53 protein-coding genes, 1 tRNA gene and 1 riboswitch (1 of these 55 only partly in view) are annotated in these 56,496 nt (G+C 69.7%); of the genes, 27 read left to right on the forward strand and 27 right to left on the reverse strand.

All coding sequences use genetic code 11. The features are described 5' to 3' along the window. The 7 genes from MKK68_RS18975 to MKK68_RS19005 all read left to right on the forward strand — a co-directional run. Positions 1–265 (forward strand): transketolase C-terminal domain-containing protein (locus MKK68_RS18975; protein ID WP_279605415.1); only part of this gene is annotated, 265 nt, incomplete at its 5' end. Positions 266–409: 144 nt separating this feature from the next. Then, a complete protein-coding gene (gene hpnA, locus MKK68_RS18980) occupies positions 410–1,450 on the forward strand; it encodes a hopanoid-associated sugar epimerase (RefSeq protein WP_244032360.1) in 1,041 nt (346 codons plus the stop codon). Beyond that, positions 1,447–2,346: a squalene synthase HpnC gene (gene hpnC / locus MKK68_RS18985; protein WP_147842111.1), complete on the forward strand. Its 900-nt coding sequence runs from the start codon at positions 1,447–1,449 to the stop codon at positions 2,344–2,346. The genes hpnA and hpnC overlap by 4 nt, the downstream gene beginning before the upstream one ends. Then, positions 2,343–3,194: a presqualene diphosphate synthase HpnD gene (gene hpnD, locus MKK68_RS18990; RefSeq protein WP_244032362.1), complete on the forward strand. Its 852-nt coding sequence runs from the start codon at positions 2,343–2,345 to the stop codon at positions 3,192–3,194. The genes hpnC and hpnD overlap by 4 nt, the downstream gene beginning before the upstream one ends. Next, a complete protein-coding gene (gene hpnE, locus MKK68_RS18995) occupies positions 3,194–4,480 on the forward strand; it encodes a hydroxysqualene dehydroxylase HpnE (RefSeq protein ID WP_244032370.1) in 1,287 nt (428 codons plus the stop codon). The genes hpnD and hpnE overlap by 1 nt, the downstream gene beginning before the upstream one ends. 142 nt (positions 4,481–4,622) lie before the next feature. Further along, a complete protein-coding gene (gene shc, locus MKK68_RS19000; RefSeq protein ID WP_147725753.1) occupies positions 4,623–6,620 on the forward strand; it encodes a squalene--hopene cyclase in 1,998 nt (665 codons plus the stop codon). Positions 6,621–6,843: 223 nt separating this feature from the next. Continuing rightward, positions 6,844–7,533 carry a phosphorylase gene (locus tag MKK68_RS19005; protein WP_409567271.1) on the forward strand — a complete coding sequence of 230 codons (690 nt, stop codon included), beginning with the start codon at positions 6,844–6,846 and terminating at the stop codon, positions 7,531–7,533. 33 nt (positions 7,534–7,566) lie between these two features. Here MKK68_RS19005 and MKK68_RS19010 read toward each other — a convergent pair whose 3' ends face one another. The 3 genes from MKK68_RS19010 to hpnH all read right to left on the reverse strand — a co-directional run bounded on the left by MKK68_RS19010 (position 7,567) and on the right by hpnH (position 11,424). After that, positions 7,567–7,821, reverse strand: a complete 255-nt coding sequence (locus tag MKK68_RS19010) for a hypothetical protein (protein WP_244032375.1) — start codon at positions 7,819–7,821, stop codon at positions 7,567–7,569. Positions 7,822–7,829: 8 nt separating this feature from the next. Beyond that, on the reverse strand, positions 7,830–10,052 hold the full coding sequence (locus tag MKK68_RS19015) for an esterase-like activity of phytase family protein (RefSeq protein WP_244032377.1): 2,223 nt from the start codon (positions 10,050–10,052) through the stop codon (positions 7,830–7,832). A 208-nt stretch (positions 10,053–10,260) separates the two neighbouring features. Continuing rightward, complete coding sequence (gene hpnH / locus MKK68_RS19020; protein ID WP_147725747.1) at positions 10,261–11,424, reverse strand: adenosyl-hopene transferase HpnH; 1,164 nt, start codon at positions 11,422–11,424, stop codon at positions 10,261–10,263. A gap of 626 nt (positions 11,425–12,050) precedes the next feature. Here hpnH and MKK68_RS19025 point away from each other — a divergent pair. After that, on the forward strand, positions 12,051–14,708 hold the full coding sequence (locus MKK68_RS19025) for an MMPL family transporter (protein WP_244032379.1): 2,658 nt from the start codon (positions 12,051–12,053) through the stop codon (positions 14,706–14,708). Between the two features lie 116 nt (positions 14,709–14,824). On the opposite strand, the gene MKK68_RS19030 is transcribed toward MKK68_RS19025, so the two are convergent. The 6 genes from MKK68_RS19030 to MKK68_RS19055 all read right to left on the reverse strand — a co-directional run bounded on the left by MKK68_RS19030 (position 14,825) and on the right by MKK68_RS19055 (position 21,316). After that, positions 14,825–15,586 (reverse strand): YfdX family protein, encoded by a 762-nt coding sequence (locus tag MKK68_RS19030; RefSeq protein WP_244032381.1) that lies wholly within the window; start codon positions 15,584–15,586, stop codon positions 14,825–14,827. Positions 15,587–15,829: 243 nt separating this feature from the next. Further along, positions 15,830–16,681, reverse strand: a complete 852-nt coding sequence (gene hpnK, locus MKK68_RS19035) for a hopanoid biosynthesis-associated protein HpnK (protein WP_244032383.1) — start codon at positions 16,679–16,681, stop codon at positions 15,830–15,832. Between the two features lie 129 nt (positions 16,682–16,810). Then, entirely contained in the window at positions 16,811–18,244 is a 1,434-nt protein-coding gene (gene hpnJ / locus MKK68_RS19040) for a hopanoid biosynthesis associated radical SAM protein HpnJ (protein ID WP_147725743.1), read from the reverse strand. Between the two features lie 84 nt (positions 18,245–18,328). Next, positions 18,329–19,513, reverse strand: a complete 1,185-nt coding sequence (gene hpnI, locus MKK68_RS19045; RefSeq protein WP_244032384.1) for a bacteriohopanetetrol glucosamine biosynthesis glycosyltransferase HpnI — start codon at positions 19,511–19,513, stop codon at positions 18,329–18,331. Positions 19,514–19,589: 76 nt separating this feature from the next. Beyond that, positions 19,590–20,195 carry a phospholipid-binding protein MlaC gene (locus MKK68_RS19050; RefSeq protein WP_147859427.1) on the reverse strand — a complete coding sequence of 202 codons (606 nt, stop codon included), beginning with the start codon at positions 20,193–20,195 and terminating at the stop codon, positions 19,590–19,592. After that, a complete protein-coding gene (locus MKK68_RS19055) occupies positions 20,186–21,316 on the reverse strand; it encodes a flippase-like domain-containing protein (RefSeq protein ID WP_147859426.1) in 1,131 nt (376 codons plus the stop codon). The genes MKK68_RS19050 and MKK68_RS19055 overlap by 10 nt, the downstream gene beginning before the upstream one ends. 207 nt (positions 21,317–21,523) lie before the next feature. Between MKK68_RS19055 and MKK68_RS19060 the strand changes: the two genes are divergently transcribed. After that, complete coding sequence (locus MKK68_RS19060) at positions 21,524–22,696, forward strand: amidinotransferase (RefSeq protein ID WP_147842102.1); 1,173 nt, start codon at positions 21,524–21,526, stop codon at positions 22,694–22,696. Positions 22,697–22,864: 168 nt separating this feature from the next. Here MKK68_RS19060 and ettA read toward each other — a convergent pair whose 3' ends face one another. From ettA to MKK68_RS19080, 4 genes are all read right to left on the reverse strand, one after another. Next, positions 22,865–24,517 carry an energy-dependent translational throttle protein EttA gene (ettA, locus tag MKK68_RS19065; RefSeq protein WP_147728950.1) on the reverse strand — a complete coding sequence of 551 codons (1,653 nt, stop codon included), beginning with the start codon at positions 24,515–24,517 and terminating at the stop codon, positions 22,865–22,867. 214 nt (positions 24,518–24,731) lie between these two features. Further along, positions 24,732–24,817 (reverse strand) — tRNA-Leu (locus tag MKK68_RS19070). 40 nt (positions 24,818–24,857) lie between these two features. Then, on the reverse strand, positions 24,858–26,057 hold the full coding sequence (locus tag MKK68_RS19075; RefSeq protein ID WP_243949845.1) for an FAD-dependent monooxygenase: 1,200 nt from the start codon (positions 26,055–26,057) through the stop codon (positions 24,858–24,860). A gap of 4 nt (positions 26,058–26,061) precedes the next feature. Continuing rightward, a complete protein-coding gene (locus tag MKK68_RS19080) occupies positions 26,062–26,316 on the reverse strand; it encodes a zinc-finger domain-containing protein (protein WP_147726292.1) in 255 nt (84 codons plus the stop codon). Between the two features lie 170 nt (positions 26,317–26,486). Here MKK68_RS19080 and map point away from each other — a divergent pair, with 170 nt between their 5' ends. The 6 genes from map (at position 26,487) to MKK68_RS19110 (ending at position 32,380) form a co-directional block, all read left to right on the forward strand. Further along, positions 26,487–27,305 carry a type I methionyl aminopeptidase gene (gene map, locus MKK68_RS19085; RefSeq protein ID WP_147726291.1) on the forward strand — a complete coding sequence of 273 codons (819 nt, stop codon included), beginning with the start codon at positions 26,487–26,489 and terminating at the stop codon, positions 27,303–27,305. A gap of 4 nt (positions 27,306–27,309) precedes the next feature. Continuing rightward, on the forward strand, positions 27,310–28,056 hold the full coding sequence (radC, locus tag MKK68_RS19090; protein WP_409567272.1) for a RadC family protein: 747 nt from the start codon (positions 27,310–27,312) through the stop codon (positions 28,054–28,056). Positions 28,057–28,146: 90 nt separating this feature from the next. Then, entirely contained in the window at positions 28,147–29,586 is a 1,440-nt protein-coding gene (locus MKK68_RS19095; protein ID WP_147726289.1) for a circularly permuted type 2 ATP-grasp protein, read from the forward strand. An 83-nt stretch (positions 29,587–29,669) separates the two neighbouring features. Beyond that, positions 29,670–30,614, forward strand: coding sequence for an alpha-E domain-containing protein (locus MKK68_RS19100; RefSeq protein WP_147726288.1), 945 nt, complete (start codon positions 29,670–29,672; stop codon positions 30,612–30,614). 154 nt (positions 30,615–30,768) lie between these two features. Next, entirely contained in the window at positions 30,769–31,596 is an 828-nt protein-coding gene (locus MKK68_RS19105; RefSeq protein ID WP_147842143.1) for a transglutaminase domain-containing protein, read from the forward strand. A gap of 31 nt (positions 31,597–31,627) precedes the next feature. Next, positions 31,628–32,380 (forward strand): peptidase, encoded by a 753-nt coding sequence (locus MKK68_RS19110; protein ID WP_147726286.1) that lies wholly within the window; start codon positions 31,628–31,630, stop codon positions 32,378–32,380. 199 nt (positions 32,381–32,579) lie between these two features. Here MKK68_RS19110 and MKK68_RS19115 read toward each other — a convergent pair whose 3' ends face one another. The 4 genes from MKK68_RS19115 to thiO are packed head-to-tail and all read right to left on the reverse strand — an operon-like array spanning position 32,580 to position 35,444. Then, the gene (locus MKK68_RS19115) at positions 32,580–33,182 is read right to left on the reverse strand and encodes a thiamine phosphate synthase (RefSeq protein WP_244032385.1); all 603 of its coding nucleotides are present in this window, start codon (positions 33,180–33,182) and stop codon (positions 32,580–32,582) included. Positions 33,183–33,204: 22 nt separating this feature from the next. Continuing rightward, on the reverse strand, positions 33,205–34,005 hold the full coding sequence (locus MKK68_RS19120; RefSeq protein WP_147842141.1) for a thiazole synthase: 801 nt from the start codon (positions 34,003–34,005) through the stop codon (positions 33,205–33,207). Positions 34,006–34,008: 3 nt separating this feature from the next. Next, on the reverse strand, positions 34,009–34,221 hold the full coding sequence (gene thiS, locus MKK68_RS19125; protein WP_147842140.1) for a sulfur carrier protein ThiS: 213 nt from the start codon (positions 34,219–34,221) through the stop codon (positions 34,009–34,011). Then, the gene (gene thiO, locus MKK68_RS19130) at positions 34,218–35,444 is read right to left on the reverse strand and encodes a glycine oxidase ThiO (RefSeq protein WP_279603746.1); all 1,227 of its coding nucleotides are present in this window, start codon (positions 35,442–35,444) and stop codon (positions 34,218–34,220) included. Before thiO ends, thiS begins: the two co-directional genes overlap by 4 nt. 75 nt (positions 35,445–35,519) lie before the next feature. Continuing rightward, positions 35,520–35,648: riboswitch (TPP riboswitch) on the reverse strand. 208 nt (positions 35,649–35,856) lie between these two features. On the opposite strand from thiO, the gene MKK68_RS19135 reads away from it, so the two are divergent. Further along, positions 35,857–36,360 carry a TIGR02281 family clan AA aspartic protease gene (locus MKK68_RS19135; RefSeq protein WP_244032387.1) on the forward strand — a complete coding sequence of 168 codons (504 nt, stop codon included), beginning with the start codon at positions 35,857–35,859 and terminating at the stop codon, positions 36,358–36,360. Positions 36,361–36,368: 8 nt separating this feature from the next. On the opposite strand, the gene MKK68_RS19140 is transcribed toward MKK68_RS19135, so the two are convergent. The 3 genes from MKK68_RS19140 to dnaG form a co-directional block, all read right to left on the reverse strand. Continuing rightward, entirely contained in the window at positions 36,369–37,628 is a 1,260-nt protein-coding gene (locus tag MKK68_RS19140) for an adenylate/guanylate cyclase domain-containing protein (protein WP_243988762.1), read from the reverse strand. 172 nt (positions 37,629–37,800) lie between these two features. Beyond that, entirely contained in the window at positions 37,801–39,795 is a 1,995-nt protein-coding gene (gene rpoD / locus MKK68_RS19145; protein ID WP_244032388.1) for an RNA polymerase sigma factor RpoD, read from the reverse strand. A gap of 196 nt (positions 39,796–39,991) precedes the next feature. Continuing rightward, complete coding sequence (gene dnaG / locus MKK68_RS19150) at positions 39,992–41,902, reverse strand: DNA primase (RefSeq protein ID WP_244032389.1); 1,911 nt, start codon at positions 41,900–41,902, stop codon at positions 39,992–39,994. A 221-nt stretch (positions 41,903–42,123) separates the two neighbouring features. Here dnaG and MKK68_RS19155 point away from each other — a divergent pair, with 221 nt between their 5' ends. Next, positions 42,124–42,336 (forward strand): BrnT family toxin, encoded by a 213-nt coding sequence (locus MKK68_RS19155; RefSeq protein ID WP_244032390.1) that lies wholly within the window; start codon positions 42,124–42,126, stop codon positions 42,334–42,336. After that, on the forward strand, positions 42,293–42,604 hold the full coding sequence (locus tag MKK68_RS19160; RefSeq protein WP_244032391.1) for a BrnA antitoxin family protein: 312 nt from the start codon (positions 42,293–42,295) through the stop codon (positions 42,602–42,604). Before MKK68_RS19155 ends, MKK68_RS19160 begins: the two co-directional genes overlap by 44 nt. Positions 42,605–42,613: 9 nt before the next feature. On the opposite strand, the gene MKK68_RS19165 is transcribed toward MKK68_RS19160, so the two are convergent. Next, positions 42,614–43,075 carry a GatB/YqeY domain-containing protein gene (locus MKK68_RS19165; protein WP_147842135.1) on the reverse strand — a complete coding sequence of 154 codons (462 nt, stop codon included), beginning with the start codon at positions 43,073–43,075 and terminating at the stop codon, positions 42,614–42,616. 190 nt (positions 43,076–43,265) lie between these two features. On the opposite strand from MKK68_RS19165, the gene carA reads away from it, so the two are divergent. The 4 genes from carA to MKK68_RS19185 all read left to right on the forward strand — a co-directional run bounded on the left by carA (position 43,266) and on the right by MKK68_RS19185 (position 45,490). Then, positions 43,266–44,525: a glutamine-hydrolyzing carbamoyl-phosphate synthase small subunit gene (gene carA / locus MKK68_RS19170; RefSeq protein WP_147862853.1), complete on the forward strand. Its 1,260-nt coding sequence runs from the start codon at positions 43,266–43,268 to the stop codon at positions 44,523–44,525. 157 nt (positions 44,526–44,682) lie between these two features. Further along, positions 44,683–45,012, forward strand: a complete 330-nt coding sequence (locus tag MKK68_RS19175) for a hypothetical protein (RefSeq protein ID WP_147728665.1) — start codon at positions 44,683–44,685, stop codon at positions 45,010–45,012. Then, positions 45,012–45,329, forward strand: a complete 318-nt coding sequence (locus MKK68_RS19180) for a hypothetical protein (protein ID WP_147728666.1) — start codon at positions 45,012–45,014, stop codon at positions 45,327–45,329. Before MKK68_RS19175 ends, MKK68_RS19180 begins: the two co-directional genes overlap by 1 nt. Next, positions 45,326–45,490: a hypothetical protein gene (locus MKK68_RS19185; protein WP_187274670.1), complete on the forward strand. Its 165-nt coding sequence runs from the start codon at positions 45,326–45,328 to the stop codon at positions 45,488–45,490. The genes MKK68_RS19180 and MKK68_RS19185 overlap by 4 nt, the downstream gene beginning before the upstream one ends. Before the next feature lie 296 nt (positions 45,491–45,786). Here MKK68_RS19185 and typA read toward each other — a convergent pair whose 3' ends face one another. The 4 genes from typA to MKK68_RS19205 all read right to left on the reverse strand — a co-directional run bounded on the left by typA (position 45,787) and on the right by MKK68_RS19205 (position 49,971). Further along, positions 45,787–47,619, reverse strand: a complete 1,833-nt coding sequence (typA, locus tag MKK68_RS19190) for a translational GTPase TypA (protein WP_147728668.1) — start codon at positions 47,617–47,619, stop codon at positions 45,787–45,789. Between the two features lie 155 nt (positions 47,620–47,774). After that, positions 47,775–48,122, reverse strand: coding sequence for a DUF3325 domain-containing protein (locus MKK68_RS19195; protein ID WP_147842130.1), 348 nt, complete (start codon positions 48,120–48,122; stop codon positions 47,775–47,777). Then, entirely contained in the window at positions 48,119–49,633 is a 1,515-nt protein-coding gene (locus MKK68_RS19200; RefSeq protein ID WP_244032392.1) for a PepSY-associated TM helix domain-containing protein, read from the reverse strand. The genes MKK68_RS19195 and MKK68_RS19200 overlap by 4 nt, the downstream gene beginning before the upstream one ends. Before the next feature lie 20 nt (positions 49,634–49,653). Continuing rightward, the gene (locus tag MKK68_RS19205; RefSeq protein ID WP_244032394.1) at positions 49,654–49,971 is read right to left on the reverse strand and encodes an iron transporter; all 318 of its coding nucleotides are present in this window, start codon (positions 49,969–49,971) and stop codon (positions 49,654–49,656) included. Between the two features lie 270 nt (positions 49,972–50,241). On the opposite strand from MKK68_RS19205, the gene minC (MKK68_RS19210) reads away from it, so the two are divergent. The 5 genes from minC (MKK68_RS19210) to MKK68_RS19230 all read left to right on the forward strand — a co-directional run bounded on the left by minC (MKK68_RS19210) (position 50,242) and on the right by MKK68_RS19230 (position 53,677). Then, a complete protein-coding gene (minC, locus tag MKK68_RS19210; protein ID WP_243937298.1) occupies positions 50,242–50,985 on the forward strand; it encodes a septum site-determining protein MinC in 744 nt (247 codons plus the stop codon). A 314-nt stretch (positions 50,986–51,299) separates the two neighbouring features. Then, positions 51,300–51,917, forward strand: a complete 618-nt coding sequence (gene minC, locus MKK68_RS19215) for a septum site-determining protein MinC (RefSeq protein WP_244032411.1) — start codon at positions 51,300–51,302, stop codon at positions 51,915–51,917. A 53-nt stretch (positions 51,918–51,970) separates the two neighbouring features. Continuing rightward, on the forward strand, positions 51,971–52,786 hold the full coding sequence (gene minD / locus MKK68_RS19220; RefSeq protein ID WP_147726435.1) for a septum site-determining protein MinD: 816 nt from the start codon (positions 51,971–51,973) through the stop codon (positions 52,784–52,786). Beyond that, on the forward strand, positions 52,783–53,109 hold the full coding sequence (gene minE, locus MKK68_RS19225) for a cell division topological specificity factor MinE (RefSeq protein WP_243988754.1): 327 nt from the start codon (positions 52,783–52,785) through the stop codon (positions 53,107–53,109). Before minD ends, minE begins: the two co-directional genes overlap by 4 nt. A 166-nt stretch (positions 53,110–53,275) precedes the next feature. Beyond that, positions 53,276–53,677 carry a PRC-barrel domain-containing protein gene (locus MKK68_RS19230; RefSeq protein WP_147726433.1) on the forward strand — a complete coding sequence of 134 codons (402 nt, stop codon included), beginning with the start codon at positions 53,276–53,278 and terminating at the stop codon, positions 53,675–53,677. 65 nt (positions 53,678–53,742) lie between these two features. Here the strand turns inward: MKK68_RS19230 and MKK68_RS19235 are convergent, their stop codons facing one another. After that, entirely contained in the window at positions 53,743–54,615 is an 873-nt protein-coding gene (locus tag MKK68_RS19235; RefSeq protein WP_244032396.1) for an alpha/beta fold hydrolase, read from the reverse strand. A 68-nt stretch (positions 54,616–54,683) separates the two neighbouring features. Continuing rightward, on the reverse strand, positions 54,684–56,496 hold the 3' portion of the coding sequence (glgB, locus tag MKK68_RS19240) for a 1,4-alpha-glucan branching protein GlgB (protein WP_244032398.1). 476 nt of this gene lie beyond the right edge of the window; the window shows 1,813 of its 2,289 coding nt (coding positions 477–2,289); its start codon lies off the right edge, out of view; the stop codon is at positions 54,684–54,686.

Raw genomic sequence — 56,496 nt, forward strand, 5'->3', positions numbered from 1 at the left:
GAGCCACGAGGTTCTGATCACGCTGGAGGAGGGCTCGCGCGGCGGCTTCGGGGCGCAGGTGCTGCACCTGCTGACCGAGCGCGGCGTGCTCGACGCGATGCGGCTGCGGGTGCGCACGATGACCCTGCCCGACAGCTATCAGGACCACGACAGCCCGGACAAGATGTACGCCGAGGCCGGCCTCGACGCCGCCAGCATCGTCCGGAAGGTCGAGGACATCCTCCCCGAGCGTCAGGAAGGGCGTTCGCGTCTCCGCCTCGCTTGAGGGTGTCGTCGCGCGCCACGATCCGGGCCGCCTGTGGCCCGGATCGCCTTGTCGTGCACATCATTCGATGACAAAAGCCGGCTTGCTGCGGTGCGATGCCCAAAACGAAGGCATTGCCCGCGTTCCCGTGACGATTCGAGCGTGATGGCAGAGGCGACCCCAAGCGGTTCTTCCGACCTCGGCCCGGTGCTGATCACCGGCGCGAGCGGCTTTCTCGGGCCGGCCCTGGTCGACGTGTTCCGCAACGCCGGATTTCCGGTGCGCATCATGGTGCGCGCCACGAGCCCGCGCACGAACCTGACTTGGTCCGACGTCGAGGTCGTCGAGGGCGACATGCGCGACCCGGAGGCCTGCGCGGCCGCGATGCGGGGCCAGCGCTACCTGATCCACGCCGCCGCCGACTATCGGCTCTGGGCGCCGGACATGGAGGAGATCGTCCGGACCAACCGCGACGGCACCCGCAACCTGATGCGCGCCGCCCTCGAGGCGCGCGTCGAGCGCGTGGTCTATACGTCCAGCGTCGCCACCATCAAGCCGCCGGACGACGGCGTCACGCCCTCGGACGAGACGCGGCCGCTGACGCCTGAGACCGCCATCGGCGCCTACAAGCGCAGCAAGGTCGTGGCCGAGCGCGTGGTCGACGCGATGGTGGCCGGCAGCGGACTGCCCGCGGTGATCGTCAACCCGTCGACGCCGATCGGCCCGCGCGACGTCAAGCCGACGCCGACCGGGCGCATCATCCAGGAGGCGGCGCTCGGCAAGATGCCGGCCTTCGTCGACACCGGCCTCAACCTCGCCCATGTCGACGACGTGGCCGCCGGCCACCTGCTTGCCCTGCGCAGGGGGCGAATCGGCGAGAAGTACATCCTCGGCGGCGAGAACGTGCTGCTCTCGCAGATGCTCGGCGACATCGCCCGCATGGTCGGTCGCAAGCCCCCGACGGTGAACCTGCCGCGGGCCGTGGTCTACCCGATCGCCTTCGTCTCCGAGCAGATGGCGCGCATCACCGGAAAGCAGCCCTTCGCCACGATCGACGGCATCCGCATGTCGCGCTACCGGATGTTCTTCTCCGACGCGAAGGCGCGGGCCGAGCTCGGCTACGCCGCCCGCCCCTACCGGGAGGGGCTGTCCGACGCGATCGACTGGTTCCGCGGCGCGGGATACCTGACGGGAGCCCAGCGATGAGTGCGTCCGGCACCGCCACGGAGCTGCGCTCGGGCAAGGGCGCGAACGACGAGAACTTCCCCGTCGCCTCGCACCTGATCCATCCGAAGAATCGCGGCGCGATCCTCGCGTTCTACGATTTCGTCCGTGCCGGCGACGACGTCGCCGACCATGCCGCGCTGTCGCCCGAGCGCAAGCTCGCGCTTCTCGACGGTCTCGCCGACGCCCTGACCGGCGCGGGGGCCGCCGACCCGGAGGCCGAGCCGCTCAAGCGCGAGCTCGCTGCCCGCGGGCTGCCGCCGCGCCACGCCCTCGAGTTGCTCGACGCGTTCCGGATGGATGCGCGCAAGAATCGCTACGCCGACTGGGACGAGCTGATCCATTACTGCCGCTACTCGGCGATGCCGGTCGGCCGCTACGTCCTCGACGTGCACGGCGAGGATCCCGCCCGGGTCTGGGCCGCCTCGGACGCGATCTGCGCAGCGCTCCAGATCGTCAACCATCTCCAGGATTGCGGCAAGGATTTTCGCACTCTCGACCGGGTCTACATCCCGCAGGACGCGCTCGATCGGCACGGCGCCACCGTCGCCATGCTGGGAGCCGCCAAGGCGACGCCGCAATTGCGCGCGGTCATCCGCGACTTGGCCGAGCGGACGCTGGGCCTGCTCGACGCGGGCAAGGTGCTGCCGGACCTGATCGACGACCTGCGCCTGTCGCTGGAGATCGCGGCGATCCACCGGCTCGCCGTCGTCCTCGCCCGCGGGCTGCTCGATCGCGATCCGCTCTCGGAGAAGGTCCATCACGGCAAGGCCGGCTTCGCGTTGACGGCGCTCGGCGGCATCGGCGCGACGCTGGCCCGACGGCCGTTCCGAGGCCGCATCGTCCGCGCGGCGCCGCAGGGCAAGGCTTACCCATGACCGTCACCGCCACCGCGACGGCCCTGCCCGCCGACGAGGCCCCGGCCCTGCCGGCGGCCGGCTCGTCGTTCTACACCGCGATGCGCCTGTTGCCGAAGGAGCGGCGCGAGGCGATGTACGCCGTCTACGCGTTCTGCCGTGCGGTCGACGACGTCGCCGACGACGGCGGCGCGGCCGACCTGCGCGCGGCCGAGCTCGACCGCTGGCGCGCCGACATCGACGGACTCTATGCCGGCAGGCCCGCGGCGCGCGTGCGCGACCTCGTGGTTCCGATGCAGCGCTACGACCTCAAGCGGGAAGACTTCCACGCCGTGATCGACGGCATGGCGATGGACGCGTTCGAGGACATCGTCGCGCCCGACGCGGCGACCCTCGACCTCTACTGCGACCGGGTCGCCAGCGCCGTCGGGCGCCTGTCCGTGCGGATCTTCGGCATGCCGGAGGCGCTCGGCATCGAGCTCGCCTGGCACGAGGGCCGGGCGCTGCAGCTCACCAACATCCTGCGCGACATCGACGAGGATGCCGAGCGCGGCCGGCTCTACCTGCCGCGGGAAAGGCTCGCCGCGATCGGCCTGACCGATCCGACGCCGCACGCGGCGATCACGCATCCGCGCATCGGCGAGGTCTGCGCCGCGCTCGCGGCGGAGGCCGAGGCGCATTACGCCGCGACCTGGGCGATCATCGCCAAGAGCCCGCGCAAGCCCACCAAGGCGGCCCGTCTGATGGCGGCGGCCTACCGGCCTTACCTCGTCGCGCTGCTCAAGCGCGGCTGGGCGATGCCGCGGGCGCGGGTGAAGCCGAGGAAGCTCGCCCTCGTCGCCGTGGCGCTTCGGCACGGGATCGTCTGATGGCGACGGTCCACGTCGTCGGTGCCGGGCTCGCGGGCCTGTCGGCCGCGGTGTCGCTGGCGGAGCGCGGGGCGCGCGTCGTCGTGCACGAGGCGGCCAAGCAGGCCGGCGGCCGCTGCCGGTCGTACTACGACCCGACGCTCGGTCTCGAGCTCGACAACGGCAATCACCTGCTGGTGTCGGGCAACGCCGACGCCCTCGAGTTCCTGAAGCGCGTCGGCGCGCCGGACGACGCGCTGACCGGCCCGGACGAGGCCGCCTTCCCGTTCGCCGACCTGAAGACCGGCGAGCGCTGGACCCTTCGCCCGAATGCGGGCCGGGTGCCGTGGTGGGTGCTGAGCAAGGCGCGCCGCGTGCCGGGCAGCCGTGCGCGCGACTACCTCGCGCCGCTCGGCATCCTGCGGGCGGCCGCGGGCAAGGCGGACGGCGCCGGCGGGACGATCGGCGCCAGCATGGCCTGCGAGGGCGCGCTCTACGACCGGCTCTGGCATCCGGTCCTGCTGGCGGCGCTGAACACCGAGGTCGCCGAGAGCGATGTCGGGCTGGCCGCCAAGATCCTCCGCGAGACGCTGGGCGCCGGCGGGGCGGCTTGCCGCCCGCTGGTGGCGGTGAAGGGCCTGTCCTACGCCTTCGTCGACCCGGCGCTGCGGTACCTCGCATCCCGCGGCGCCTCCGTCCGCTTCGGCCGGCGCCTGCGCGGGTTGGTCCTCGGCACGGCCGGCGTCGAGCGGCTCGACTTCGCTGACGGGGCGGTCGACGTGGCGGCCGGCGATTCGGTGGTGCTGGCCCTGCCGCCCTGGGTCGCCTCCGAGATGCTGCCCGGCCTGTCCGCGCCGAAGGCGTTCCGCTCGATCGTCAACGCCCACTTCAAGATGGTGCCGAAGGCGGGCTCGCCGCTGATCCTCGGCATGGTGAACTCGCTCACCGAGTGGCTTTTCGCTTATCCCGACCGCTATTCGGTGACGATCAGCGGCGCCGACCGCCTGCTCGACGTGCCGCGCGAAGACTTGGCCAAGCAGATCTGGGCCGAGATCGCGACCGTGGCCGACCTTGCCCCGGAACTGCCAAGCTGGCAGATCGTCAAGGAGAAGCGCGCGACCTTCGCCGCGACGCCGGCCGAAGCCGCGCGCCGCGCCGGCGCGGAGACGGCGTGGTCGAACCTCGTGCTCGCGGGCGACTGGACGGCCACCGGGCTTCCCTCGACAATCGAGGGGTCGATCCGCTCGGGCAAGACGGCCGCCCTCGCCCTGTCGTGCGATGCGGCACGCACGCGCGGCGCCGCATGAGGCAGGACCGAGACGAGCATGCGTTCGGACCGGCGACGGGCCGGTACGGCCAATGCGTAGGCAGGACGAGACGGGCGAGCCGTGATCCGATCCGGGACGATCGGGCGCGGATCGAGAGTTGTGGCCGTTTGAGGCGAGGATGATGCGAGAGGCTGTGAACAAGGTCGAGGCGCTGCAACGCCCGAAGACCCAGGCGATTTCCCTCGACGACGTCGATCACGGCGTCGCGCGGGCGACCCGCGCCCTGACCGCTCTCGCCCAGGCCGACGGGCACATCTGCTTCGAGCTCGAGGCCGACGCCACGATCCCGTCCGAGTACATCCTGTTCCACCAGTTCCGCGACACCCGCCCCCCCGAGGGCCTGGAGCCGAAGATCGGCAATTACCTGCGCCGCACGCAGGAGAAGCATGGCGGCTGGGCCCTCGTCCACGAGGGGCCGTTCGACATGAGCTGCACGGTGAAGGCCTACTTCGCCCTCAAGATGATCGGCGACGACATCGAGGCGCCGCACATGCGCCGGGCACGCGAGGCGATCCTGTCGCGCGGCGGCGCGGCGCAATCCAACGTCTTCACCCGCTTCATCCTGGCGCTCTACGGCGAGGTGCCGTGGTCGGCGGTGCCGGTGATGCCGGTCGAGGTGATGTTCCTGCCGAAGTGGTTCCCGTTCCACCTCGACAAGGTGTCGTACTGGGCCCGCTGCGTGATGGTGCCGCTCTTCGTGCTGCAGGCGACCAAGCCGCGGGCGAAGAACCCGCGCGGCGTCGGCATCGGCGAGCTGTTCCTGACGCCGCCGTCCAGCGTGCGCCGCTGGCCCGGCAGCCCGCACGCGACCTGGCCGTGGACGCCGATCTTCGGCGCGATCGACCGCGTGCTGCAGAAGGTCGAGGCCTACTTCCCCCATCGCATCCGCCTGCGGGCGATGGAGAAGGCGCGGGCCTGGGTCAGCGAGCGCCTGAACGGCGAGGACGGGCTCGGCGCGATCTTCCCGGCCATGGTCAACACCGTGCTGATGTACGAGGCGATGGGCTACGGCCCGGACCATCCGCAGGTCCGCGTCGCCTGCGATGCGATCGAGAAGCTCGTCGTGGTGAAGGCGCACGAGGCCTACGTGCAACCCTGCGTCTCCCCGGTCTGGGACACCGCTCTGGCCGGGCACGCGCTGCTCGAGGCCGGCGGCACCGATGCCGAGGGGCAGGCCCGCGCCGGCCTCGACTGGCTACTGCCTCGCCAGGTGCTCGACATCGCCGGCGACTGGGCGGCGGCCAAGCCCAAGGTCCGCCCCGGCGGCTGGGCCTTCCAGTACGCCAACGCCCACTACCCGGACCTCGACGACACCGCCGTCGTGGTGATGGCGATGGACCGCGCCATGCGCCAGCACGGGCTGGTGGCCAACATGCCGGACTACACCGCCTCGATCGCCCGGGCGCGCGAATGGGTCGAGGGCCTGCAGTCGAAGGACGGCGGCTGGGCGGCGTTCGACGCCGACAACAACCACATGTACCTCAACCACATCCCGTTCTCGGATCACGGCGCGCTGCTCGACCCGCCGACCGCGGACGTGACCGCCCGCGTCGTCTCGATGCTGTCGCAGCTGGGCGAGACCCGCGAATCGTCGAAGGCCCTCGATCGCGGCGTGACCTACCTGCTCAACGACCAGGAGCAGGACGGCAGCTGGTACGGCCGCTGGGGCATGAACTTCATCTACGGCACGTGGTCGGTGCTGTGCGCGCTGAACGCGGCCGGGGTCGATCCCGCCTCGCCCGAGATCCGGCGCGCCGTGGAATGGCTGATCCGCATCCAGAACCCGGATGGCGGCTGGGGCGAGGACGCGTCGAGCTACAAGATCGATCCGGCGTTCGAGGCCGGCTCCTCCACCGCATCGCAGACCGCCTGGGCGCTGCTCGCCCTGATGGCCGCCGGGGAATGCGACGACCCAGCCGTGACCCGTGGCATCAACTTCCTGGCGCGCACGCAAGGAACCGACGGCTTCTGGAACGAGGAGCGCTACACCGCGACCGGTTTCCCGCGGGTGTTCTACCTGCGCTACCATGGCTATCCGAAGTTCTTCCCGCTCTGGGCGATGGCGCGCTACCGCAACCTCAAGCGCGGCAACAGCCGCCGGGTGGCGTTCGGGATGTGATCGGCCGACTTTGCGCGATCCGAGCGGAGCGGGCACGGGCGGGAAGGACCGCCTGCGCCCCCCCGGGCTCGGCGAGCGGTCGGGGTGATTTGTAGGACGGACCGCCGGTGATCGCTTCGCGGATGCCACCCTTCACGATCGTCGACCCATGATTCGCGTGGAGCCGGCGTCCCCTGCCCGCGCGGTCGGTCTCCATGCGCCCGACTCCGCGTCGAGCCTTCCGGTGCTCGCCGTCACGGGCCTCGCCAAGGAACGCCGGCTCGCCTCGGGCCCCGGCGTCGAGGCAGTGGGTGCCGGCGGAAATCCCGCCCGTCTCGCCGCCCTGCTGGCGTCGCGGGACCCGCCCGGCTGCCGCGCGATCGTCAGTATCGGCATCGCGGGCGGTCTCGATCCGGACCTCGTTCCGGGCGACGTGGTGGTCGCCGCGGGAATCGTCGCGGCGGACCGGCGCTACGAGGCCGATCCGGTCGTCGCTGCCACCCTGCTCGCGCGCCTCGGTCTGCCCGGCGACACGGTTCGCTCCGGCGACCTCGCCGGCGTCGATGCTGCGGTGATGAGCGTCGCGGGCAAGGCCGAGCTGCGGGCGCTCACCCGGGCGCTCGCCGTCGACATGGAATCGCACATCGCCGCCGCCTTCGCGGAGCGGCACGGTCTGCCGTTCGCGGCGATCCGGGTAGTCTGCGATCCGGCGCACCGGGCCTTGCCCGCCTTCGCCGCGCAGGCCCTCAAGCCGAATGGCGAGCCCGACATCCTCGCCGTCCTCTCGGCTGTCGCACGAGGATCGGCCCGGATTGGCGATCTTGTCCGCCTCGCGCGCGATTCGAACGCCGCCTTCGGGGCGCTCAGCCGCTGCCGCACGCTCCTCGGCCCGAGCCTCGGGGTGCCGCCGCACGAGGATCGCCGCGGCGCCTGAGCGTGCGGCTTCCGCGATCCTCTAGCTCGCCTGCTACCACTGATAGCGAAGTCCCGCGGTGACGCCGTGGGCGACGCCCGTGCGGGTGCCGATGGCCGCCTGATAGTCGACCCGCCAGCCCAGGTCGTCGGTGAGGCTGCCCTGCAGGCCGGCGCCGGCGCTGACGAAGTCGTCGCGCAGGAACGGCACGGCCACGGCGGCGGTGGCGAGACCGTTCTGGACGCTGGCGAGACGCACGGTGCCGCTGCTGCCTTGCGGACCCGTGGCGAGGTTGTACGCCAAGCGCACCGACGGTATCAGTCCGGCGAGCCCGTAATAGGCCAGCTCGCCGCCGAAGCGCACCGTGGTTTGAACCAGGGTGAGGTCGCGATACGCGATGTTGTTGCCTGCCGCTCCTGCTCCGTGAAGCCGTCGACGGTGCCGGACAGGTGGGTGATGCCTGCGAACGCCGTCAGCCCGAGGTCGCCGGCTCGGATCGGCACGCCCGCCTCGCCGTCGATCGCGAAGGCGCTGCCCGAGCTGCGCCCGGACGCGGTGAGCCCGTAGGCCGCAGGTCGGCGGATCCCGTCGAGGCTGACCTCCGGCGCGCCGCCGACGATGCCCTGGGCGTAGAAGTCCGTACCGTAGTAGCCGGCATAGGCCGAGACCGTGAAGGCGCTCTGGTCCTGCCGGAAGCCGCCGGCGCGGCTGAGCGACCCGCCGCCGCCGCCGACGGCGACGCCCGCGCGCCAAGCTCCGGGCAGCGGAAGATCGAGTCCGGCGCTGCCCTGCGCGATGGTGCGGTCGAGGGCGAGGCCGCCGTTGCGCGGCTGGTCGGCGAACACGACATCGCCGCCGATCCACAAGCCGCCGGACTGGCTCCAGGGCCCGGCGAGGCCCTGGCCGCGGCGCAGGGCGGCGAGGTGGTCCTGCACGCCCCGTGTCGCCGACGCGGCGAAGCCGAGGGTCGCGCCGCCGAGCCCCTGAAGCACCACGGGCGCCGTCTGCTTCATCACCGCGAGGGAGAGCGGATCGACGTAGGTGGGCAGCGTCAAGCGATAGGCGAGCAGCACCGAATCGTTGTTGATGCCGGCATCGTAGCCCTGACCGTTGATGCTGCCCTGCCGGGTGAGGAAGTCATTGTCGTTGCCGACGAGCAGGAAATAGTCGTTCGGCGCCCGCTCGCTCAGCACCGGCACGAGACCGAGGGCCTCGAACTTCTCCGAGAGCGTGGTCTGGGTCGCCGGGTTGGTGTTGAGGTTCATGCCGAAGCGCCCGAGCTGGACCGGGTTCAGCAGGTTGACGATCTCGGTCGTCTGCGCCGGCTGGACCCCGGGCCGCAGGGTGCCCCCCGGCGAGATCGGGGTGGCCCCGTCGTAGGGGGTGCCGGCGATGTTTGTGGCCCGCGCGATGTCGACCAGCAGGACGCTCTTGTAGACGATCGGCGTGGTGTTGCCGGTGCCGAGCCCGTTCGGATCGCGCGAGAGCACGAGGAACTGGGTGTCGTTGAGGGCCAGCATGTCGCTCTGTGCCGCCGTCCGGTTCGGCGCGCCGCCGTTGCCGGTGTCGCGGTAGGTCGGCAGCTGCAGCACGTATTCGCGCGCGGGCGCGGCCGGTACCGCGCTGCCGGCGAGGTCGTAGATCAGGATGCGGGTGTTGTTGCGCTGCTGCTGATTCGGGCCGGAATCCTGGAGCGTGGCGCTCTGCAGGATGGTGACAAGGCTGCGGCCGTCGGGGGCCAGCGACAGCGCCTCGAAGCCCTGGTTGTTGCGTCGGCCGGTGTCGGGCGGGTTGATCGAGTTGAAGTCGAGCGCCCCGGTCGTGCGCGGCCGGATCGCGTCGGGCACGCCGAGCACGCCCTGAAGCTGCCCGCCGGCGCTGAAGTAATAGATGTTCGGCCCGTACTCGTCGCTGACGTAGAAGGAGCCGTCGAGTCGCCGCGCGAGACCTTCCGCATCGAGGCTGATCCGGCCTGCGCTCGGCCCGCTCGCCGCCGAAGGCAGCACCGCGCCGAGCTGGGTCGTGGTGCCGGATGCCGGATCGAGACCGCTGAAGCGCCGGCCGTTGGCGTCGGTGAGCACGATGCCGCCGTTCGGCACGATCGCGATCTGCCGCTGGGAGGCGATCGATTGCGGCAGGCCCGCGCCGGGATCGGGCGTGAAGCTGAGATTGAAGCGGTTCAGCCGGCCGGCGTAATCGGAGAACAGCCCGCCGCTCGGATCGTTGTAGCCCCGATCGGGCAGCGTGTAGAGCGTGCCGCTGTAGGTGGCCCCCAAGCGCCGCCAGCTGGCGAGGTCGATCGCGAGCGCGGAGAACGAGCCCAGCGTGTCGCCGAGGAAGTCGCGGGTGGTGGCCGGCAGCCGGCCGACGCCCTGGAGACCCTGGTTCACGAAGGTCGCATCGCCGACCGTCACCGCCGCCGGGCCGTCGGCCGTCGTCAGGTTCGGCGTGCGGATCGCCTGGGCCGAGGCCGCGCCCGTCAGGAACGCGAGCACGCCGAATGAGCCCACGGCTCGCGCCGCGCCGTACCGTGTCACCATCGCGGGATCCCCCAGCCACTCGAGCTGAGCCGCAGCTAGGGATCGGGCATGACGGCCCGGTGACGGCAGGAAGGATATTTGTCCTGCGTTGGGTCGGCTGCAGGCACTGTGTCGCGAAAGGCACGACGCGCTACCGAGCCTCGTCCGAAACGAAGGAGGCCCGCACGGTTTCCCGGGCGGGCCTCCTCGAATGCGCGTGGCCGAGCCGTCAGGCCGCGGTGCGGTTGCGGGCTTCGCGCTTGGTGTCGACGCCGGAGGCTTTGATCTCGGAAAGCTTCTGGGCGACGTTGCGCGAGAACACGAACTCGGCCGGGCGCTGGTTCTCGAGGCTGACCTCGGGGGCCATCTCGCCCTCGGTCTTGATCCCGCGGATGGCGTGGATCAGCGGCTTCCAGGGCTTGCGCACCGAATCGACCACCGAGGAGGCCTCGTAGCCCGAGTGGACCATGCAGTCGGCGCACTTCTCGTAGTTGCCGGTGCCATAGGAATCCCAGTCGGTCTCCTCCATCAGCTCCTTGAACGTGGCCGCGTAGCCCTCGCCGAGCAGGTAGCAGGGCTTCTGCCAGCCGAACACGGTGCGGGTGGGGTTGCCCCAGGGCGTGCAATGGTAGGTCTGGTTGCCGGCGAGGAAGTCGAGGAACAGGCCCGACTGCTGGAACGCCCACTTCTGGCGGCCCTTCTCCTTGCCGGCGCGGAACACGCCACGGAACAGGTCCTTCGTCGCCTTGCGGTTCAGGAAGTGCTGCTGGTCGGGCGCGCGCTCGTAGGCGTAGCCGGGCGAGACGGTGATGCCGTCGATGCCCATCTTGGTCACGCTGTCGAAGAAGTCGGCGATCTTGTCCGAGGACGAGTTGTTAAAGAAGGTGCAGTTGATGGTGACGCGGAAGCCCATCTCCTTCGCCTTGGCGATCGCCGCCACAGCCTTGTCGTAGACGCCGCGCTGGCAGACCGAGCCGTCATGCATCTCCTTGTCGCCGTCGAGATGGATCGACCAGGTGAAGTACGGGCTCGGCTTGTACTCCTTGATCTTCTTCTCGAGCAGCAGCGCGTTCGTGCACACGATCGCGAACTTCTTCTGCGCGATGATGCCCTCGACGATCTGCGGCAGGTCCTTGTGCAGCAGCGGCTCGCCGCCGGCGATCACCACCATCGGGGCGCCGCACTCGCGCACGGATTCCAGCGCGTCCGCCACGGGCAGGCGCTTGTTCAGGATCTCGTCGGGGTAATCGATCTTGCCGCAGCCGGCGCAGGCGAGATTGCAGCGGAACAGGGGCTCCATCATCATCACGAGCGGATAGCGCTTCCGGCCGGTGAGATGCTGCTTGATGATGTAGCTGCCGATCGTCGCGACATACCGGAGGGGGATTCCCAAGATACGGCTCCTGTTTGCGTAGCCCCGAACCAAGGGGCTGCTTAACGTGAAAAAAATTCGAATTCCAGCGCTCTAGCCTGGAACCGATCTGAACGGGCCGGTCCTGGGCCGTTTCGCGTGCGTGTTTGCGGGGCTGACGCAACCGCGCCACAGCCCGAGGGCCGTTCCTGCGAACGTGTCCTGCTTCGGGGGGACCCCATCCTGCCAATGCGTCGGCAATGCGACGGCAGTCCCGCGAAACGGCGCATCCCGTGATATTGCGGTGCGAAACGGCGCCGGCGCCACACATCGATGGGGAGAGCCACCCGCGTCGGAGGTCGCTGCGTTGCAATCGCAGGGCTGCAAGATTACTGAGCGCTGCGGCCTTGGCGCAACGATCGTGCCTCGGATGCGTCCTCATCCCGCGTCGTCCGGTGCGCTCACCGGGTCGGCGCCGCGTCTTCGGCCACACGGCATCGTGAGACGACCGCGTCTCGATCAGGTCCGATCCTGCCTCGATGCGACCGGGTGGATGTGGCGAAGGTTTCGCGCCGTCGACGGATCCCGCGGGACCCGTCCCGGCAGCATACAAGATGTGAGAGTCGTGCGGCCTCGAAGGGCAGCCGCTCCAGGCAGGTAGGGTACTCGTGATCGAACGTCTCGTCGCGTTTTCCGTCCGACATCGCTGGGTCGTGATCGCCCTGGTGGCCCTGGTCACCGCCGCCAGCACCGGCATCGCGGCGCATCTGTTCCGCATCAACACCGATGTCGAGCGGCTGATCGATCCGAAGGAGCCCTGGCGCCAGGACGAGATCAACTACGAGAAGGCGTTCCCGCAGCGCACGAACACGGTCGTCGCGGTGATCGACGGCAAGACGCCGGAGCAGGCGGAAGAGGCCGCGAGCGCCTTCGCCAAGGCGATCGCCGTCCACAAGAACCTGATCGAGACGGTCTACCGGCCCGACGGCGGCCCCTTCTTCGAGAAGAACGGCCTGCTGCTGCTGCCGCAGGCGGAACTGGAGAAGACCACCGAGCAGCTGGTGCAGCAGCAGGGCCTGCTCGGGCCGCTCGCCTCCGATCCGAGCCTGCGCGGCGTGATGCGGGTGCTGGCGCTCGGCGCCCGCGGCATCAAGAGCAGCGACGCCAAGATCGAGGATCTCGACAAGCCGATGGGCGAGATCGACCGGACGTTGCAGACGGTGCTCGACGGCAAGCCGGCGCGGATGTCCTGGCAGCTCCTGCTGTCGGGCGGCGAGAGCAAGACCACCGACCTGCGCAAGTTCGTGCTGATCCAGCCGGTGCTCGATTTCAACGCGCTGCAGCCGGGCTACACCGCGACGAAGCTGATCCGGAACGTCGCCAAGGAGCTGAACATCGATCCCGAGCACGGGCTCGAGATGCGTCTCACCGGCCCGGTCGCGGTCGCCGACGACGAGTTCGCGACGCTGTCCGACGACGCGCTGCTGAACAACCTCGTCACCGTCGGCGCCATCGTCCTGTTCCTCTGGCTCGCCCTGCGCTCGGCGCCGCTGGTGGTATCGGTTCTGATCACCACCTTCTCCGGCCTGATCGTCACGGCGGCGCTCGGGCTGCTGATGGTGGGCGAGCTCAACCCGATCTCGGTGGCCTTCGCGGCCCTGTTCGTCGGCCTTGGCATCGATTTCGGCATTCAGTTCTCGGTGCGCTACCGCGCCGACCGCTACGAGCAGCCGACGCTCGAGGACGCGATCCGCGCCGCCGCGCGCGGGGTCGGCTGGTCGCTGACCCTGGCGGCGGTGTCGCTGATCGCCGGCTTCTTCGCCTTCCTGCCGACCGCGTTCCGTGGCGTCTCCGAGCTCGGCCTGATCGCCGGCGTCGGCATGGTCGTCGCCTACCTGTTCGCGATCACCCTCCTGCCGGCGCTGATCGCCGTGTTCCGGCCGAAGGGCGAGAAGGCCGCCGTCGAGACCACGTGGCTCGCAGGCGTCGATCCGTGGATCATCCGCAATCGCAAGCCGGTGCTGATCGCCGTCGGCCTCGTCACGCTGGCCGGCGCCCCGCTGCTGTGGAAGCTGCCCTTCGATTCGAACCCGATGCACCTGCGCAGCCCGCACGTGGAATCGATCGCGACCTATCTCGACCTGATCAAGGATCCCGCCACGAGCCCGAACGTCGCCGACGTGCTGGCTCCGAGCGTCGACGCCGTGCCCGAGGTCACGAAGAAGCTCGCCGCGCTGCCGCTGGCCGCCGACATCATGAGCATCGACACCTTCGTGCCGCGCGACCAGGACAAGAAGCTCGCCACCGTCGCCGAGACGGCCGAGCTGCTCGATCCGATCCTCAACCCGACGCGCAAGCCGCCGCCGCCGACCGATGCCGACAACGTCAAGGCCTTGAAGGACACCGCGGCCGCCCTGACCGGCATCGCCGGCGGCAATGCGCCCGGCAACAAGACCGCCGGCCGTCTCTCCGGCACGCTCGACAAGCTGGCGGCCGCCAAGCCGGCGACGCGCGAGGCCGCCTCGGTCGCCCTCACCACCGATCTCGGCCCGCTGCTCTCGCGGCTGCGGACGGTGCTGCATCCCGAGAAGATCACCCTCGCCAACCTGCCGCCGCAGCTGAAGGCCGAATGGGTCGCCGCCGACGGCCGCGCCCGCATCGAGGTGCATCCGAAGGGCAATTCCAACGACGACGAGGTGCTGCGGCAGTTCGCATCCGAGATCCAGAGCGTCGCGCCGCACGCCACCGGCGCGCCGATCGCGACGACCTCGTCGAGCTACACCATCCTCGGCGCCTTCGTGCAGGCGGCGGTGACCGCCCTGGTGCTGATCTTCATCATCCTCTCGGTGGCGCTGCGGAAGCCTTGGGACGTGGCGATGACGCTCGGGCCGCTGGTGCTCGCCACCTTGTGGACGCTGATGGCGCTGCACATCGTCGGCATGCCGCTGAACTTCGCCAACATCATCGCCCTGCCGCTGATGCTTGCGGTCGGCGTGGCGTTCCACATCTACTACGTGATCGCTTGGCGGGCCGGCGTCACCGACATGCTGGCCTCCAGCCTGACGCGGGCGATCTTCTTTTCCGCGCTGACCACGGGCACCGCCTTCGGCTCGCTGGTGCTGTCGAGCCATCCCGGCACGGCGAGCATGGGCAAGCTGCTGGCGCTGTCGCTGTTCTTCACGCTCATCGCCGCCTTTTTCGTGGTGCCGGCCTTCCTCGGTCCGCCGCCGGCGAAGCCCGATGCCGATCGCCCCGAGGGGGAAGAAGCCGGCCGGTTGCCCGGCACCGGCCAGGCCGTCCGCCCGGAGCCCGCCGCCGTGAAGTGAAGGACGGCAGGCCTTTCTGCTCAAACGCACGGCGTCGTCCCACGGGGACGGCGCCGTTCTCGTTTGGTGGGCAGGCTTTTATCCGCGAGCGACCTCGGTCGGCGTGCGGGCTGCGATCAGTGCGCGGGCTTCGCGGTGCCGGTCCCGGTCGGCTCGGTCACGTTCGCCTTGGCGGATGCTCCCGCGGCCTTGGAGGCCTGCGGCAGGCTCGTCGCATCGATGACGTCGAAGCGGACGCCGTCCTCGGCCTGCTTCAGCGCGGCATTCGCCTCGTAGTACTTGCCCTGGTCCAGCAGCGCCGCAGCCTGGTCGACATCCGCCGTCGTCTTGGCCAGCGGCACGACGGCCATGGTGAAGTTCACGTTCACGCCGGCCAGCTTCAGCTTCTCGGCCGCGCCCTTGCGGTCGCCCTTCTCGAGATTCTTGTTGGCATCGGCCACAGCTGCCGCCTTCTGCGGCGTGGCGACGAAATCCTCGTCGAGCAGCAACTGCCCGTCGACCGGCAGCCACGCGACGGGCTGCTTCATGTCGCCGACGCCGGTGCCCTTGGCCGGCATCGCCTTGGCGGCGGCGGGCGGCTTGAGATCGGCCTCCGCCTTGGTGAACACGCTCTCGTCGGTCTTCGCCTTTGCGAGGACCGCCTGCGCATCGTGGACCAGCGTCTTGGCCTGGGCCGGGTCGGCATCGAAGATCGCGATCCGGGCGAGGTGCAGGTCGCGGAAGCCCTTCGCCCCATCGGCCGACAGCTTGCCGACGTCCTTCTGGATCGCGGTTTCGTGGGAGGCGGCGGTCGTCGCGGCTTGGTCGGCGGCGTAGGCGGCGCCCCCAAGGGCGACGGAGGCGGTGAAGACGGTGGCGAGGAGGGTGTAGCGGGTCATGACGACATCTCCAATCCGTCCCATGCGGCGGCGAGGGTCTGTTGCGACGATCGTCTTGTGCCCTGGGGCTGCTGTCGGAACGCGGGCGCCGAAGCCCACGTTGCATGAAATTTTGGTCATCAATCGGACATACTTCCGAAACGCAAGTCCTGATGAGCTATCTACAACAATATACAGTCGTTTGACGGTTTCGTTTCTGAAGCGTTTGAGGCGAAAGCTCCTGCGGGCTCCGTGATGACGTCGTCATCGTCTATTCGGTGCGAAATCCGAAAACCCGCCGCAGACGATCCCCGACCGCGCGACCGCATCCACGGAGGCCCGCGCGACGAGCGCGTCCCGCTCCGCGGCGTAGGCGTAGCCCGGCGCCTCGCCGAGGAAGCCGCGGGCGGTGGCCGGATGGGTGTAGAGCTCGGTCAGGCCGTCGGGCAGGTGCGCGAGCAGGCCGGCCACGCGGGCGGGCGTCATCGCTCCGGACCAGGCCAGACCCAGGGTTCGATCGGGAATGGTCAGCCCCATCATCCGGGCCCGGACGGCGAGCAGGGCCGCCCAGGGTGCCGTATCGAGGGCCACCCGCGGGGTCGCACCGGGCTCGGCGCGCTTCAGCACCGCCCGCGGCTCGCGCGGCACGCGGATCGAGCGCATCCCGTAACGCGGCCCGATCGACAGTACCGCGCCGGCGATCAACGGATGCACGTGGAAGTGCTTGTGCGCGTTCACGTGATCGAGTGGCAGGCCGGTGATGCGGTAGGCCTCGAACTGCGCGGTGATCTCGGCGGCGAGCTGGCGGCGGGCCGCCGGCTTCAGCGCAAGGTCGAGGCCGAGGCGTTCCATGTCGCGACGCATCAGGCCGGCGTCATCGGTGAGATCCGGCAAGGTGGCGGCCGGCAGCGTCGGCCACGCCTCGACGAGAACCAGGTGCAATCCCACGCGCAGCGACGGCATCCGCTTGGCGCGGGCGACCGCGTCCGCGGCGGCGGGGGCCGAGACCATCAGGCTCGCCGCCGTGAGGATGCCGTCGCGATGGGCCTGCTCGACCGCCTCGTTGACTTCCGGGCTCAGGCCGAAATCGTCGGCGGTGACGACGAGACGCTTCACGAGGCACTCCGGTGTACGGGGGCGCGGCTGTTTGCCGGGGGCCTCGGGCCCGGACCCCTGAACGAAGACGGCCGGGCTTTGGGGCCCAGCCGTCTGGATCGGTCATGCGATGGGGCTCAGGCGCCCTTGTCAGGCGGCCTTGGCGGTGCCCTGACGCTCCTTGAGGAAGCGGTAGAACTCCACGCCCTCGCGCAGGCGGCGCTTCATCATGTCGGGCGAGCGCACCATCTCGGAGACGATCGAGGCGATCTTCGGAGCGCGGAAGTAGAACTTCCGGTAGAACTCTTCCACCGCCGCGAAGATCTCGGCGTGCGACAGGTGCGGGTAGTGCAGCGGCGCGATCTGCACGCCGTTCTCATCCACGAGCTCGGCGTTCTCGACGTCGAGCCAGCCGTTCTCCACCGCCTGCTTGTAGAGGAAGGTGCCGGGGTACGGCGCCGCCAGCGAGGCCTGGATGGTGTGCGGGTTGATGCGCTTGGCGAAGGCGATCGTCTCCTGGATCGTCTCGCGGGTCTCACCCGGCAGGCCGACGATGAAGGTGCCGTGGATCGCGATGCCGAGGTCGTGGCAATCCTTGGTGAACTTCTCGGCGACCTCGACGCGCATGCCCTTCTTGATGTTGTTCAGGATCTTCTGGTTGCCGGACTCGTAGCCGACCAGCAGCAGGCGCAGGCCGTTGGCCTTCAGCACCTCGAGGGTCTCGCGCGGAACGTTCGCCTTGGCGTTGCACGACCAGGTGACGCCGAGCTTGCCCAGCTCGCGCGCGATCTCCTCGGCGCGGGGCAGGTTGTCGGTGAAGGTGTCGTCGTCGAAGAAGAACTCCTTCGTCTGCGGGAACTCCTTCAGGCAGTACTTGATCTCCTCGATCACGTGCGCGACCGAGCGGGTGCGGTAGGTATGCCCGCCCACCGTCTGCGGCCACAGGCAGAACGTGCAGCGGCTCTTGCAGCCGCGGCCGGAATAGAACGAGATGTAGGGGTGCTTGAGGTACCCGATGAAGTACTTCTCCATCTCGAGATCGCGCTTGTACACGCTCGTGACGAAGGGAAGCTGATCCATGTCGGTCATGATCTCGCGGTCCTCGTTGTGGACCACGACGCCGTCGGCGTTGCGATAGGACAGACCCTTGATCTCCGACATCGGCGTGCCGTCGGCGACTTCCTTGACGGTGAAGTCGAACTCGTTGCGGGCGCAGAAGTCGATGCACGGCGCCTGGGCCATCGCGCCGGCGGCGTCCACCGCGACCTTCGCGCCGATCAGGCCGGCGATCAGCTTGGGGTTGGCGGCCTTGAGCGCCTCGACGGTCTTCACGTCCGACTTGAACGACGGCACCGAGGTGTGGAGCACCACCATGTCGAAGTCGTTGGCCTGGGCCACGATCTCGGCCAGCTTGATGTTGTGCGGCGGCGCGTCGATCAGCTTCGAGTTCGGCACCAGGGCGGCCGGCTGGGCGAGCCAGGTCGGGTACCAGAACGACTTGATCTCGCGCTTGGCCTGGTAGCGGGACCCGGCGCCGCCATCGAAGCCGTCGAAGGTGGGAGCCTGAAGGAAGAGCGTGCGCATGGGGTTCAAGGCCTCAGAGCAGGGCGATCGGATCGAAAGGATGACGGATCGAGGATGGCAAGTTTAAACGACGGGACGGCAAGGTCAGACGGTGGGCGACTCAGCATCCTGGCCGAGATTGCCCTCCGGAATAAGCGTTCCATCCGCAACGACGCGATAATCGTGACCTTTCCATGTCACCGCCCCCGATACGAAGCTCCATGAGAAGTTCGCGAACGAGAGGATGTCGCGGATCGGCAACAGCCAGTACGGGTGGGGGCCGATCCCGAAGGCACGCTCCAGCCGCATCGACAGGATGATGCGGCAGGCGAGCGCCAAGGCCGCGACGCCGAGCGCGGTCGCGCCGGCCTCCGGCATCAGCGCGGCGATCAGCGCGATCGGGAAGGCGTGGGTGACGATCGAGCCGGCATAGCCGGCCGGGTCGACGTTGCGGATGGTGCGGTTCCAGCGCAGCTCGTGGCTCCAGAGGCCCGCGATCGCGGTGTCGACGCAGGTATGCCCGATGGTGAAGTTCGGGATCGCGACCCGGCCGCCGAGCCCGCGCAGCGCCTCGCCGATGGCATAGTCGTCGGCGAGGTCGTCCTTGAAGGTGGCGAACCCGCCGATCTTCGCCAGCGACGCGGCGGTGAAGGCGATGGTCGAGCCGAAGCACGGCTTGGCGAGGCCGAGCGCCGTGCCCATCACGACGTTGGGCAGGAACTGCACGTCGATGGCGAGCGCCGAGAGCTGCGCGAACACGCCCCGGTCGCCGGGAACGCCGTGGTACAGGCAGGTCACCCCGGTCACGCCGGGGGCGGACAGCTCGGCCACGACGCGCTCGAGATAGTCGGGGCGCACCACCATGTCGCTGTCGGCGAGCACCACCACCTCGTGCCGAATCACCTCCGACATGTTGATCAGGTTCGAGACCTTGCGGTTCGAGCCGTGCTGGCGTGCGTCGACGACGAGGTCGATGCTGAGCTGCGGGAAGGCCGCCTCGATGCGCCGCACGACGCCGATCGCCGGGTCGCCGGCGCTCTGCACGCCGAACACGATCTGCACCGGGCCGGCATAGTCCTGGGCGCAGAAGGTCCGCAGGTTCTCGAACAGGTTCGGCTCGAGGCCGCAGAGGGGCTTCAGCACCGTCACCGAGGGCCGCGCCGCATCGTCGGCGAAGGCGGGCGCCACCTTCGCGGAGCACCGCCCGGCGAGGAACGCCGCGGTGAGCGCGTACAGGCAACCCGCGAGCGCGGGGACCAGAAGGATCGGCGAGAGCCAGGTCAGGTCCATGGGAACGTCGCTCGGTCGCAAGGTGCGTGGGATCGATGGGCCGCGGCGTGCGGCACGAAAGCTCTGTGCAGGCCGTTCAAGGCGCCGGTTTGGCGTTCAGCATGCCGTCGGTGCGTTCGCGCAGGAATTTCAGCACCGCGTCGGCGCCGCCGGCCTTGAGCGGCTGGCCGAGGCTCGCCCGCTGACCCGCGACCTCGCTGACGTTGCCGTTGAGCAGGACGTCCTGGATGCGGTTGTCGGAATTCACGACGAAGTCGATCTGCGAATCGTCCCCGTCCGGGGTGGTGACGTGGGTGAGGACGCGCTGGTTCGTTCCGCTCGCCTCGCTCTTGCGCGTCACCTCGAACTTCGCGCCCGCCGCCCGTGCGAGGCGGTTGGCGTAGGTCACGACGAAGTTGCGGCGGAACGCTTCGGTGATCGCGCCCTGCTGCTCGGGCGAGAACTCCGCCCACTTGGCGCCGATCGCCAGGCGGACCATCGCCGGGTAGTCGAAGGACCGCTCCAGGGTCGGGCCGACCGCGTCGATGCGGTCCTTGAGGGTGCCGGCCCCGTTCTTCACGGCGGCGTCGAAGCGGGCGTAGAGCCCGTCGACCACCGCGACCGCCGGGTCGTCGGCGGCGAAGGCCGGAACGGTGCCGGCGACGAGCGCCAGCGCGAGGATCAACCGGCGCATCAGGCGCACTTCTTCAACTCCGGCACCGCGGTGTCCTCGATGTGGGCGCTCTGCCCGCGGGGGGGCGCATAGCTGTAGAACGGTCCGAGCGTCGCGGGTGCGGGGACGGCCCCGACTCGGCGAAAGGTGGTCCGGCCCTCCTCCTGCGCGGAGGCCTCGGGCTCGCTCGCCTCGCGGCGCAGGCGGCCCTCCTGCGTGTGCCAGAGCCACAGGCCGGGAACGCCGACGAGGAGGTCGGCCAGACGCTTGACCAGGGACAGGGCGAGCGCCGCCTCGGCCGGGATGCCGAACAGGGCGCAGAGCGCGATCAGCCCGCCCTCCTGCGCGCCGAGCGCGCCGGGGACCGCGAAGGCGGCGCCGCGCACGGCCTGGGCCAGGCTCTCGATCACGATCGCCTCTGCGAAGCTCACCGGATAGCCCATGAAGTGCAGGCAGACGTAGACCTCGAGCGAGCCGATGACCCAGCCGACGAGGTGCACGCCGATGCCCGAGACGATGCGCAGGGGCGCACCGTAGAGGCGTCGCAGGTTGTCGTAGAGCACGTCGACGGCGCCGAGCGCCTGCCATTCGCGGCCCGAGGCGAAGCGGTCGACGATCCCCTGGATCAGGCGGTGCCCGGCACGGCGCTGGATCAGGTAGAACGCGCCGATGGCGGGGGCGGCGATGGCGAGGCCGCCGGCGACGGTGCGCACGATCGGCCCGTCGCCCGCGAGCCAGATCAGGAGCCCGAGGCCGGCGACGGTGAAAAGCAGCTGGGTCAGCGCCTGCGTCATCATGTCGACGAACATGCTGGCGCCGGCCAGGCCCCCGGCGATGCCGCGCTTGGCCAGAAGGCGCGCGCCGATGAAGTCGCCGCCCACCGTCGCGACCGGCAGCAGCGTATTGATGCCCTCGCGCACGAAGCGCAGGTTGATGCAGGCGGCCAGGCTCGGGCGGCCGGCGACGGGGAAGATCACGAACCAGCCGAGGCCGGCCCAGGCGACGGCGACCGCGCGCGCGGCGACCACCGCCAGCGCGCCCCAGCCGGCACTCACCACCGCCGCCGCCACATCCTCGAGACCGGAAGACAGGAACAGGCCGACGACCGTGCAGAGGCCGGCGATCAAGGCCAGGGTCGTCAGACGCTTCATGATCCTCTTTCAAGCTCGGGGGTGGCTTGATGCTGGATTCTCGCCGCGATTTCGACCGAAAAAGACCGCTGCGGACGAGGAGTAAGGCTCAAGTTGCAGCAACGATCGGCAATGTCTATCACCCGATAGACACAGTGCGGACCAAAGCGGCACCAGGGGTTTCGCCCCGAGCAGACCGCCCGCGCAGCGTATCACGAAGGGATCACCATGGACCGCGACGCTTCCCACTCGGCCGGAGAGGCCGTGCTCGACGACGCCCGTACCGACGGCTTCGTCCGCGGCGACCCGGGCGTGCCGGCGCCGCACTCGCCGGTGATGGCCTGGAACGAGTGGGACCCGCTGGAGGAGGTGATCGTCGGCTCGCTCGACGGCGCCACGATCCCGACGCACCACCTGACCGTGATCTTCAACCTGCCGCGCGCGGCGCAGCCGTTCTACCGCTTCGCCTCGGGCTTCCGGTATCCGGCCTTCATGAAGAAGCTCGCGCAGAAGGAGCTCGACAACTTCATCGGCATCCTCGCCGGCGAGGGCGTGAAGATCCGCCGCCCGGACAGCATCGACTTCTCGAAGAAGTACCGCGCCCCGCGCTGGTCGTCCCGCGGCTTCTGCGTCGCCTGCCCGCGCGACCCGTACCTGGTGATCGGCGACGAGATCATCGAGAGCCCGATGTGCTGGCGCTCGCGCTACTTCGAGGGCGACGCCTACCGCTCGCTGTTCAAGGAGTATTTCCGCAACGGCGCGCGCTGGACCTCGGCACCGCGGCCGCAGCTGACGGACGAGCTCTACAACTACGATTATCGCGTGCCGAACCTGAAGGCCGGCGAGCCGATGCAGTTCACGGTCAACGAGTTCGAGCCGGTCTTCGACGCCGCCGACTTCGTCCGCTGCGGCCGCGACATCTTCGTCACCCGCTCGAACGTCACCAACCTGATGGGCATCGAGTGGCTGCGGCGCCACCTCGGGTCCGGCTTCCGCGTCCACGAGATCGAGAGCCGCTGCCCGCAGCCGATGCACATCGATTCGTCGTTCATGCCGCTCGCGCCCGGCAAGGTGCTGGTCAACCCGGACTACATCGACGTCGAGAAGCTGCCGGCGGTGCTGAAGAAGTGGGACGTGCTGGTCGCCCCACGTCCCGACCCGGTCGAGGGCTTCATGAGCAAGATCTCGATGTGCTCGCCCTGGACCTCGATCAACGTGCTCGCCATCGACGAGAAGAAGATCGTCGTCGACCAGAGCCAGCCGACGCTGATCAAGGCGCTCAAGGATTGGGGCTTCGATCCGATCCCGGCGCCGTTCCTGAGCTACGGCCCGTTCGGCGGCTCGTTCCACTGCGCGACGCTCGACGTGCGCCGTCGCGGAACGCTGAAGTCGTACTTCTAGGATTTCACTGATCGTCCGCCGCATGATCCCCTCCCCCTCTGCGGGGGAGGGTGGGCCTCGCGTCAGCGAGGGTCGGGAGAGGGGATCGGCCTCTCCGGAAGCGTTGCCCCCTCACCCGACCCGCTTCGCGGGCCACCCTTCTCCGCACAAGGGGGAGGGAAACCGGCCTCAGCGCGAGAACTTCTTGTACTTGATCTTCTTCGGCATCAGCGAGTCGGCACCGAGGCGGCGCATCTTGTCGGCCTCGTAGTCGGAGAAGTTGCCCTCGAACCACTCGACGTGGCTGTCGCCCTCGAAGGCGAGGATGTGGGTCGCGATCCGGTTCAGGAACCAGCGATCGTGGCTGATGATCACGGCGCAGCCGGCATAATCCTCCAGCGCGTCCTCGAGCGCCCGCAGCGTCTCCATGTCGAGATCGTTGGTCGGCTCGTCGAGGAGGAGCACGTTGGCGCCACCCTTCAGCGTGCGCGCGAGGTGCACGCGGTTGCGCTCGCCGCCCGACAGCGTGCCGACCTTCTTCTGCTGGTCGCCGCCCTTGAAGGCGAAGGCCGCGCAGTAGGCCCGCGAATTGATCTCGCGCTTGTTGAAATAGATGATGTCGTTGCCGCCCGAGACCTCCTGCCAGACCGTGGCGTTGGGATCGAGCGCGTCGCGCGACTGGTCGACGTAGCCGAGATGCACGGTCTCGCCGACCGAGATCGCGCCGCCGTCGGGCTTCTCCTGGCCGGTGATCATCTTGAACAGCGTCGTCTTGCCGGCGCCGTTCGGGCCGATGACGCCGACGATGCCGCCCGGCGGCAGCTTGAACGACAGGTCCTCGATCAGCAGCCGGTCGCCGAAGGCCTTGTTGAGGTGGTCGAACTCGATGACGTTGTTGCCGAGCCGCTCGTCGATCGGGATCACGATCTGGGCCGCGGCATCGACCTTGTTGTTCTGCTTGGCGACCAGCTCCTCGTAGCGCGTGATGCGCGCCTTCGACTTGGACTGGCGCGCCTTCGGCGAGGCGGCGATCCACTCCTGCTCGCGGGCGATCGAGCGCTGACGGGCCATGTCCTCGCGGCCCTCCTGCTGCAGGCGCTTCTGCTTCTGCACCAGCCAGGCCGAGTAGTTGCCCTCGTACGGGATGCCCTTGCTGCGATCGAGCTCGAGGATCCAGCTGGTGACGTTGTCGAGGAAGTAGCGATCGTGGGTCACGATCAGGATCGCACCGGGATAGTTCTTCAGGTGGCCTTCGAGCCAGTTCACCGTCTCGGCGTCGAGGTGGTTGGTCGGCTCGTCGAGCAGCAGCAGCTCCGGCTCCCACAGCAGCAGCCGGCACAGCGCGACGCGGCGGCGCTCGCCGCCCGACAGCGTGGCGACCGGCTGCTCGTCGCTCGGGCAGCCCAAGGCCTCCATGGCCTGGTCGACCTTGGATTCGAGCTCCCACAGATTCTTCGATTCGATCTCGTCCTGAAGGCGGGTCATCTCGTCCGCCGTCTCGTCGGAGTAGTTCATCGCGAGCTCGTTGTAGCGGTCGAGCAGCGCCTGCTTCTCGGCGACGCCCTCCATCACGTTCTCGCGGACCGACTTCGTCGGATCGAGCTGCGGCTCCTGCGGCAGGTAGCCGACGCGGGCGCCCTGGGCGACGAAGCCCTCACCGGTCCACTCGGTGTCGATGCCGGCCATGATCTTCAGCAGGGTCGACTTGCCCGAGCCGTTGATGCCCAGCACGCCGATCTTCGCGTCGGGGTAGAAGGACAAGTTGACGTTGTCCAACACCTTCTTCCCGCCGGTGTAGGTCTTGGTCAGGCCTTTCATGTGGTAGATGAATTCGCGGGCCATCGCAGGCATCCTATCAGGTTCGGCGGGGCCGGCGCGGGAGCGCGCCCGGCCCGATGACGGGTACAGGGCCGCACGGGCAGGCACGCGCCATGCCCGCGGCGAACCCTGCGCGGTACGGTTCTGCGGAGCGTGCGCGTCGCACCCTTCCCCGCAATCCCTGGAGATGATCCCGCTCGCGTATCAGGACGGCCGGTGCCGGGCAAGGATCGGGGCGTGGTGGCCGCTGTGGGACTCGAACCCACACGGGCGAAGCCCGAGGCATTTTAAGTGCCTTCCGTCTACCAATTTCGGCAAGCGGCCCCTCGATGTGCCGAAGCGGTAGCCGCCGGCGTCGGCGAGATCAAGCGTTCGGCGTCCAGCCGTAGAGCCAGGCGTAGCGCGCGCGCATGCCGTCGGGCCCGAGGCGGCGCATCACCGCGTCGCGCACGAAGGCGGTGAGGCCGCCGGCATGGTAGGTCCGGCCGTTGCCGCGGGCGGCGCGCTGCACCCGGCGGACGCGGCGCCGGCGCGCCTTGGTGTAGGCCGCGAGCGCGTCCGCGACCGGATGCTCGGCGAGGCACCGCGTCAGGATCGAGCAGTCCTCGATCGCCAGCGCCGCCCCCTGCGCCAGGAACGGCAGCACCGGGTGGGCGGCATCGCCCAGCAGCGCGACCCGGCCGCGTGCGATCGGCCGCGCCACCGGGCGGTCGGCGAGCGACCAGACCAGCCAGGAATCCGGCACGGTCAGCAGCTCGAGCAGCTCCGGCGCGCAGGTGCGGAAATGCGCGCGCAGCACCGCCGGATCCCCGAGCCGGCCCCAATCCTCGTCGCCCTGCCGCTCGGGCACGATCGCCACGACGTTGAGGTCGCGGCCAGCATGGATCGGGTAGTGGACCACATGCCGGCCGCGCCCGAGCCACAGCCCGGTCGCCTCGCCGGCCAGCGCCTCGGGCACGGCCTCGCGCGGCACGATCGCCCGCCACGCCGCCATCCCGGCAGGCGCGAGCGGGCGTGGGTCGAGGTGCCCGCGGATGCGCGAGCGCAGGCCGTCCGCCCCGATCACCAGGTCGGCCGAGAGGCTGTCGTTGCGGGTGCCGTTGCCGCTTTCGAGGGCTAGGGTGACGGCGTCCTCGGTCTCGGTGAGGCCCATGACGGCACGGCCCATCATCAGGCGGATGCCGGGGCGGGAGCGCACCGCGTCGAGGAGCAGGGTCTGAAGGTCGGCCCGGTGGATGACGTAGTACGGCGCGCCGAACTGCTCGCGGGCCTTGGCGCCCAGCGCCACCGCCCCGATCCGCCGGCCCGAATCGAGGGCGCGGACGGTCACGCCCGGCGGCTCGGAGCCGGCGCGCCGGAGCGCCGCCGCGAGCCCGAGATCGGCGAGCACGCGGCTCGCGTTCGGTGAGAGCTGGAGGCCGGCGCCGACCTCGCTGAAGCCGGTGCGGCGCTCGACCACCGTCACCGCATGGCCGGCGGCGTTCAGCGCCAGCGCCGCGGTCAGGCCGCCGATCCCGCCTCCGACGATGGCGACGGTCAGCGGCGGCTGAGGGTCTCGGGGCATGACCCTATTCGGCCGCCGCCTTCTGATCGTGCCAGACGCATGCCGCCGGGTCGGCATGGCCGGCCTTCAGGTCGGCGCGGTGGCGATACAGCGTCGAGCAGTACTGGCAGATGATCTCGTTGTCGGCGCCCATGTCGAGGAACACGTGCGGATGATCGAACGGCGGCAATGCGCCGATGCACATGAACTCCCGCGAGCCGACATGGATGACCGCGACGCCGAGCTCGTTGTGGAAGTGCGGTACCGCCCTGTCAGCCATCGCGCCGTCCTGTGCCTTGGGACCCCTCGCACCGGGTCGCCCGAGCCCCGCTTATGCCGCCGTGCGTTCGTCCGGCGCAAGCCTGGGGGCGAACGCCGGTCACTTGGCGCCTCGGCGGCCACGCCGTACATAAGCCTTCGAAGACCGACCCGGCGCGGACAAGCCCCTCGATGACCCAGCAAGACCAAGCGACGCGGCGCGTGCCCCAGGCACCGATCCACGGGCCGGAGGGGTTCGCGGGCATGCGCCGTGCCGGACGCCTCACGGCGGAAGGCCTCGACGTGCTGATGGAGGCGACGCAGCCGGGCGTGACCACCGAGGCGCTCGACAAGCTCGCCTACGAGTTCGCGATGGATCACGGCGCCTACCCGGCCTCGCTGCTCTACCGCGGCTATCCGAAGTCGATCTGCACCTCGATCAACCACGTGGTCTGCCACGGCATCCCCAACGACAAGCCGCTGCGCGAGGGCGACATCGTCAACCTCGACATGTGCCTGATCCTCGACGGATGGCACGGCGATTCGAGCCGGATGGCCTTCGTCGGCGAGGTGCCGCGCAAGGCGGCGCGCCTGTGCGAGATCACCTACGAGGCGCTGATGCGGGGCGTCGCCGCGGTGAAGCCCGGCGGATCGACCAACGACATCGGCCGCGCGATCCAGGACTACGCCGAGGGCGAGCGCTGCTCGGTGGTGCGCGACTTCTGCGGCCACGGCCTCGGTCGGAGCTACCACGATGCGCCGACGATCCTGCACTACGTCGAGGCGAGCTACGACGTGCCGCTGCGGCCGGGGCAGTTCTTCACCATCGAGCCGATGATCAACCTCGGCCGGCCGGCGGTGAAGGTGCTCTCCGACGGCTGGACCGCGGTGACGCGCGACCGCTCGCTGTCGGCGCAGTTCGAGCACACGGTGGCCGTCACCGAGACCGGCGTCGAGATCTTCACGGTCTCGCCGAAGGGGCTGCACCAGCCCGGCAACCCAGGCGCTTGAGGTCGTGACGGGCCCGGGCGACGCGGCTGAGGGCGGATTGTTCGCCGAGCGGCCGGCCGTCGCGCCGAAGCCCGAGGAGCCGCCGCACTATCTCGGCCACCGCGATCGCCTGCGCGAGCGCTTCGCCAAGCAGGGGGCCGACGCCCTGCCCGACTACGAGATGCTCGAGCTTGCCCTGTTCCGCGCGATCCCGCGGCGGGACGTGAAGCCGCTGGCCAAGGCGCTGATCCGCCGCTTCGGCAGCTTCGCCGAGGTGCTGAGCGCCGATCCGGCCCGGCTCGCCGAGATCGAGGGCGTCAGCGCCGGCGTGGTCGCCGACCTTAAGTTGATGGAGGCGGCGGGCCGCCGGCTGGCGCGCGGCGCGATCGCCCAGCGCGCGCTGCTCTCCTCCTGGGCCGAGCTCATCGAGTACCTGCGCGCCACCATGGCCTTCGCCACCCGCGAGGAGTTCCGGGTGCTGTTCCTCGACAAGCGCAACCACCTCATCGCCGACGAGATCCAGGGGCGCGGGACCGTCGACCACACGCCGGTCTACCCGCGCGAGGTGGCGCGGCGGTCGCTGGAGCTCTCGGCGACGGCGATCATCCTGGCGCACAACCACCCGTCCGGCGATCCGGCGCCCTCGGTCGCCGACGTGACGATGACGCGCGAAGTGATCGCCGTGCTCAGCCCGCTGAAGATCGTGGTGCACGACCACGTCATCCTCGGCCGGTCAGGCCATGCCAGCCTGAAAGGCCTGCGCCTCATCTGACGCGTGTTTGGAACGAGCCCCGAACGAGGCCGTAATCCCTTTGCGTGGCGCGCCTCTTGCCTCTAGCGTGACGGATCTGGGAGAGACTGAATGGCGGCCGTGGCCTTCGACGAGATGACCGCCTTCGCAGGCGCCGCGACGAGTCCCGACGACGTCCGCGAGGCCTACGGTCAGCTGAAGAACTGGCTCGACACGACGCCGGCCGACCACTTCAACACCCGCCGGAGCCAGGCCGAGCTGCTGTTCCGGCGCATCGGCATCACCTTTGCGGTCTACGGCGACAACGAATCGACCGAGCGGCTGATCCCGTTCGACATCATCCCGCGGGTGATCACCAAGCCGGAATGGGGCTTCCTAGAGCGCGGGCTGAAGCAGCGCGTCACCGCAATCAACATGTTCCTGAAGGACATCTACGGCGCGCAGGAATGCATCAAGGCCGGCATCATCCCGGCCGACCTCGTCTACAAGAACGCGCATTACCGCATGGAGATGCGGTCGTTCCGGGTGCCGCACGACCTCTACGTGCACATCGCGGGGATCGACATCGTCCGCACCGGCGAGAACGACTTCTTCGTGCTCGAGGACAACGCCCGCATCCCGTCCGGCGTGTCGTACATGCTCGAGAATCGCGAGGTGATGCTGCGGCTGTTCCCTGACCTGTTCTCCCGCCACCGCGTCGCGCCGGTCGAGAACTATCCGGACGCGCTGCTGGCGACGCTCCGCAGCCTCGCGCCGGCGACGGCGACCCGCGACCCGACCGTCGTGCTGCTGACGCCCGGGCGCTACAACTCGGCGTTCTACGAGCACTCGTTCCTGGCCGACAAGCTCGGCGTCGAGCTGGTCGAGGCGGGCGACCTCTTCACCAAGGACGACGTGGTCTACATGCGGACCACCGAAGGCCCGCGCCGGGTCGACGTGATCTACCGCCGCCTCGACGACGACTTCCTCGATCCGCTGGTGTTCCGGCCGGATTCGATGCTCGGCGTGCCGGGCATCATGAACGCCTACGAGCGCGGCAGCGTGACGCTCGCCAACGCGGTCGGCACCGGCATCGCCGACGACAAGGCGGTCTACAGCTACATGCCGGAGATCGTGAAGTTCTTCACCGGCGAGGAGCCGATCCTGCACAACGTGCCGACCTATCGCTGCCGCGAGAAGGAGGCCTTCTCCTACGTGATGGACAACCTGTCCGAGCTGGTGGTCAAGGAGGTCAACGGCTCGGGCGGCTACGGCATGCTCGTCGGGCCGCACGCGACCAAGCGCGAGATCGAGGAATTCGCCAAGCGCCTGCGCCACGCCCCGGACGGCTTCATCGCCCAGCCGACGCTGTCGCTCTCCACCTGCCCGACCTTCGTCGCCTCGGGGGTGGCCCCGCGCCACGTCGACCTGCGCCCCTTCGTGCTGTGCGGCGCCGACGAGATCCGCATCGTGCCGGGCGGCCTCACCCGCGTGGCGCTGAAGGAAGGATCTTTGGTGGTGAATTCCAGCCAAGGGGGCGGTACGAAGGACACCTGGGTTCTCGACGCGTGATGGCGTGACGCCTGCTTTCACCGAGAACCGCCCAGCGGTGGACGCCCCAGGGCCGAAGCCGAAGAGACCCCAGCGAAACAGCCATGCTCTCCAGGACTGCCGACAACCTCTACTGGCTCTCGCGCTACGTCGAACGGGCGGAGTTCGTCGCCCGCATCCTCGATGCGGCGCATCGCCTGGCCTCGCTGCCGACGAGCTACGGCGGGGGCGAGACCAACGAGTGGGCCTCGGCCCTCGCCTCGGCCGGCGATCCGGAGGTGTTCAAGCCGCACTACGACGGCGTGAACGCCGCGACGGTGTGCGACTTCCTCGCCTTCAGCCCGCACAACCCGTCCTCGATCCGCTCCTGCATCGAGAGCGCCCGCGAGAACGCGCGCAGCGTGCGCACTGCGCTCACCACCGAGATGTGGGACACGATCAACGGCGCCTGGCTCGAGCTGCGGTCCTACGAGAAGAAGGACCTCGACCGCGACGCGTTCACGCGCTTCCTCGATTGGGTGAAGGGCATCTCGCTGACCTTCGACGGCTCGGCCTACCGGACGATGCTGCGCAACGACACCTACTGGTTCACGCGTCTCGGCACCGCGATCGAGCGGGCCGACAACACCGCCCGCATCCTCGACGTGAAGTACAAGATCCTGCTGCCGGACACCGAGAAGATCGGCGGCAGCCTCGACTACTTCCAGTGGACGACGATCCTGCGCGAAGTCTCGGCCTTCAACGCCTATCACTGGGTGTATCGCGAGAGCGTCAAGCCGTTGCTGGTCGCCGACCTCCTGATCCTCAACCGGCAGATGCCGCGCTCCTTCGCCAACTGCTACGGCGTCCTCGTCGAGCATCTCGACCTGATCGCCGACGCCTACGGACGCCGCGGCGCCAGCCAGCGCTTGGCGAGCAACCTGCTCGCACGGCTGGAAAGCGAGGAGATCGACCGGGTCTTCGCGTCCGGCCTGCATGAGTTCGTGATCGCTTTCATCGGCGAGAACAACAAGGTCGGCGCCGCCATCGCCGAGCAGTATCTCGGCTGAGGCTCGAGCCGCAGCGGAATACGCGCAGTTCCGCTTCCGCGGTTGCGCGCTCCGTCGGAACAGCGTGTAAAACGTGTGACTTCGGGCGCCGCGGCGTCCATCGCGGGCGCCGTGTCGCCGAGACCGGCGGAGCCAGGACGGGCAGAATCGACGCATGCGCATTCGCGTGGTCCACGAGACCATCTACAGCTACGAGCAACCGGCACGCGGCCTGATCCAGGTCCTGCGGATGACGCCGCGCGACCATGACGGCCAGTACGTCCGGCGCTGGCGGATCGAGCCTTCGGTCGACGGACGACTCACCGAGCGCGAGGACGGCTACGGCAACGTCGTCCACTGGTTCACGCCGGACCAGGCCTCCGACGCGCTGGTGATTCGCGTCACCGGCGAGGTCGACACCCACGAGACCCACGGCATCGTCCGCGGCGCCGTCGAGCGCCTGCCCGAGACGTTCTACCTGCGCGACACCGACCTCGTGCTGCCGAGCCCGGAGATCCAGGCGCTGTCCGACGCGGTCGCCGGCGCCGGAGACCCGGCAGCCCTCCCCTTCCTGCATCGGCTGATGGCCGCGGTGCACGCGCACATGGCCTACACGCCAGGCCCCGCGAGCGCCGCCGTGCCCTCGCCGAAGGCCTTCGAGGCCGGAGCCGGCGTATGCCAGGACTTCGCCCACGTCTTCATCGCCGCCGCCCGCCACCGGGCGATTCCGGCGCGCTACGTCTCCGGCTACCACCGCCCGGAGGGGAGCGACGCCGAGCAGGAGACGCCGCACGGCTGGGCCGAGGCGCTGGTGCCGGATCTCGGCTGGGTCGGCTTCGATCCGACCACCGGCGACGCCACCACGGAAGCCTATATCCGCGTCGCATCCGGGCTCGACTACCTCGGGGCTGCCCCGATTCGCGGCAGTCGCACCGGCGGCGGCACCGAAACGCTGGACGTGAAGCTCCGGGTGGAGCAAGCCCAGGCGGCACCGCAATCCTGACGCTCCGCGCCTCTTCGAAAAGCCTGATCCCATGACTTACTGCGTCGGCGTTCTCGTCGAGGAAGGCCTGGTGATGATCGCCGACACCCGCACCAATGCGGGGCTCGACGACATCTCGACCTATCGCAAGCTCCATCACTTCAACGTGCCGGGCGAGCGGGTGATGATGCTTGCCTCGGCCGGCAACCTGTCGGTGACCCAATCGGTCCTGAGCCTGCTCTCCGAGGGCGTGCCCGGCGACAACGGCGAGGCCAAGCTGAAGCTCGTCGAGACGACGACGATGTTCGAGGCGGCCCAGCTCGTCGGCCGCGCGATCCGCCACGTGCGCGCGATCGAGAAGGCGGGCTTCGAGGCGGCGAGCCTGCGCTTCTCGGTCTCGCTGCTGTTCGGCGGCCAGATCGGCAGCGAGCCGATGCGGCTGTTCCTGATCTACTCGGCCGGCAACTTCATCGAGTGCAGCACCGATGCACCGTTCCTGCAGATCGGCGAGCACAAGTACGGCAAGCCGATCCTCGACCGGGCGGTGAAGTTCGAGACCGAGCTCTACGACGCCCTCAAGGTCGGACTCGTCTCGATGGATTCGACCATGCGCTCGAATCTCGGCGTCGGCCTGCCGATCGACATCGCGCTGGCGCGCCGCAACGCCCTCGACCTCGAGGTGAATCATCGGATTGAGGCCGGCGAGGGCTACTTCCACGACCTGCGCGAGCGCTGGTCGGCGGCGCTCCGCGCCGCGCATCGGGCGATCCCGCGCCCGCCCTACGGGCCTGCCGCAGCGAAGTAGTTTCTCACGCCGGACATCCTCCAACCGTGAGCCTCACCCTGAGGTGCCGCAGCGAAGCGGAGGCCTCGAAGGAGCCCTGCAGCGCGCGCGCGATTTCTGGAGCCCTTCTTCGAGGTCGCCGACGCGGCACCGCAGGATGAGGTCGAGGGTGGGGACGGGGCTGAATCGGCGAGCGTCGAATTCTGATCCTGCTTAAGGCTCACGGTGGCCCGTCCGAGGCCGCTTCCCAGCCGCGCAACAGTGCCCGAGCTTCGGCGGAAGGGTCGTCGACCCGCATCAGGCCGCCCATCACGGCCACGCCCGCCGCGCCCGCTCGGCGACACGCGGCGGCAGTGGCGACGCCGATGCCACCCAGCGCAACGACCGGGATTCCGATCCGCGCGGCCGTTGCGATGGCGCCGAGGCCGAGGGCGGGACCGTAGCCGGGCTTGCTCGCCGTGGCGAAGACCGGGCTCAGGGTCACGTAATCCGCGTCTTCCGCCGCCTCGACGTCGCGCAGGCCGTGCGCCGAGACGCCGACGAGCGCCGAGGTGCCGAGGCGGCGCCTGGCATCGGCGATGGCGGTACGATCCGTCCCGCCGCCGAGATGGACGCTCGCGCCGAGGGCCGCGGCAAGCTCGAGATCGCCGCCGACCGAGAGCACGCCGCCGGCCTCGCGGACGCGTTCCGCGATGCGCTCCGCCAGCACCCCGCGCTCGGGCGGTGGCAGATCCCTGTCGCGAAACCAGACCCACCGGCACCCGCCGTCGAGCACGGCGGCGATGGTCTCGCCCAGGGGGCGGGGCCCGTGCCGGTCGGTCACCGCAAGGAGCGGCGACGGCAGGCTACGAGCCGACAAGGCCGAGCTGCGGGCTCGACGGCTCGGCCCGGCCGCGGCGCGGGATTCGGCCGGCGCGGTAGGCATCGCGGCCCGCCTGCACGGCGTTGCGCATCGCGCGCGCCATGCGGACGGGATCGTCGGCCTTCGCCACCGCGGTGTTGATCAGGCAGGCGTCGGCGCCCAGCTCCATCGCGATCACCGCGTCGGAGGCCGTGCCGATGCCGGCATCCACGATCACCGGTACGCTCATGCGGCGGCAGATCAACTCGAGGTTGGCCGGATTGGCGATGCCCATGCCGGAGCCGATCAGCGAGCCCATCGGCATCACCGCGGCGCAGCCGATGTCGGCGAGCCGCTGGCAGACGATCGGGTCGTCGTTGCAGTAGGGCAGCACGACGAAGCCGTCGTCGACGAGGTGGCGGCAGGCCTCGATCAGCTCGGCGACGTCCGGGTACAGGGTCTCGCGGTCGCCGATCACCTCGACCTTGATCCAGTTGGTGTCGAGCGCCTCGCGGGCCAGCTCGGCGGTCATGATCGCGTCGCGGGCGGTCTCGCAGCCGGCGGTGTTCGGCAGGAAGCGGCGTCCTTTCAGGATCTTCACGGTGTCCGAGCCGTGGCCCTGCAGCGAGACCCGGCGGATCGAGGCGGTGGCGACCTCGGCCCCGGAGGCCGCGACCGCATCGCGCATGATCACCTGCGTCGGGTAGCCCGCGGTGCCGATGAACAGCCGCGAGCCCAGCGTGACGCCGGCGATCACGAAGGGGTCGTCGGCCTCCGGTCGGAGGGGTGTGAGCGTGTCGACCATCCTCTAGCCTCCCTGCATGGCGCGTACGATCTCGATGCGGTCGCCCTCGGAGATCGGTGTGGTGTCCCAGTCGCGGCGGCGGACGACGCGGCCGTTGAGCGCGATGGCGACGCCCTGCGGATCGGTGCTGCCGGTCTCCTCCGCCGCCTGCGCGAACAGGGCGGCGACGTCGGCGGCCTCGATCTCGCGAGCCTGTCCGTTCACCGTCAGCTTCATGCCGACGCCCTCAGCTCGGCGCCCGGCGCGAACCGCGCCAGCGAGAAGTCCTGCGCGACCGCCGGCATCGCGCCCGTCGTGACGAGGGCGGCGATCGCGTCGGCGGTCACCGGGGCGAGCAGGTAGCCGTTGCGATGGTGGCCGGTGGCGACCACCAGGCCGGGGGCGATCTCACCGAGGATCGGCGCGTCGTCGTCCGAGGTCGGGCGGAACCCGCTCCAGACGGCCTCGACCTCCATCTCCTCGATGCCGGGCAGCACCCGGCGCGCGCCTTCGAGCAGGGCATAGAGCCCGCCGGCGGTGACGCCGGGGCGGAAGCCGCAATCCTCGACCGTCGCGCCGACGACGATGTGGCCGTCGCTCTTCGGCGCCATGTGGACCTGCTCGGTCCAGACCATGTGGGAGAGCGTGCCGGTGCGGGCCGTGGTCTTCAGCGCCAGCGACTGTCCCTTCAGCGGGCGCACGGGCAGGGCGAGGCTTTGCGGCAGCAGGCCGCCCTCGCCGCTCCAGGCGCCGGCGGCGAGCACCACGGTCTCGGCCACGACCACGCCGTCGGCGGTGCGCAGGCCCGCGACGCGGCCGCCCGTGCGTTCGAGGGCGACGACCGGGCTGTTCTCGACGAGCGCCACGCCGGCGGCACGGCACGCCTCGACGAGCGCCGCCATCACCCGGCTCGGGTCGACCTGATGATCGAGCGGGCAGAGCACGCCCGCGGTGACCGAGGGGCGGAGGGCCGGCTCGCGGCGACGCACGTCGGCACCCGCGATCCACTCGGCGGCGACGCCCGAGCGGCGCTGCAGGTCGAAGCGGAAGCGCAGGCGCTCGACCTCGTCGCGCCCGATGGCCAGCACCAGCGTCCCGTCCTCGCGGTAGTCGATGTCGAGGCCGGACGCCGCTTCGAGCTCGGCGCGAAACCCCGGCCAGCGCCGGAGCGAATCAAGCGCCAGCGGCAGCAGCGGGTCGGAGCCGGGCTCGTGCTCGGCCGCCGGCGCCAGCATGCCCGTGGCGGCGAGGCTCGCGCCGGAGCCGATGGTCTCCCGCTCGACCACGACGACGGACCGCCCGGCCTGCGCCAGCCGCCAGGCGATCGACAGCCCGATCAGGCCGCCGCCGACGATCGCGACGTCGGCACGCGCCGGCAGCGGGACGGTTGGCCGGGCGCCGCCGCTCGTCCGGCGCGTCCCGATCGGTGATGCTGCGTGACGACCCGAATGACGACCCAAGTGATCCTCCGCGTGCTGTCGCAGAGACCGGGCCTGACGCTTCGTCTAAGAAGCTGGGGCACCCCGTCGTCGAAGACGGCGCCCACGGTCCAATCCCTACGCCGGTGTGAACCGGATCAGGTTCGAAGGATTTCCGCGCCGCGGGCCCTCACGGGCCTGCCAGCGGTTTCTCAGCCCCTTGCCGGGGATCTCCCTGGAACACCGCAGATGTGGTCCCGCCGGCCGCCTCGGTCAACCCCGCGGGCCGATCCCCTCCTGCGGATGCGCGATTCGTCGTCGCGCCGAGACGGACCGGAAACCCTGTCGGCAGATGGCCGCGCGGTTCCGTCCGGCGGCGGGCACGCCGCCACGCATCGTTCACCGGCGTCGTGCTCGTCTATGCCTCCTCGATCGGCGGGGGCGAAGGTAGGCGATGCGGACGATCCGGATGCTCTGCCTCGCGGCCGGCCTCGTCGCGGGGGTGCTCGGAGGCATCGGCAACCGCCTGACCAGCCGCAAGGCCGCGGCCCCACCGGTGCCGACGGTGCAACTGGTTGCGTCCGCGCCGACGGCGATCGCGCTCGGTGCCGACCGCAACGGCCACTTCCTCGCCGACGCGCTGGTCGACGGGCGATCGCTGCGCATGATGGTCGACACCGGGGCCACGACGTGCAGCTTCGCGGAAGAGGATGCCGCCCGCCTCGGCATCGTCGTCGGGCCGCGGGACTTCACGCGCCCGGTGATGACCGCCAACGGGACGATCCGCGTCGCGCCGGTGCGGATCGGCACGATCCGGATCGGGCCCGTCACCGTGCGCGACGTCGAGGCCGTGATCGTCCCGAGCGGACGCCTCGGCACGAACCTCCTCGGCATGTCGTTCCTGAAGCGCGTGCGCGACTTCAGCATCGCCGGCGGGACGATGACGCTGCGGGGCTGAGGCCCGCCTCAGCCCCGGCCGCGGTGCGGCTTCGGGCGCGGGCGATAGACCATCATCGGCTCGGCGAACCCGTCGAGCACGTGCTCGCCGAGCGGCACCGGATCGCCCCACAGGAAGTCGACGAAGGGCTTCGACATCAGCAACGGCTCGCCGAGCGTCTTGTTGAGCCGGGCGATGCGGCTCGCCATGTTCACGTCGCGGCCGATGACCGTGAAGTCGAGGCGCGTGCCCGAGCCGACGTTGCCGTAGGCCGCCTCGCCGTGATGGAGCGCGATGCCGGCCATCATCGGCACTGCGAATTGGTGGAGGGTGTTGGCCTCCTCCAGTGCCGCGAGCGCACTTTGTGCCGCCGTCAGCGCCCCCTTGGCGGCGCCGCCGAGGTCGTCACCCGGCTCGCGGAAGATGGCGAGCAGGCCGTCGCCGAGATACTTCAGCACCTCGCCGCCCTCCCGCTCGATCGGCGGCACGAGGCAGTCGAAGAAGATGTTGAGCAGGTCGACCGCCTCTTCCGGCGTCATGTTCGCCGAGATGCGAGTGTAGTCGCGCATGTCGGCGAACAGGATCGCCGAGCGGATGCGCTTCACCTGCCCGCGGCGGATGTCGCCCGACAGGATGGCGCGGTGCGGCTCGTCGCCGACGTAGATGCGCAGCACCGTGTCGAGCTGCTTGGTGACGATCCGCATCTCCATCACCGCGGCCAGGGCCGGCATGATGAAGCGCAGGATCGCCACGTCCTCGTCGCGGAATCCGTCCGGGTCGCGGGTGGCGAAGGTGATGCCGTTGTGCGTGCCGTTGGTGAAGAACAGCGGCACCACGATGTAGTGGCGGTAGCCGGCGGCCCTCAGGTCGGGGATCACCGAGTAGGCGTCGTCCGGCGTCTCGGCGAGGTCGAGGATCAGCCATTCGCCGTCCTCGTGCACCTTGCGGAACGGGCTCGCCGCGTAGGCACGCTCGGAGGCTTCGCCGTGCGGGAACAGGCGCACCGTCGTGCCGGACTCGCGCGTCCAGATGCGGCCGATGCCGGAATATTCCGAGTGCAGCGTATCGATCGCCGTCGAGGTCCGGTCCACCGGAACGCCGACCGCGTTGAGGCGCTCGGCGAAGCCCGCGATCAGGTCGTCGGGCTCGGGCAGGCGGGCGCCCTCGCTCAGCAGCCAGTCGCGGATCGCGACGCAATCCTGCAGCGCGCCGAACGGCACGTCGTCCGCCTCCGAGCCGTCGGCTGCGGCGGTCGGCGGCACGGGTGGATGCTGGCGACGCTCAAGCATACGGCCAAGGTGGGTTCACGAACCGCCAAAGCAAGGTTCCGGCTGACGATGGCGAGATCGATCCGGATCGAAGACCATCATCCCTTCGCCGCCTGGAACGCGAGATCGCGCCGCGAGTACGGCGCGATCCGACGATCGCATTCGGCGGATTCGAGAATGGCGTATCCGACGCTCAGTTGTCCAGGAAGCTCCGCAGCTTCCGGCTCCGGCTCGGATGCTTCAGCTTGCGCAGGGCCTTCGCCTCGATCTGACGGATGCGCTCGCGGGTCACCGAGAACTGCTGGCCGACCTCCTCGAGGGTGTGGTCGGTGTTCATGCCGATGCCGAAGCGCATGCGGAGCACCCGCTCCTCGCGCGGGGTCAACGAGGCGAGGACGCGCGTCGTGGTCTCGCGGAGGTTGCTCTGGATCGCCGCGTCGATCGGCAGGACGACGTTCTTGTCCTCGATGAAGTCGCCGAGGTGGCTGTCCTCCTCGTCGCCGATGGGCGTCTCGAGGGAGATCGGCTCCTTGGCGATCTTCAGGACTTTTCGGACTTTCTCGAGCGGCATAGCCAGCTTCTCGGCCAGCTCCTCCGGGGTCGGCTCGCGGCCGATCTCGTGCAGCATCTGGCGGGACGTCCGGACGATCTTGTTGATCGTCTCGATCATGTGCACCGGGATGCGGATGGTGCGCGCCTGGTCGGCGATCGAGCGGGTGATCGCCTGGCGGATCCACCAGGTCGCGTAGGTCGAGAACTTGTAGCCGCGGCGGTACTCGAACTTGTCGACCGCCTTCATCAGGCCGATGTTGCCCTCCTGGATCAGGTCCAGGAACTGCAGGCCGCGGTTGGTGTACTTCTTGGCGATCGAGATCACGAGGCGGAGGTTGGCCTCGATCATCTCCTTCTTGGCCTGGCGGGCTTCGCGCTCGCCCTTCTGGACCATGTTGACGATCTTGCGGTACTCGCCGATCTCCAGGCCCGTCTCGGAGGCGAGCGTCAGGATCTGTTCGCGCAGGTCCGAGACCTGCTTCGAGCCCTTCTCGACGAGGTTCTTCCAGCCCTTGCCGCCGAGCGTCCCGACGCGGGTCATCCAGTTCGGGTCGAGCTCCCAGCCCTGGTAGTAGCGCAGGAACTCGTCGCGGGCGACGCCGTGGCTCTCGGCGTAGCGCATCAGCCGGCCCTCATGCGAGATGAGGCGCTTGTTGATGTCGTACAGCTGCTCGACCAGGGCCTCGATGCGGTTGTTGTTCAGCGACAGCGACTTCACGTCGGCGACGACGGTGTCCTTGAACTCGGCCTGCTTCTTCTCCTGGGCCGGCGTGGTCTTCTCGCTGTTCGCCTTGCGCTCGGTCTCCTCGTTCTGGAGCTTGCGCAGCTTGCGGTAGTTGTTGGCGATCGCGTCGAACGTCTCGAGCACGCGCGGCTTGATCTCGGCTTCCATCGCCGCGAGCGAGACGTTGTTCTCCATGTCGTCGTCGTCGTCGCCGCCCTCGGGCGTCGGCGCTTCCGGCTCGGCATCCTCGCCTTCGGCGGCCGCCTCCGCGATCTGCGGGTTCTTGCCGTCGGGGCCGGCATAGGTCGCTTCGAGATCGATGATGTCGCGCAGCAGCACCTTGCCGTCGACGAGCTCGTCGCGCCAGATGATGATCGCCTGGAAGGTCAGCGGGCTCTCGCACAGGCCGGCGATCATCGCCTCGCGCCCGGCCTCGATCCGCTTGGCGATGGCGATCTCGCCCTCGCGCGACAGCAGCTCGACCGAGCCCATCTCGCGCAGGTACATCCGCACCGGATCGTCGGTGCGGTCGGTCGGCTCCTTGGTCGCGGTGACGACGGCGACGGCGCGCGTCGGGGCGACCTCGGCCACCTCCGTGCCCTCGGCGCTCTCCTCGTCGTCCGACGCCTCGCCATTGGCCGACTTGTCGGCGGCGGCCTCGTCGGTCTCCTCGGCCTCGACGACGTTGATGCCCATCTCGGAGAGCTGGGACAGGACGTCCTCGAGCTGGTCGGGGTCGGACTGCCCCTCGGGGAGGACCTCGTTGACCTCCTCGTAGGTGATGTAGCCGCGCTTCTTGGCGAGCTTCACCATCCGCTTGACCGAAGCATCCGTCAGGTCGAGGAGCGGCCCATCGGTCTGCTCTGCCGGAGCGGTGTCCGTCTCGTCCCGTTCCGTTGCCTTCGTCGCCATGATCAGCCTATTGTTTCGGCGCGCCACGATGCGGGGGCCTTTCGGCCACGCCGCGCCGTCGGCGCCGCAATGCGTGTGAGACCCGGGCGAACCGCTTCGACCGCGTCGTATTCTCGAGTTCGGTATGCAAGCGAGACGCTTGACCGATTGTTAACCATGCCGCGAAGGCGTGTCGTATTCCGCCATCGCACAGGCCCTACGACACAGTCGAGTCGTTCGTGTCCTGCAGGTCCGCCTCGGTCTCCGCTCCCGCGATCACCGCCAAGCGCTCCTTGACGTCGCACAGCCAAGCGAAGTTCGCCTCTGTTTCTTCTTCGACGAGCGCACGTTCCGCCTGTCGGAGTTCGCTATTTAGCGCGCCGGCCTTGCGGTGCAAGATCACGGCCTGCCGCAAAGCGTCCTCCAGCTTGACGAGATCGGCGTGCGGATCGAGGGCCCAGCGGTCGCCCGGGCGCACCCGTGCCGCCAGCCGCGCGCTCGCCGCCTCGAGCCCGGCCCGCGCCAGCCGATTCCCGACCACCGCCACGTCCGGGTCCGCCGCGTCGGCGGCGCGGTCGAGCAGAACCGAGCGCAGGGCCACCGCATCCGCGTCCTCGAGATCGAGGGCGGCGAGATCCTCGGCTTCGAGCCCGAGCAGCTCGGGATGCACGAGGAGGCTCGCCACGATCATCGCCTCGCGCGAGCCGCCGCTGCCGGAGAAGCCGTTCGAGCGGGCGAGGCCCGCGCTCGGCCCGGCCGTCAGCCGCGGCGAGGGCGGCGGATCGCCGGGGCGCGGCTTGCGGACGTAGGCATTCGGCCGCCCGCCCGGCTGGTAGGCGCCGCGCTGCTGCGTCGCGCCGCGCGGCGAGAGCCCGCGCAACCGCTCCTCGATCTCGTCGCGGTAGTAGCCCCGCACCGTCTCGTCGCGGATGCCGGCGACGAGGCCGCGCAGCGTCTTGGCCAGGCCCGCCCGGCGCTCGGGCGTGTCGGTCGAGCCGGTCTCGACGGCGCGGCTCCACAGCATCTCGACCAGGGGCTTGGCCGCCTCCACCACCTTGTCGATCGCCCCCGAGCCGCCCGAGCGCAGCAGGTCGTCCGGGTCCTGGCCCTCCGGCAACATCGCGAATCGCAGCGACCGGCCCGGCTCCAGCATCGGCAGCGCCACGTCGAGGGTACGGTTCGCGGCACGCTGGCCGGCGCCGTCGCCGTCGAAGCAGAGGATCGGCTCGTCGGCGTAGCGCCACATGAGCGCCAGCTGCTCCTCCGTCAGCGCCGTGCCGAGCTGCGCCACGGTGTTGGGGTAGCCCGCCCGCGTCATCGCGATGGCATCGACGTATCCCTCGACGCTGATGATCGTGCCACGATCGTGCGCGGGCTTCCTCGCGTGATGGAGATTGTAGAGGCCCTGCCCCTTGTGGAAGAGCGGCGTCTCGGGCGAGTTCAGGTACTTCGCCTTGGCGTCCGCCTGCATCGCCCGGCCGCCGAAGGCGATCACCCGGCCGCGCACGTCGGCGATCGGGAAGATGATGCGGTCGCGGAACCGGTCGTAGGGAACGGCGATGTCGTCGCCGGTCACCAGCAGGCCGAGCTCGCCCATCAGCGCCTTGTCGACGTCCTTGCCCGCCAAGTGGTCGCGCAGGCCGTAGCGGTCGGCCGGAGCGTAGCCGAGGCGGAAGCTCCGGCGGATCTCGGGGCCGAGCTCGCGCCGGTCGAGATAGGCGCGGGCGACCGCGCCCGCGGGCGAGGCCAGCCGCTCCTCGAACCACGCGGTGGCCAGCTCCATCACCTCGATCGCTCCGCGGCGCTTGGTCTCCATCTCGCGGGTGTCGGCGGTGGGAGCCGGCAACGTCACGCCGGCGTCGGCGGCGAGCCGCTCGACGGCTTCCGGGAAGCTCAGCCCTTCGGTCTCGATCAGGAAGCTGAAGATGTCGCCGTGCTTGCCGGACGAGAAGCAGTGGTAGAACTGCTTTTGGTCGTTGACGTAGAAGGACGGCGTCTTCTCGGCGTTGAACGGCGACAGCCCACGCCACTCGCGCCCGGCCTTCTTCAGCTTCACCCGCCGGCCGACCACGTCGGAGGCGGGAAGCCGGTTGCGGATCTCTTCGAGGATGTGGGGTGGGTAGCGCACGGAGATGCGGGACTCTTTCGGCAATCGCTCATCATAGCCTGAACCGCCCTAACGAGTCCCCACGGTCGAAAGGCGTCCCGCTTCCGGCAAGCCGTTGACGCGTCACGTTGTATATACGATCTTCCCGAGGTGCGGCACCGAGACACGCCGGAACGTCGGACGCCTACGAGTGGGACGAGGCCAAGCGTAGCGCCAACCTGCATAAGCACCACATCGACTTCATGGATGCGCTCGAAGTCTTCGCGCATCCGCATATCCTGATCCGATCGGATCGAAACGGAGAGGAGCGGTGGGGCGCACTGGGTCAGGCCGGGGAACGGGTCATCGTGGTCGTCTTCACGCCGCGCGGGCCCAACCGGCGTCTGATCTCTGCGCGTGCCGCCAGGCGAAATGAGAAAGAGCAATATCACGCCTACGTCGCTGGACGATCGTAGCCGCGGCCGCACCGACTGGGCTGCCCTGGATCGGCTGAGCGATGAGGCGATCGCCGAGCGTGTCGCGGCGGACCCCGACGCAGCTCCCCTCGATCTCGACTGGGCGGCCGGGGAGCCGGTGGTTCCAGCGCGCAAGGTCGCGATCTCGATCCGCCTCGACCGGGATCTCGTCGAGCACTTCAAGCGCGGCGGCGACGGGTACCAAAGCCGCATCAATGCCGTGCTGCGTGCCTACGTGGAGGCACGCAGCAAAGGCGATCGTGCTTGACCGGACCTCTCACGCCTTGGCGTTCAGCGCCGCCTTCACCAGCCCGCTCGCCTTCGCGAAATCCATGCGGCCGGCATAGGCGCCCTTCAGCACGGCGATCACCTTGCCCATGTCCTTCGGGCCGGCGGCGCCCGCCTCGGCGATCGCGGCGTCGACGGCGGCCTTGGTCTCGGCCTCGTCCATCTGCCGGGGCAGGTAGCCCTCAATGATCGCGATCTCGGCGCGCTCGTTCTCGGCGAGCTCCGGCCGGCCGCCCTGCTCGTAGACGGAGGCCGATTCGGCGCGCTGCTTGATCATCTTCTGCAGAAGCGCCAGGATCTCGTCGTCGGTCGCCGGCTCCTTGCCGAGCCCGCGCGCCTCGATGTCCTTGTCCTTCAGCGCCGCCTGAATCATGCGGATCGTGGCGAGCTTGGCCTTCTCGCCGGCCTTCATGGCTTCCTTCATCTCGGTGGTGAGGCGGGCGCGCAGCATCGATGTTGTCCTTGTTGTGCAGAAACGGGTGGCTGGCCTGCGGTTTGCAGCGATTGAGCCGCCTTCGACGCGGCCCCACATTGACCCCATCGCCGCGGGCTCGATAAGACCGCGGCACACGATCATCAGCCGCCCGCTCGCGCCGTCTCGACGGCGCCGGTCGAGGCCGGACATAAGCGAGATCACGCCGATGCTGCAAGACAGCGCTTCCGCGCCGAAAGACGGCGCCGCCGCTCAGGCGCGCCCCGCCCCCGCCCCCTGGGCCGAGCCCGTCGCCACCGCCCTGCTGGTTCTGGCCGACGGCACCATCCTCGAAGGCTTCGGCATCGGCCAGACCGGGATCGCCGACGGCGAGGTCTGCTTCAACACCGCGATGACCGGCTACCAGGAGATCCTGACGGATCCGTCCTATGCCGGGCAGATCGTCACCTTCACCTTCCCGCATATCGGCAACACCGGCACCAACGACGAGGACCTCGAGAGCCTCGACGCGGCCCCGGCCTCGGGCGTGCGCGGCACGGTGATCGCCTCGGCCGTGACGCAGCCGTCGAGCTGGCGCTCGTCGTCCCACCTCGATGCGTGGCTGAAGGCCCGCGGCATCCTCGGCATCACCGGGATCGACACCCGCGCGCTGACCGCCCGCATCCGCGACCACGGCATGCCGAACGCGGTGATCGCCAACGATCCCCAGGGCAACTTCGACCGCGAGGCGCTGAAGGCGCGCGCCGCCGCGCTGGCGCCGATGGAAGGCCTCGACCTCGTGCCCCCGGTCACCAGCCGCGAGCGCTCCGACTGGAGCGAGTCGACCTGGACGGTGAAGGCCGGCTACGGCCGCGGCGTTCCGGGCGAGGGCCTGCGCGTCGTTGCGATCGATTACGGGGTGAAGCGCAACATCCTGCGCCTGCTGGCCGAGGCCGGCTGCTCGGTCACGGTCGTTCCCGCCACCACCAGCGCGGCCGACATCCTGGCGTTGAAGCCCGACGGCGTCTTCCTCTCGAACGGCCCCGGCGATCCGGCGGCGACCGGCGAGTACGCCGTCCCGGTGATCCGCGAGCTGCTCGCCGAGAAGGTGCCGACCTTCGGCATCTGCCTCGGCCATCAGCTCATGGGGCTCGCGCTCGGCGGCCGCACGGTGAAGATGGGCCAGGGCCATCACGGCGCGAACCATCCGGTCAAGGACAAGACCACCGGCAAGGTCGAGATCGTCTCGATGAATCACGGCTTCGCCGTCGATCCGGCGAGCCTGCCCGAGACCGCGGTCGAGACCCACGTCTCGCTGTTCGACGGCTCGAATTGCGGGCTGACGCTCACCGACCGCCCGGCCTTCTCGGTCCAGCACCACCCGGAAGCCTCGCCGGGCCCGCGCGACAGCCACTACCTGTTCGAGCGGTTCGTGACGCTGATGCGCTCGGGCACGCCGGAATCCCGCAAGCCCGAGACGGCCGCCTGATCGACCGGTTCCGCCGCCCTCGCGACGCCGAAGACGCCGCGTTGCGCCATGTGGCGGGCGGGGCGAGTGACGATCGCGCCCGGCGGTCGGAAGCAACCGCCGCCTGCCGTCGGTGTTGTTGGTCCACAAGATGGATCGACAGCCCGAAAGGCGCATCATGGCCGAGCACGACGCAGACCGCCCCTCCCTGAAGGGGTTTTCCGCGAACGCGGACCGCAACGGGCAGGATCTCGGGCAGGATTCGCCCCTCGACGTCGGCAGCCCGGCCCGGACCCAGGCCGATCTGAAGGGCGACCCGGCGGGCGAGGCCGAGACCGCGCGGATCGCCTCGGGCATGCCGAGCGAGGACGCGACCGACCAGACCGAGGCCGAGACGCCGGCCGAGAACCTGCGGGCGATCCGCGGCGAGGGTCAGCCGGGCGCCTCCGCCTCCGAGGCGATCGACCGTGCCACCGCGCCGGTCGGCCACGACGACGGCAAGCGCTGATGGCCCGCGACACGGACGAGGCCTCGCAGACTGTCACCCGCAAGCCGGACGATCAGGTCGGCAGCAGCGGCGAGCCCGCGGCCGGCGGCGGCGGCCACACCGCCGAGCAGTCGGCGATCACCGACATGGGCACGGGCGGCAAGTCCGACCCCGAGCGCAAGTCCGACTGGAAGCAGGGCGGCGAGCCCGGCCGCGCTCCGCCGACGCCCGGCGGATCGTCGGGCGGGCATTCCGACCAGAAGGCGTCGCGCGGCCCGCAGGCCGACGAGACCGTCGCCTCCGGGCATTACAAGGCCGAGCGCGAGGAGGGCGAATGAGCGATCACGACAAGCCGGCGGACGAGACGCCAGACACGAAGAAGCCCGCGAATTCCGCACCCGATGCGGTGATGGACCCGAACGAGAAGACCGAGGGCCATCCGGGCATGGGGCCGAAGGGCGGCGGCACTGACAAGGATACCGACCCAGGCGGCGGGTGAGGCTCGCCGACGGAGCCCTCCTCTCCTGTCGGGAGCCTTCGCTCCCTCGTCGCGGCAGACGCACCTTCCCTCCCCCCTCTGCGGGGGAGGGTGGGCCTCGCGTGAGCGAGGGTCGGAAGAGGGGAGCGACCTCTCCGGACAGCGCGCTCCTCTCTCCCGACCCGCTTCGCGGGCCACCCTCTCCCGCAGAGGGGGGAGGGAGCTGCCCCTATTTCGATAGCATCACGATATCGACCCAACGAAAAAGGGCCGGGCAATCGCCGCCCGGCCCTTCGTATTCCGAGCTCCAGCGATCCTCAGCTCGCGCTGCTCGCCGCTCCGCCCGAGCGCTCGAAGCGCTTGCGGTCGTTCGGATCGAGGTGGGTCTTGCGCAGGCGGATCGACTTCGGGGTGACTTCCATCAGCTCGTCGTCCTGAATCCAGGCGAGCGACTTCTCCAGCGTCATCCGGATCGGCGGGGTCAGGCGCACGGCCTCGTCCTTCGAGGTGGTGCGGATGTTGGTGAGCTTCTTGCCCTTGAGCACGTTCACCTCGAGGTCGTTCTCGCGGTTGTGCTCGCCGATGATCATGCCCTGGTAGACCTTGGCGCCGGGCTCGATCATCATCGGGCCGCGGTCCTCAAGGTTCCACATGGCATAGGCCACGGCCTCACCCTTGTCGTTCGAGATCAGCACGCCGTTGCGGCGGCCCGCGATCTCGCCCTTGAAGGGCTCGTAGGCCTTGAAGAGGCGGTTCATGATCGCCGTGCCACGCGTGTCGGTCATCAGCTCGCTCTGGTAGCCGATGAGGCCGCGGGTCGGTGCGTGGAAGACGAGGCGCAGGCGATCGCCGCCCGACGGACGCATCTCGATCATCTCGGCCTTGCGCTCGGACATCTTCTGCACGACGACGCCCGAGTACTCCTCGTCGACGTCGACCACGACCTCCTCGATCGGCTCGAGGATGCCGCCGTCCTCGTCCTTCGAGAGCACGACGCGGGGACGCGACACGGCGATCTCGAAGCCCTCGCGGCGCATGGTCTCGATCAGGATCGCCAGCTGCAGCTCGCCGCGACCGGAGACGAAGAAGCTGTCCTTGTCGGCGGCCTCCTCGATCTTCAGCGTGACGTTGCCCTCGCCCTCCTTGAACAGGCGGTCGCGGATCATGCGACTGGTGACCTTGTCGCCCTCGGTGCCGGCGAGCGGCGAATCGTTGACGATGAAGGACATGGTGACGGTCGGCGGATCGATCGGCTGGGCCTGGATCGGGGTCTCGACCTGCGGGTCGCAGAACGTGTCGGCGACGGTGCCCTTCACGAGGCCGGCGATGGAGACGATGTCGCCCGCCTCGCCGACGTCGATCGGCGCCCGCTCGAGGCCGCGGAAGGCGAGGATTTTCGAGACGCGGCCGGTCTCCACGAGCTTGCCCTCGCGGTCCATCACCTTGATCGCCTGGTTCGGCTTCACGGTGCCGGAGGCGATGCGGCCGGTGATGATGCGGCCGAGGAACGGGTTGGCCTCGAGCAGGGTGCCGAGCATCCGGAACGGGCCTTCCTCGACGCGGGCCTGCGGCACGTGCTCGAGCACGAGATCGAACAGCGGCGCGAGCCCTTCGCTCTGGTCGCCGTCCGGCGTCGTGGCCATCCAGCCGGCGCGGCCGGACCCGTAGAGGATCGGGAAGTCGAGCTGGTCGTCGGTGGCGTCGAGCGCCGCGAACAGGTCGAACACCTCGTTCACCACCTCGGTGATGCGGGCGTCGGGACGATCGACCTTGTTGATCGCCACAATCGGGCGCAGGCCGATCTTGAGGGCCTTGCCGACCACGAACTTGGTCTGCGGCATCGGGCCTTCGGCCGCGTCCACCAGCACGATCACGCCGTCGACCATTGACAGGATGCGCTCGACCTCGCCGCCGAAGTCGGCGTGGCCGGGGGTGTCGACGATGTTGACGCGGGTATCCTTCCAGACGACCGAGGTCGCCTTGGCCAGGATGGTGATGCCGCGCTCCTTCTCGAGGTCGTTCGAGTCCATCGCCCGTTCCTCGACCCGCTGGTTGTCGCGGAAGGAGCCGGACTGCGACAGCAGCTTGTCGACGAGCGTCGTCTTGCCGTGGTCGACGTGGGCGATGATGGCGATGTTGCGCAGCTTCATGGTGTTTCCGAAGCGAGTAGAACCCGCCACGGGACGGACCGCGATTGCAGTCGGCCACGCCGGGTCGAGAACGGGTTCGAGCTATTGCGCCGCAATATAAGGAGTCGGCCTCGGCGGCAAGGGGGCAGCGGTTCTGCGGTGATCGCGAGCCCTGCTCAACCGTTCAGGGCGAGCGGCAGCGCCACGAGCGCGATCGGCAGCGCCAGCAACGCCGCCGGGCGGAGCCAGCCCGGGCGGTAGGACAGGAAGGCGACCACGAGCAGCGCCGCGCCGGTCAGGGCGCCGATCCATTGCACCGGACCGAAGTTCCAGCCCTCCAGCGCCACCGCCGCCACGAAGGAGAGGCCGATGCCGGACCAGCCGGCGATGCGCAGGGTCCGGGCGCGGGCCGCGCCGGGACGCACCAGGAAGGCGTCGCGATGGTGACGGTCGAGGCTGAGCGCCAGCGCCGACAGTCCGGCGAAGCACAGGGCGAGGTTGAGGCCGACGACGATGGCGGTCACGCGCGCAGGGCCTCCCCGCCCGTGATGCCGGCGTCCGCCCGGAGCGCCGGCCGGAGCCGCGCCTGCCCCGCCTTCCGCGCGGCGAGCCCGAGGAGGATGCCGAGGGCGATCATCGCGGCGTCGAAGCCGAGGAAGCGCGTCTCGCCGGCGAGCGGATGCAGGCCGGTGGTGAGCGCGCCGACGACCGGTACCGCCAGGAACAGGCCTCCGACCAGCCCGAGGCCTTCGCGCCAGACCGATCCGGCCGGGCGGAGGGCGCCGGCGACCGCCACCAGCGCCCAGGCGCCGAAGAACGTTCCAACCTCCCAATCCGCGCGGGCGGCAAGGTCGAGCGGCAGCAGGCGGTTGGCCAGGAAGTAGGCGGCGATTCCGGCGGGCAGGCCGACGATGGTCCCGACGTTGAGCGTCCGCACCAGCCGCAGGCCGAAGCCTTCCGCCTCCGCCCCCTGCGGCGCCCGCGCCACGGCCCACAGCACGAGCCCGGTGGCGACGGTGGCGGCGCCCATCACCCCGCACAGGAAGAACAGCACGCGCAGGGCCGCGCCGGCGAAGTGCCCCTCGTGCAGCCCGAGCATGACGGTCGAGGTCTTGGCCGCGGCGCGGGTCGCGCCGTTGCTGCCGAGCATCGCCCCGGTCGCGCCGTCGAACGCGATCTGCGGATGCTCGTGGGCAAGCCCGTGCGGCTCCTCGAAGACCGCAAGCACGGAGGGTGTCGCGTCGGCAGGGTTGAAGACGGAGACCCCTTCCGGCGCCTCGCCCCTGGCGGCGATGCTTTGCGCGACCATGCCGGAGAGCGGCGCCAGGGTGCCGGGCTTCCCGGACGGGGCGCGCAGCTCCGGCATCAGCCCGCTGTCGACGTAGAAGCGCATCTCGTCGCCCTTGTAGGCGGAGACGACGCCCCACGGCATGTACATCGGCGCGAGGGTGACGAGGCCGGTATAGGTGATCATCAGGTGGAACGGCAGCGCGAGCACGCCGAACACGTTGTGCGCATCGAGCCAGCCGCGCTGCGAACGACGCCGCCGGAAGGTGAAGAAGTCGGCGAAGATCCTGCGGTGGGTGACGATGCCCGAGACCAGCGCCACCAGCATCACCAGCGCGCAGGTGCCGACGATCCAGCGGCCCCAAAGCGGCGGCATGCCGAGCTCGAAATGGAAGCGGTAGAGGAAGTCGCCGCCGCGGGTGTCGCGGGCCTTGGTCGGCGTCCCGGTGGCGGGATCGAGCAGGGCCTGATGGAACGGGCCTTCCAGGCTCTTCCACCACATCACGCCGATCAGCGGCTTCTCGGGCTTCGGCAGCTCGATGTACCAGCCGGTGGCGTCGGGCATCGCCCTCTGCAGGTAGGCGGCGGCGAGGTCGGCGGAGCGGGCCGGGTCGCTCGCGGTCTCGGCGAGCTCCGGCCGCATCCACTGCGAGATCTCGGTCCGGTAGTAGCTCGCAGTGCCGGTGACGAAGACGCAAAACAGCACCCAGCCGACGACGAGGCCGGACCAGGCGTGCAGCCACGCCATCGATTGGCGAAAACCCTGCCTCATGCGGCACCGACCGCGGCGAAGCCGCCGGCGAGCCAGAGCCCGCCGCCGAGGACGGCCGCGAGCCCGGCGACCGTCAGGGCGGCACGGCCGAGCGTCGGCGCGGCGAAGACGTAGATCACCACGGCGACCATCACCGCGAAGCTCAGGAGGGTCGCCGTCGCGACCGCCTCGGAGCGGACGAGCGGCAGCGTAAACGACAGCAGGGCGGTCAGCAGCGCCGCCACCGCGTAGCCGCCGGCGACCGCGAGCACGATCCGCCCCACGACCGCGAGGCGGTAGGCCGGACGGCGGCGTGCGTCCTTCTGCGGTGCCATCGGGCCGACTCCACGGGGCTTCACGCCCTCGAAGGGCGGCGTTCCGTGCCGGGGGTAGCAAGGCGCCCTGCGGCCGCGCAACCGCTATGTTTCAGAACCATTCCAGTTCTCGCCCAACGGTTTAGCTGCCGTCGACGACGGGATTGCGGGGTGCGTCTCGAACGTGCGCGACCATCGGCGGGCGACAAGGGGCGTGGGCAAGCGCCCGGCAAGGATTGCTCCGCGGGCGCGCACGCCGCATGCAGGCAGGGTCCAGGCCCGACACGCGAGATGCCGACCCCCGTGACCCAGCCCAAGCCCGATGCGCCCCGTCCGCCGATCCGCTTCCGCGGCCGCTCGTTCATGGCGACCGTGCTCGCGCCGCTGCCCCCGATCGAGGATTGGCTCGCCGATCTCGACGCCCTGCGCCAGCGCGCACCCGCGTTCTTCGCCGGGCGCCCGGTGATCCTCGATCTCACCGGGCTCACGCTCGATCGCGACGACCTGACCGGTCTGGTGGCCGAGCTCTCGGCGCGCGCCATCGCGATCTACGGGATCGAGGGCGCGGCGCCCGCGCTGCTCGGGCCGGGCCTGCCGCCGGCGCTGGCGGGAGGGCGGCCGACCGGGGAGATCGAGATCCCCGAGGCCGAAGCCCCCTCCCCCGAGGCGGCCGTGCCGGCGCCGCCCGCGCAGGCTTCGGCCGTCTCGCTGATCCTCGACGCACCGGTGCGCTCGGGCCAGGCGGTCCTGCATCTCGAGGGCGACGTGACGGTGATGGGCGCCGTCGCCTCGGGCGCCGAGGTGATCGCCGGCGGCTCGATCCACGTCTACGGCGCCCTGCGCGGTCGTGCGATCGCCGGTGCCGCCGGCAACCCGAATGCGCGGATCTGGTGCCGCAAGTTCGAGCCCGAGCTGATCGCCATCGACGGCCTGTACAAGGCCGCCGACGACCTCGATCCGAGCTTCACCGGCCAGGGCGTCGAGGTGCGGCTCGTCGAGGACGCGATCCGCCTGGCGCTGCTGGAGCGCGGCTGAGCCGACATCACAGGATCCGGGCATGAGATTGCGACAGGATCCTCATCCTTAACCGTTCGGTAACCATATCCGCCGTCAATGATCCGGTAAGGAATCGTTGACCCGTGAAAACACAGATCGTTCCGGACCCCGATCGTCCCGTTCCGGCACAGCCCGAGAAAGCCGTTTCCCTGGAGACGGTTGCTGCGCCCGCCGGCACCGAATCGTCCGCGCCCGAGCCGGCTACGGCAGCCTCGGACCCGGCAAAACCTGCCGCCCCGGCGAAGCCCGCCGCCCGACGCGCCCTCGCCTTCCGAGGGCGTGCGTTCAAGGCGATGGCGCTGAAGCTCGAGCCGCCGCTCGCCGACTGGCTGGCGGATCTCGACGCGGCGCTCAAGCGCTCGCCGACCCTGTTCGACGGGCGCGCGATCATCCTCGATCTCGGCGCCCTGCGCCCGGACCACGACGCGCTGCAGGCGCTGGTGGCCGACCTCGTCGGACGACGCGTCCGCATCCTCGGCTTCGAGGGCGTGGAGACGATCGCACCCGGCCTGCCGCCGCTGCTCGTCGGCGGGCGTCCGGCGACCAATCTGGATCTGCCGAAGGTGCCGGACGAGCCGGTCTCCACCTCGATCACCATCGAGGGCTCGGTCCGCTCCGGGCAGACGGTGGTGCATCCCACCGGGGACGTCACGGTGATGGGCTCGGTCTCGTCCGGGGCGGAGATCCTCGCGGGCGGCTCCATCCACATCTACGGCGCGCTGCGCGGCCGGGCGATCGCGGGCGCCGCCCGCAACCCGCGGGCCCGCATCTACTGCCGCAAGTTCCAGCCCGAGCTGCTCGGGATCGATCGCCTCGTCCGCACGGCCGAGGACATCGGAACGCAGCTGCAGGGCAAACCCGTACAGATCTGGCTCGACGGCGGCGCGATCCGCATGGCCGGCCTGGACTGACTTTCGAACTTTCAGAACTCGATCCGATCACCGCAGATCAAGGAGCGACACGCGTGGCAAAGGTTTTGGTCGTCACATCGGGCAAGGGCGGCGTCGGCAAGACGACGACAACGGCGGCACTCGGTGCCGCGATCGCGCAGGGCGGGCAGAGCGTCTGCGTCGTCGATTTCGACGTCGGCCTGCGCAACCTCGACCTCGTCATGGGTGCCGAGCGCCGGGTCGTCTACGACCTCATCAACGTGGTCAACGGCGATGCCAAGCTCAACCAGGCGGTGATCCGCGACAAGCGGCTCGAGACCCTGCACCTGCTGCCGGCCTCGCAGACCCGCGACAAGGACGCGCTCACCGACGAGGGCGTCGCCCGCGTCATGGAAGAGCTCCGCGAGAAGTTCGACTGGGTGATCTGCGATTCGCCCGCCGGCATCGAGCGGGGCGCCCAGCTCGCCATGCGCCACGCCGACGTCGCGGTGGTGGTGACCAACCCGGAAGTTTCGTCGGTGCGCGACTCCGACCGCATCATCGGCCTGCTCGACTCCAAGACGATCAAGGCCGAGCGCGGCGAGAACATGGACAAGCACCTGATCCTGACCCGCTACGACCCCGCCCGGGCCGACCGCGGCGACATGCTCAAGGTCGAGGACGTGCTCGAGATCCTCTCGATCCCGCTCCTGGCGATCATCCCCGAGAGCCAGGAAGTGCTGCGCGCCTCGAACGTCGGCTGCCCGGTGACGCTGAACAACCCGCACTGCGCGCCGGCCCGTGCCTATTCCGACGCGGTGCGCCGGCTTAAGGGCGAAGAGCTGCCGATGACCATGCCGACGGACCGCAAGTCCTTCCTCGACAAGCTGTTCCTGCGGAGGGCCGCATGACCCTCCTCGGTCTCTTCAACAAGCGCGCATCCGGCTCCGTCGCCCGCGAGCGCCTGCAACTGATCCTCGCCCACGAGCGCTCCGAGACCGGCCAGCCCGACCTCGTGATCACGCTGCGCGAGGAGATCCTGGCGGTCATCGCCAAGCACGTCTCGGTCGAGCGCGACAAGGTCAAGATCACGCTCGAACGCGGCGAGGGCGTCTCGACGCTCGGGCTCGACATCGAGCTGCCGCTGATAGCCTCGAAGACGCGGACCGAGGCGAAGCCCGAGAAGGCGGCCCTGGAGAAGGTGGCGCCGGAGAAGCGCAAGCAAGCGGCCTGAATGGCTGCTCGGCCCGACTGCCCAGCCCGCGGATCCCAGCGATCCGCGGGCTTTTTCCGTTCGGCTTCGGGACATCGGAACAGGCGCGATTACCCACGAATCGGTGACGGAACGATCGCGGCCGCGCTGCATTCCTAGCCACCCCATTCGGGTTGTGGAGATAGCAATGCGTCGTCTGATCCTGGCATCTATGGTTGCCCTCACCGTTTCCGGCACGGCGTTCGCCGCCGAGAAGCAGACCACCCCGACCACGGCCGCGAAGTTCGTCCCGGTCCCGCAGGACGCGGTGCTGAGCTACAACCTGATCGGCTTGAACGTGATGGACGGCTCGAACAACAACGTCGGCGAGATCAAGGATCTCGCGATCGAGAACGGCAAGCTCAGCAGCTACATCCTCTCGGTCGGCGGCTTCCTCGGCATGGGCGAGCGCTACGTCTCGGTCGAGCCGTCTTCCGTGGCGCTCGGCTACGACGAGGGCGCGAAGAAGTGGAAGGCGATCATCGGCGCCACCAAGGACCAGCTCAAGGCGGCGCCCGAGTTCAAGTACGACGGCAAGTTCAAGCGCTGAACCTCAGCCTCGCGACGTTTCGCAAGCGCGTGGAAGCCCGCGGATCGAAGGATCCGCGGGCTTCCTCATGTTTCGATCCTCCCGTCGGCCAGAAAGGCGATCAGCGACGCGTTCACCGCCTCCGCCGCGTCGTGCTGGACCCAGTGGGTCGCCTCGGGAAACCACGCGATGCGGCCCGCATCGCAGAGCGCGAGGCTCGCCTCGGCGAGGCCGGATTCGAGCGCGTGGTCGCGCCGCCCCCACAGGATCAGGGTCGGCATCGTGATCCGCGGCGCGGTGCCGGGCCGCGGAAGGCGTAGCGCCCGGTACCAGTTCAGCATCGCCGTCATCGCTCCGGGCCGGGCCCAGGCCTCGGCGTAGCGATCCAGGTCCGCCGCGGTGAAGCTGCCCTTCCGCCCGGTCTTCGCCAGCGCCTGGCGTAGCACCGCACCGTCGTTCGCGGTCAGGCGCGTTTCGGGCAGGCGCGGGATCTGAAAGAAGCCGACATAGAGGCTGCGCAGCATCTGCGTCGGATGCCGCCGGACGTAGGGGCCGAAGACCGCCGGATGCGGCGCGTTGAGGATCGCCAGCCGCACGATCCGCTCGGGATGGAACGAGGCCGTCCACCACGCGACGAGGCCGCCCCAATCGTGGCCGACGAGCCGGAACGCCGCGAAGCCGTAATGGTTGGCCAGCTCGATCACGTCGGCGGCGAGCCGGTCGAGATGATAGGCGGCGAGGCCCTCGGGCTTGTCGCTGAGATTGTACCCGCGCTGGTCGGGCAGAACGAGGCGCAGGCCCGCCTCCGTCAGGGGACCGATCTGGCGGCGCCAGCCGTACCAGAACTCTGGGAAGCCGTGCAGGACGATCGTGGGAAGCCCGTCCGCCGGACCGGCTTCCGCGACGTGCAGGCGGATGCTCGGCAGAGTGACCGACGACGTCCACGCCGATTCGAGCAAGGCGACCTCCCCTCGTCGCGCGTCGCGGGCGGCGGGACCCCTTCGGTACCGCCGCCCCAGCGATGCCCTCAGCCTTCGCGAACGAAGATCATGGTCGAGAGCGGCGGGAGGGTCAGGCTCAGGGAATGACCCTGGCCGTGGCTCTCCACCGCGTCGGCCTCGCGGCCGCCCATGTTGCCCATGTTCGAGCCGCCGTAGATGCCGGCATCCGAGTTGAACGCTTCGCGATAGAAGCCGCCCGTCGGGACGCCGATGCGGTAGTTCTCGCGCGGCACGGGCGTGAAGTTCGAGACGACGATGGCGATCTCGCCGGCCTCGCGGCCCTTGCGAGCCCAGGCGATCACGCTGTTGTCCTGGTCGTCGGCCACCAGCCACTGGAAGCCCGCCGCCTCGGTGTCGCGGCTGTGCAGTGCCGGCGTCGAGACGTAGAGCCGGTTCAGGTCGCGGATCACGTCCTTGACGCCCGCATGGGCGGGGTCGTCGAGCAGGTGCCAGTCGAGCGACTGGTTGTGGTTCCACTCGCGCTCCTGGCCGAACTCGCCGCCCATGAAGAGCAGCTTCTTGCCGGGATGCCCCCACATGAACCCGAAATAAGCGCGCAGGTTGGCGAACTTTTGCCAGCGGTCGCCGGGCATCTTGCCGAGCAGGGAGCCTTTCCCGTGCACCACCTCGTCGTGGGACAGGGGCAGGATGAAGTTCTCGGAGAAGGCGTAGAGCAGCCCGAAGGTCAGGTCGTGGTGGTGGTAGCGGCGGTGGATCGGGTCCGTCGAGACGAAGTTCAGGGTGTCGTGCATCCACCCCATGTTCCACTTGAAGCCGAAGCCGAGCCCGCCGGTGTAGGTCGGGTGCGAGACGCCGGGCCAGGAGGTGGATTCCTCGGCGACCGTGATCGTGCCGGGGGCGTGCGCGTAGGTCGCCTCGTTGGTCTTGCGCAGGAAGTTGATCGCGTCGAGGTTCTCGTTGCCGCCGTACTGGTTCGGGATCCACTCGCCCTGGCGGCGCGAGTAGTCGAGGTAGAGCATCGAGGCGACGGCATCCACGCGCAGGCCGTCGAGGTGGTAGTGCTCGAGCCAGAACCGGGCATTGGCGGCGAGGAACGTCGCGACCTCGGCCCGACCGAAATTGTAGATGTAGGTGCCCCAATCCTGGTGGAAGCCCTGGCGCGGGTCGGCATGCTCGTAGAGGTGCGTGCCGTCGAACTGGCCGAGGCCGTGCGCGTCGAGCGGGAAGTGGCCGGGCACCCAGTCGAGCATCACGCCGATGCCGGCCTCGTGCGCCGCGTTCACGAAGGCCGCGAAGTCGTCGGGCGTGCCGTGCCGGCTCGTCGGCGCGAACAGCGAGACCGGTTGGTAGCCCCAGGAGCCGTCGAACGGGAACTCGGTGATCGGCAGCATCTCGATATGGGTGAAGCCCATCTCCTTGACGTACGGGATCAGGCGCTCGCCCATCTCCTTGTAGGTCAGGTAGCGGTCGCCCTCGTCGGGCACGCGCGCCCACGAGCCGAGATGCACCTCGTAGATCGAGATCGGGGCGTGGCGCGGGTCCTTGTCGCCGCGGGTCGCCATCCACTGCTTGTCGTGCCAGGCGGGCTCGCTGGTGCCCTGCAACACGGAGGCCGTCTCCGGCGGATGCTGCGCGGCGAAGGCGACCGGGTCGGCCTTCAGCGGCAGCAGCGCGCCGTCCGGGCCGCGGATCTCGAACTTGTAGTGCTGACCGGCCTTGAGGCCGGGCACGAACAGCTCCCACAGGCCGCCGTTCTGCCAAAGGCGCATCGGATGGCGGCGGCCGTCCCACTCGTTGAAGTCGCCGACGACGCTGACGCGCCGGGCGTTCGGCGCCCACACCGCGAAGCGGAAGCCGTCGATGCCATCGAGGCAGCCG

Source organism: Methylobacterium sp. E-016, from assembly GCF_022829745.1.
Classification (GTDB): Bacteria; Pseudomonadota; Alphaproteobacteria; order Rhizobiales; family Beijerinckiaceae; genus Methylobacterium.

Bases quoted from the DNA above. Each gene is read 5' to 3' on its own strand.
- hpnA (WP_244032360.1), top strand. From the start codon at position 410: ATGGCAGAGGCGACCCCAAGCGGTTCTTCCGACCTCGGCCCGGTGCTG.
- hpnC (WP_147842111.1), top strand. From the start codon at position 1,447: ATGAGTGCGTCCGGCACCGCCACGGAGCTGCGCTCGGGCAAGGGCGCG.
- hpnD (WP_244032362.1), top strand. From the start codon at position 2,343: ATGACCGTCACCGCCACCGCGACGGCCCTGCCCGCCGACGAGGCCCCG.
- hpnE (WP_244032370.1), top strand. From the start codon at position 3,194: ATGGCGACGGTCCACGTCGTCGGTGCCGGGCTCGCGGGCCTGTCGGCC.
- shc (WP_147725753.1), top strand. From the start codon at position 4,623: ATGCGAGAGGCTGTGAACAAGGTCGAGGCGCTGCAACGCCCGAAGACC.
- MKK68_RS19015 (WP_244032377.1), bottom strand. From the start codon at position 10,052: ATGGTGACACGGTACGGCGCGGCGCGAGCCGTGGGCTCATTCGGCGTG.
- MKK68_RS19030 (WP_244032381.1), bottom strand. From the start codon at position 15,586: ATGACCCGCTACACCCTCCTCGCCACCGTCTTCACCGCCTCCGTCGCC.
- hpnJ (WP_147725743.1), bottom strand. From the start codon at position 18,244: ATGCGCACGCTCTTCCTTCAGGCTCCCACCTTCGACGGCTTCGATGGC.
- hpnI (WP_244032384.1), bottom strand. From the start codon at position 19,513: ATGGACCTGACCTGGCTCTCGCCGATCCTTCTGGTCCCCGCGCTCGCG.
- MKK68_RS19055 (WP_147859426.1), bottom strand. From the start codon at position 21,316: ATGAAGCGTCTGACGACCCTGGCCTTGATCGCCGGCCTCTGCACGGTC.
- MKK68_RS19060 (WP_147842102.1), top strand. From the start codon at position 21,524: ATGGACCGCGACGCTTCCCACTCGGCCGGAGAGGCCGTGCTCGACGAC.
- ettA (WP_147728950.1), bottom strand. From the start codon at position 24,517: ATGGCCCGCGAATTCATCTACCACATGAAAGGCCTGACCAAGACCTAC.
- MKK68_RS19075 (WP_243949845.1), bottom strand. From the start codon at position 26,057: ATGCCCCGAGACCCTCAGCCGCCGCTGACCGTCGCCATCGTCGGAGGC.
- MKK68_RS19080 (WP_147726292.1), bottom strand. From the start codon at position 26,316: ATGGCTGACAGGGCGGTACCGCACTTCCACAACGAGCTCGGCGTCGCG.
- map (WP_147726291.1), top strand. From the start codon at position 26,487: ATGACCCAGCAAGACCAAGCGACGCGGCGCGTGCCCCAGGCACCGATC.
- MKK68_RS19095 (WP_147726289.1), top strand. From the start codon at position 28,147: ATGGCGGCCGTGGCCTTCGACGAGATGACCGCCTTCGCAGGCGCCGCG.
- MKK68_RS19100 (WP_147726288.1), top strand. From the start codon at position 29,670: ATGCTCTCCAGGACTGCCGACAACCTCTACTGGCTCTCGCGCTACGTC.
- MKK68_RS19105 (WP_147842143.1), top strand. From the start codon at position 30,769: ATGCGCATTCGCGTGGTCCACGAGACCATCTACAGCTACGAGCAACCG.
- MKK68_RS19110 (WP_147726286.1), top strand. From the start codon at position 31,628: ATGACTTACTGCGTCGGCGTTCTCGTCGAGGAAGGCCTGGTGATGATC.
- MKK68_RS19120 (WP_147842141.1), bottom strand. From the start codon at position 34,005: ATGGTCGACACGCTCACACCCCTCCGACCGGAGGCCGACGACCCCTTC.
- thiS (WP_147842140.1), bottom strand. From the start codon at position 34,221: ATGAAGCTGACGGTGAACGGACAGGCTCGCGAGATCGAGGCCGCCGAC.
- MKK68_RS19135 (WP_244032387.1), top strand. From the start codon at position 35,857: ATGCGGACGATCCGGATGCTCTGCCTCGCGGCCGGCCTCGTCGCGGGG.
- MKK68_RS19140 (WP_243988762.1), bottom strand. From the start codon at position 37,628: ATGCTTGAGCGTCGCCAGCATCCACCCGTGCCGCCGACCGCCGCAGCC.
- rpoD (WP_244032388.1), bottom strand. From the start codon at position 39,795: ATGGCGACGAAGGCAACGGAACGGGACGAGACGGACACCGCTCCGGCA.
- MKK68_RS19155 (WP_244032390.1), top strand. From the start codon at position 42,124: ATGGATGCGCTCGAAGTCTTCGCGCATCCGCATATCCTGATCCGATCG.
- MKK68_RS19160 (WP_244032391.1), top strand. From the start codon at position 42,293: ATGAGAAAGAGCAATATCACGCCTACGTCGCTGGACGATCGTAGCCGC.
- MKK68_RS19165 (WP_147842135.1), bottom strand. From the start codon at position 43,075: ATGCTGCGCGCCCGCCTCACCACCGAGATGAAGGAAGCCATGAAGGCC.
- carA (WP_147862853.1), top strand. From the start codon at position 43,266: ATGCTGCAAGACAGCGCTTCCGCGCCGAAAGACGGCGCCGCCGCTCAG.
- MKK68_RS19175 (WP_147728665.1), top strand. From the start codon at position 44,683: ATGGCCGAGCACGACGCAGACCGCCCCTCCCTGAAGGGGTTTTCCGCG.
- MKK68_RS19180 (WP_147728666.1), top strand. From the start codon at position 45,012: ATGGCCCGCGACACGGACGAGGCCTCGCAGACTGTCACCCGCAAGCCG.
- MKK68_RS19185 (WP_187274670.1), top strand. From the start codon at position 45,326: ATGAGCGATCACGACAAGCCGGCGGACGAGACGCCAGACACGAAGAAG.
- typA (WP_147728668.1), bottom strand. From the start codon at position 47,619: ATGAAGCTGCGCAACATCGCCATCATCGCCCACGTCGACCACGGCAAG.
- MKK68_RS19200 (WP_244032392.1), bottom strand. From the start codon at position 49,633: ATGGCGTGGCTGCACGCCTGGTCCGGCCTCGTCGTCGGCTGGGTGCTG.
- MKK68_RS19205 (WP_244032394.1), bottom strand. From the start codon at position 49,971: ATGGCACCGCAGAAGGACGCACGCCGCCGTCCGGCCTACCGCCTCGCG.
- minC (WP_243937298.1), top strand. From the start codon at position 50,242: ATGCCGACCCCCGTGACCCAGCCCAAGCCCGATGCGCCCCGTCCGCCG.
- minC (WP_244032411.1), top strand. From the start codon at position 51,300: ATGGCGCTGAAGCTCGAGCCGCCGCTCGCCGACTGGCTGGCGGATCTC.
- minE (WP_243988754.1), top strand. From the start codon at position 52,783: ATGACCCTCCTCGGTCTCTTCAACAAGCGCGCATCCGGCTCCGTCGCC.
- MKK68_RS19230 (WP_147726433.1), top strand. From the start codon at position 53,276: ATGCGTCGTCTGATCCTGGCATCTATGGTTGCCCTCACCGTTTCCGGC.